Consider the following 46,653-nt stretch of genomic DNA (forward strand, 5'->3'; position numbering starts at 1 on the left):
GTATCTTCATCTAGCCCAAAAAACTCGCCGATGAGCTCCATTGCAATCACTTCAGGATCAGAAAGGGAAGGCATAGCCCCTCGTTCACGTAATCGCTGGCCTTTAAGTAAATCATTAAAGGTATCATCAACCCAGCAATAAACTGCTATGATAAACTCTTCTACTGACATCCCCTGTCCCTTTGAATTTGTTTCGGCAAAACAAAGGTTGGGGTCAGGGGTTGTCATTTCAAACTAATAAAAGTCGAGCATCGCGTTACATTTATATATTTTCAAAGAAACTTGTAAGTTTACGTTTAAATATCAAAAAAGATACAGGTATGACTGAGCCATACAGCACATGTAATAGTTACATTAACACTGTATGATGAGTATATATGAATATAAGGGTACTATTTATTGACTTATACCTTTTAACAGGCGGTTTTTAAATATACCTATTTGAAATAGATGTTTAAGAAAAACTGTATGAAACTTTTTAGTGTAATAAGCCTCAGAGGCGTTTGGATTAATATAAGGCTGTACTAAATTAACAATATTGATTCATAGCTAAGCTTTCATCAGGTTGGGCTTTTTTGTTGATGGCAGATATTCTAATTTAGAATTTATTAATGTTGTACGTTTTTTGTCGCATATGTGGTACGCTTTTTAATATAAATTTTTATTAATGTCCAGTTTTTTGCTATGTGTTTATCAGTCTACTCTAGTGAGAGTTGACTGAATGTCCACTTTGGAGCGTGAGTGCTAGTTTTTTAGCATGATCTATCCTTAAGCCTTTACACAGTTATACAACAAGTATGGGCTTAGTCTCAGTGGTTACTCTTGTTCTAGGTGGTTACTTTAGTGGTGTATATTGAGGAGGAAATATGGACGAGCAGGAACAAAAACCCGTTAAGCAAGTAGAGGAACATTCCTCTAGTGACATACCCTCTGCTGAAGAGCGAAATTGGGCAATGGCATGCCATCTTTCCGCATTTACAGGTATATTAGTACCTTTTGGTTTTATTCTTGCGCCACTCATCATTTGGTTGGTTAAAAAAGATACGATGCCCCTGGTGGCTAAACATGGTGTTGAATCGGTTAATTTTCAAATAACCTTTTTATTGATTTATGTTGTTTGCACTGTGCTGCTTTTTGTTCTTATTGGATTTGTGTTGTTGCCGATTGCAATGTTAGTACACGCCATTTTTATTATTATGGCGAGTATCAAAGTCAGCAATGGTGAAGATTATCGCTACCCATTTGCAATCCGCCTCATTAGTTAATGTGACTAACAATTTAATTAAGGTTGGGAAGGGTCACGGGGTGTCAGTTTTTCAATAGCTTTTGGGAATTGTGTCAGTGGAAGCCACTTTTGATGTAGATTTTTCATCCAGCCATTTTGATGAAGTTGTTGCAGTTGCTGATGCCAGCTATCGATATGAGCAGGATGTGACCCTGCGGAAAAAGCGATATACAGTAAGTTCTCCCGTAATGTGAAAACTGGTTTGACTAAGTTAGTGGGAATATTAGCTTTTTTTAGAATGCCATCAATGGTGAGGTCAGCAGTACACCATAACTCGATTCGGCCCTGAACTAACTGCTGTGCTGAGTATATGGGTTTGGAAACAATCACTAAATTATTGAAATTTTGCTTTTCCAGTAACTGTTGTTCCACGGCATCACGATAGACGCCAATTCTTCGTATACGTCTTGCCTCTTCTAATGTGTTGATGTGCAGCTGACTACTCCTCGCAGCATAAAAAGTTGTTTGACCAATAGCTACAGGGCCTATCAAGGTAAACTCTTGTTGTCGCTGGGGCGTCAGTGTCATGGTAAATAACACAACATTAGGTTCACTGTTGATCATTTTCCAACCTCTGGCCCAGGGTACAATGTAAATAGGTAATGTTTGACTTTGCATCGTGAGAAGCTTTTGAATCAACTCAACCGCGTATCCCTTAGGCTTGTTGTTTTCGCTGAAAGTGATAGGAGGCCATTCCTCAGTGAAAAGCTTGAGAGAAGGTAGCGGTGAAGTTGAGGTTGTCACTGAAACGTTTGAGTCAGCATTCAGGTTAAAGCACGCGACAAAGCTTAGCAAAAGGCATAGAAATGTATAAGTGAATAACTTAGAACAATTCATAGGAAGCTTATACGTAAAAATGTCTGCTGCTGGACTCGGTGTTTACTAAAAGCACCTTGAAAGTATAAGTATAAAGCTCGATTTCACAGGATGTATCTTTTATTGCAGGTGCAGGTGCAGGTGCAGGTTGCTGGTTTAGGTTTATAGCATGTTTTCTTTAAGACCGTTCATCGAGGATTTTAAATCGGTGAGGCTAGTTATCGTAGTTCTAAAAACTGTTGAAGTATGCGCAGGCGTCAATGGAGTAGGAAGGGGGGAGCAAAAGGACTCAACCACCTGCAGCGACCAAGCCTGGCAGGGGTTGAGCTTTATGAGCAAGGCAACAGTTATTGAAAATTAATTCTGTTCAAGCTGGCCCATTGCTGTGACATTAAAACCACCATCAACATGAGTGATTTCACCAGTAATACCGCTTGCCAGGTCTGAGCATAGAAAAGCAGCGACATTACCTACTTCTTCAATAGTGACATTGCGACGCAGTGGAGTATTTTGCTCACTAAAGCTGAGCATTTTACGGAAGCTCTTAATGCCTGAAGCTGCCAGTGTACGAATGGGACCTGCAGAGATGGCATTTACCCGGGTTCCTTCTGGACCCATTGCTGCTGCAGCATAACGCACTGAGGCTTCTAAGCTGGCTTTAGCCAAGCCCATGACATTGTAATTAGGAATAGTTCGCTCAGCACCAAGATATGACAGCGTTAACAGGGCACCATTGCGATCACGCATCATTTCACGACCTGCTTTAGCGAGGGCAACAAAGCTGTATGCACTGATGTCGTGAGCAATTTTGAAACCTTCACGTGTTGTTGCATCAACAAAGTCACCCTCAAGTTGATCTCCAGGGGCAAAGCCTACAGAGTGCACAATAATGTCCACGCCATCCCACTGTTTTGCAAGCTCAGTAAATACGCTTTCAATATCTTCATCTCGGCTGACATCGCAAGGAAAACAGAGGTCTGCCGATGAGCCCAGTTTGGCAGCCAGATCTTCGACTCGAGACTTAAGCTTGTCATTCTGATATGTAAATGCCAGCTCGGCGCCTTCGCGACGCATTGCTTCTGCGATACCTGAAGCAATAGAGAGTTTACTGGCAACACCTACGATTAATGCTTTCTTTCCAGCAAGAAAACCCATATGTTGTTTCCTATAGTTTGGGAGGGACTATCAATCCCAAGAAATGGTTGGGTTGACTTAAAGGCTGTGAAGTATAGAGAATCCAAGCCCCGCTGGCGAGACCTATCAGTGTGTCTTTATGTTAACCAGCCTTTTTTTCCTTTAGCTTACCAAAAGGCAGCCTGTAATAAACTTTGTGTGTAGGGATGCTGAGGGTTTTCAAGCACCTGCTGGGCAGCCCCTTGCTCAACGACTTTGCCAAACTGCATCACCACCACTTTATGGCTGATAGCTTTGACAACAGCCAAATCATGACTGATGAATATATAACTGAGTTGATACTTTTGTTGTAATGACTTTAATAAATCCAGTATTTGCCGTTGAATGGTCCGGTCAAGGGCTGAAGTAGGCTCATCTAAAATAATGAGTTCAGGTCGTAATACCAGTGCGCGGGCAATAGCGATCCGCTGACGTTGCCCTCCCGAAAACTCGTGAGGGTAGCGATGCTGGACATCGGTAGGTAAGCCGACATCCTCTAAAGCTTGAGCTATCCACTGAGCATGCTGCTCTGCTTGTTCCGCTTGATGCACAATCAACCCTTCACCAACAATCTGGGCAATGGTCATTCTAGGATTCAGACTGCCAAAAGGGTCCTGAAATACAATTTGGATAGAACGTCGCAGGGGGCGGAATGCCTTTTGTTTTAACTGATGAATGGGGTTGCCATTAAAGGTCATGGCGCCTTGTGCATTGACCAGCTTCAACAAGGCAAAGCCAAGCGTTGATTTTCCCGATCCACTTTCGCCGACGATCCCTAGGGTTTCGCCTTGTTTGAGTGAAAAACTAATATCATCAACGGCACGAACATGCCCCGAAACGCGCTTGAAAATGCCTTTGTATATTGGGAACCAAACCTTAAGCTGGTCAACGTCAAGAATGGTTTTAGTTTGCTCTGGGAGTGGCTGGGGATGACCAGTAGGGATAGACGCCAGTAAATGTTGAGTATATTCGTGCTGTGGGGATTTGAAAACAGAGTGGACTGGACCTTGTTCAACTACCTGCCCTTGCTGCATAACACAGACATCATCCGCCATATGCTCAACCAGGTTCAGGTCATGGCTAATCAACAGGAGTGCCATGTTAGTTTGCTGCTGTAATGATTTGAGCAATTCTAAGATTTGTCGTTGAACGGTGACATCCAAAGCGGTAGTAGGTTCATCAGCAATTAGCAGGTCAGGCTTATTGGCCAGAGCCATGGCAATCATTACCCGTTGTCGCTGTCCTCCAGATAACTCATGGGGAAAAGCCTGCAATCGACGGCTAGCATCACGGATACCCACTTGCTCAAGTAAGGTGAGAGTCTGTTGACGGGCTTCATGTTGAGTGGTGCCTTGGTGTAACACAATGGCTTCACCGATTTGTTTTTCAACGGTGTGTAACGGGTTGAGCGATGTCATAGGTTCTTGAAAAATCATGCCGACACGATTACCGCGAATACGTCTTAAGGCTTCATTGGTTGCGCCCAATAATTCCTGCCCTTGCCAGCGGACACTGCCTTTGGGAAAGTGTGCTTGTTCTGGGAGAAGTCCCAAAGTGGCTAGCGCGGTGACAGATTTTCCAGAGCCACTTTCCCCAACCAATGCTAATGTTTTCCCCGTATTCAGCTTAAAGCTGATTTCTTGGACGGCGGTTTGCTGGCGAAATTGAATCATCAGGTTTTCAACTTCAAGTAATGGCGGTTGGTTCATAGAGGGAGCTTCCTGGGGTCAAAAGCATCTCTTGCGGCTTCCCCGACAAAGACCAATAAGGTCAAAATTAGGCTGAGCGTAATAAATGCTGATAATCCCAGCCAAGGGGCTTGCAGGTTATTTTTTCCTTGGGCGACCAGCTCACCTAATGAGGGGGAGCCTACCGGGAGTCCGAAGCCTAAAAAGTCTAATGAGGTTAATGTCGAAATGGCGGCTGTTAGAATAAAGGGTAAATAGGTTAGGGTTGCCACCATGGCATTGGGTAGCATATGCCGAAACATTATGATGGAGTTGCTAATGCCTAGTGCTCTAGCGGCACGCACATACTCAAGATTCCTGGCCCTAAGAAACTCTGCTCGTACTAAATCCACGAGCTGCATCCAGCTGAATAACAACATAATACCCAGCAGCCACCAAAAATTTGGGTTCACAAAACTGGATAAAATTATCAGTAAATATAAGGTGGGTAACCCGGAAAATATTTCGATCAGGCGTTGTCCTATTAAGTCAACTTTACCACCATAATAACCTTGAGCAGCCCCGACAATGATGCCAATAATGGAACTAAAGATAGTGAGTGTCAGGGCAAACAAAACTGAAATACGAAAGCCGTATATAATTCTAGCGACCACATCACGGGCTTTGTCATCGCTGCCTAGCCAGTTATCCAACGAAGGAGGGGCGGGTGCAGGCACTGGAAGGTCCTTAATAATTGTGTCATAGCTGAAGGGGATGGGAGGCCAAATTAACCAGCCTTCTGCTTCTATTAACTCCTGTACATAAGGGTCTGTATAGTCTGCTTCTGAGGCAAACTCTCCGCCAAAATCGGTTTCGAAATAGGTTTTGATAACAGGAAAGTAATAACTATCCTGAAACTTAATCAGCACGGGCTTATCGTTGGCAATCCACTCAGCCACTAATGAAAAACCAAATAGGAAAATAAAAAGCCACAATGAGTAATAGCCACGCCTATTGTTTTTAAATATTTGCCAGCGTCGCTGATTGATGGGACTCAACCTTTGCATAATCCACATACTCAACCTTCCCGGCTTTCAAAGTCAATTCTAGGGTCAATAATCATGTAGGTGATATCGCCAACTAGCTTCAAGAGTAAGCCAATTAAGGTGTAAATATACACGGTGGCAAAAACTACGGGATAGTCACGGCTTAGTGCAGCTTCAAAACCAAGTAATCCTAAGCCATCAAGGGAAAAAACCACTTCAATCAGTAATGAGCTGGTTAAAAAGATACCGACTAATGCCGCTGGGATCTGGGCGATGACAATTAACATGGCGTTACGAAAAACGTGCCCATATAACACTCGCTTTTCAGTGAGTCCCTTGGCTTTTGCAGTTAGCACATACTGCTTATGTATTTCATCTAAGAAAGAATTTTTCGTCAGCATGGTCAGGGTGGCAAAGCCACTCACGACCATGGCAGTGATAGGCAGTACCAAGTGCCAAAAATAATCCAGCACTTGTTGCCAAAAGGGCAGCTGGTCAAAATGATTAGAAGTCAGTCCCCTGAGTGGAAACCAGTTAAAGTAGCTGCCACCGGCAAAGAGTACGATAAGTAAAATTGCAAACAGAAAGTTAGGAATGGCATAGCCCACAATAATGGTGGTTGATGTCCAAACATCAAAACGACTACCGTGTTTAACTGCTTTTTTGATGCCTAAGGGGATCGATATTAAATAGACTAATAATGTCGTCCAAAGCCCCAGTGATATCGATACGGGTAATTTATCAATGATTAAATCAGTGACATCCCGATCCCGAAAGAAGCTTTGGCCAAACTCAAAGGTGGCATAGTTTTTCAGCATCATCCAGAAGCGTTCAGAAGGTGGTTTATCAAACCCATACAGTTTCTTGATTTCTGCTATTAGTTCTGGGCGTAAACCTTGAGCACCTCGGTATTGTCCATCTGTTGTGGCAATGTCGGCCCCTGTGCCGCCAAGACGACTGCCTGATCCAGTTTGCAGCCCTTGTAGCTGGGCCAGCATCTGCTCAACAGGGCCGCCAGGGGCAGCCTGAATAATAATAAAGTTAATAAGCATGATGCCAAACAGGGTGGGAATGATCAGTAGTAAGCGTCGGATAATATATACCAGCATTAACAAGCCTCTTAAAGCATGCGCATATTGATACCCTTCGCTGAGGGTAAAGCTAGGCCACAGGTAAGCACAGGGTATTAGTTGGCTTTTTTACGGAACGACTTTATTTTTTCTGCTTTTTTAGGATCTTCCCACCAGGTATCTAAGGTAAAGCTGTATTTAGGTGTAACCTCAGGTTGACCAAATTTGTTCCAGTAAACCAGGCGATATTGATTGATATGAAACTGAGGGATCACATAGTGATTCCATAATAAAACGCGGTCCAAAGCACGACAGTAGTTAATGAGTGCTTCGCGGCTAGGGGCAGAGATGATTTTTTCGACGAGTTGATCGACAACGGGATTTTTAATACCGATATAGTTACGACTACCTGTAATATCAGCCTGTGAGGAATGCCAGAAATCACGTTGTTCATTACCTGGTGACTGGCTTTGTCCAAATGAGCTAATAATCATATCAAAGTCAAAACTTTGTACACGTTTAATATACTGCTGAGTGTCGACTTGCCTGATAGTCATATTAATGCCAAGTTTTTTTAAGTTTTCTTGAAATGGCAGGACAATGCGCTCCATTTCCGGTTGGGCAAGCAATATTTCAAAGGAGAACGGTTGATTGGTTTGCTGGTTGATTAACTTGCCTTCTTTTAATACGTAACCTGCTTCTTTCAATAAGTGAAGCGCTTGCCGGAGTTGTTGACGGTTGTTGCCTGAACCATCGGTTTTGGGTAATTCAAAGGCTTGCGTGAACAGAGCTTCAGGAAGCTCTTTTTTAAATGGCTCAAGGATTTTTAATTCTGCGGGCGATGGTAGGCCTGATGTGGCCATTTCAGAGTTTTCAAAAAAACTATCAGTACGTTGATAGCTATTGTAAAACAAATTTTTATTGGCCCACTCAAAATCGAAGGCATAGCTTAATGCCTGACGCACTTTGCTATCGCTAAAAAGTGGCCGGCGGATGTTGTATATAAAGCCCTGTAAGCCAGCATGAGATAAGTTAGGCTGTGCTTTTTTTATCATTGCCTGGTTGTTAAACAGCTTACCTTGATATTGAGTAGCCCAGTTTTTGGCACTATTTTCGGAGCGGAAGTCATATTCACCTGCTTTTAGTGCTTCAATAGCGACAGTAGGATCACGATAGTAATCATAGCGAATAGTATTAAAGTTATATTTTCCGCGATTAACAGGGAGGTCTTTACCCCAATAATTCGGATCTCGTTGATAGGTAATGGAGCGGCCTGCATCAACCTGGCTGATGGTATAAGGACCACTGCCAATGGGAGGGGTCAGCGAGGTTTTATTAAACGTATGCTGGCTCCAGTAGTGTTTGGGTAGAACCGCAAATTGGCCGATAATCATTGCCAGTTCACGATTATCACCAGGTGTGAAGGTAAATTTCACCCGCCATTTATCCAATGCCTCAACCTGTTTGATATTGGCATAGTAGGTTTTATAAAGAGGGTGTCCTTCTTTTTGTAATAAATTAAAGCTAAATACGACATCTTCTGCAGTTAGCGGGTGGCCATCATGAAAGTGGATATTTTTGCGTAGATGAAAAATAATCCAGGCGCGATTTTCAGGCCATTCCATCTGCTCAGCAAGTAAACCATACATCGTAAAAGGCTCATCTTCGCTGTGATAAAGCAGCGTGTCGTAAAAATAATTGTTGTACAAGTAGGTCAAACCACTGGCAGGAATGCCCTTAACAATAAAGGGGTTTAAACTATCAAAACCACTTGAAGAGATCGTTGCTAAATGAAGTGTTCCCCCTTTGGGGGCCGCTGGATTGACAAAGTCAAAATGGGTAAAGTCGGCAGGGTATTTGGGTTCACCATGAATAGTAATGGCATGACTTTTATAAATTTTTTCTTCAGCATGAAGCCCAAAGCTAAACCCTAGCAAGGTTGCCAGTAAAAAAAGTATGCTTATGGGGTGAGGCTTTCTTTTTATTTGGCAAGTTAACATAAGTTGTATTTTTCCTGTCCTTATTGATCATTTACCCACCAACACTCAAAACAGAATGAATAGGGTGGTGATATAGCAGGCCTTTGCAAATGTTTCCAGTACGCTACACGATGATAATTTAAATGCCAGTGTGGAATAATAAAATAGTGCCAGAGCAATATTCTATCCAAACTACGAGTATATAGCTGAAGCTCCTCACGGGTGTGTGCCTTAGTTATCATCGTGAGGAGTTGGTCCACAGCGGGTAATTGAATACCCGACAAGTTGAGTGAGCCTGGGGTAGTGGCTTGTGATGAGTGATACAGCGATTTTAAGTTTTGACCAGGTGCAAGTGATTGTGACAGTGCCAGTGTTGTCATATCAAAATCAAATTGCTTAAGGCGTTCTTGATAAGAAGCGCTATCAACAATGCGAATACGCATATCAATGCCTATTCGCTTCAGATTTTTTTGCAAAGGCAGCAGTATGCGGGAGCTGCTTTGCTGATATTCAAGCGCCTCAAAAGTAAACGGCTTACCCTGAGCATTGACTAGCTTACCTTGTTGCATGCGCCAGCCTGCAGAACGAAGTTTTTTTAAGGCAATGCGTTGTCGGTCACGAATGGTACCATCATGAATATTAGGTAGCTTGAAGGCTTTTTCTTTAATATGGGAGGGTAGTTTAAATTGTGAGAGTAGTTTTCGCTCTTCCGGTGTTGGAGAGCCAAAGCTGCCTAAGTCTGAGTTGGCAAACAAGCTGTGCGAACGTTGGTAAGCATCATAAAATAGGACTTTGTTGGTCCATTCAAAATCGAATGTCCAGGCAATCGCTTCTCGAGCTGTAATATCATTAAACGGAAAGTGTCGGCTGTTTAAAAAAAAACCTTGCAGTGATGCAGGCTCACGATGAGGAATAACTACTTTAAGAACTTTACTTGAGTGAACGGCAGGAAAAGAGTAAGAGGTTTCCCATTGCTTAGATATATGTTCAATGCGAAAGTCATATTGGCTGGCTTTAAATGCTTCAAATGCCACCGTACTCTCTTGGAAAAAAATATACTCTACCCTATCAAAATTATAACGCCCTTGATTAATGGCTAATGATTTTCCCCAGTATTGCTCGTCCCGCTCAAAGGTAATACTTCGCCCTGGCTCGACCTTGGTCATTCGATAAGGCCCACTATTAAGGGGTGGCTCAAGGGTGGTAGCGGCAAAATCGCGGTCTGCCCAATAGGTGGCAGATAAAACTGGAAGCTCTCCAAGCCGGAGAATCAAACTACGACGACTGTCGCCTGAGAGTATAAATTTTACCTGTTGTTTTGTCACAGCGGAGGCATCTTTAACATCAGTATAAACAAGCTTATAACGTGGATGTCCTTTCTTGATTAATGTATTGAATGAAAAAACGACATCTTGCGCCGTAATCGGCGTGTCATTGTGAAAACGAGCTTCAGGTCGAATGTGGAAGATCACCCACTCATAATTGCTGGGAAACTCAATGTATTCCGCAATCAAACCATACGCTGTTTGATACTCATCGCCTACTCGGTTATCACCTGTGGTGCCCATAAGTAAGGTTTCATTGTTTTCATTAATGCCATATACATAAAACCCGGGGGTGTTTACAGGGCTGGTGCCTTTTAGAGTGTAAGGATTTAATGTATCAAATGTGCCTAGCGCTGATAGGGTGATCTTGCCTCCTTTAGGGGCACTGGGGTTTACATAGCTAAAATGCTTAAAGTTGTCTGGGTACTTTGGCTCACCATGAAGTGCTATGGCAGAGACTTTAATAGTAGTGTCAGCGCCAGTTGACGTAATTTTTTTTTCGCTTGTCGTTACTGGTACTTCACTGGTATAGACATGCTGAAAACTATAGAGTCCCATAACTAAAGTCAGCCACTGAAACCAAGTCAAAGTAGTCCAATATCTTCGTGAGATATTGCCTTTTGGCAAAACCTGCTGGTGCATTTTACCCCTCATGCGTCGTTTAACAGTGAGTTGAAAGCACTACATGTGATGTTTTTTTTAATAAGTCAGTAACTTGATTAGAAATGATTACTCTTAACAGTATATCTGGCGAGAGGGATTATGTTGGGTAGATTGATGTTTCTTTCTAACTACAAATAAGGCTGCTGCAAATACAGGGCGAGAAACTCAAAAGAGGAGGGGTATAACCTATTAAGCAAGTAATAGGTTATAAGGGATTGAAATGTTGACTGGCTATTAAGTGCCAGTCACATTAACAAACAAAGTAAGCGCCTGGCCTGGCTTTAGGTTTGTATGTGGTAGCTGATTCCAGTCTTGAATATCATCTACACGCACATTAAAGCGGGTAGCAATTCTGTAAAGTGAGTCTCCTTGACGTACTTTATAGTTCACTTTGCGCCTTACTTTTCGCTTATCTCTTGAGGCATGAGTGCTTGATTTGGCACTGGCCAATTTTATCACCAGGCGTTGACCAGGCTTTAGGGTGTCTCGAGGTGATAAATTATTCCATTTGCTGAGCGATTTGACGCTGACATCATATTGACGGGCAATGTGCCAAAAAGAGTCTCCACGCTTCACTTTGTAATAAACGGATTTACCTTGGGCTGCAACCCGAGCTTGTTTGCCAAGGCGGCGTTGGGTACGGGTTTTAGTGTATTGGCTTAAAAGCTGGCTGGCTTGGGGAATCAGCAGAGTTTGTCCTGTACGAATTCGGTGGCTAGCGAGTTTATTGGCTTGCTGGATGACTTTGGTCCGTGTTTGAAAACGGTGAGCGATAGCAATCAGCGAGTCTCCTCGTTTGACCTGGTAGCGTTGCCACTTCATACGTTTATTGGGTGGAAGTGTTTGCAATGCATTTTGAAACTGCTTGGCTTGAGAGATAGGTACCAGTAAGTAGTGAGGACCATTAGGATCAGTAGCCCACTGGTTAAATCCTGGGTTTAGCTGGTAGAGCCTATCCAGTGGTAAGGTAGCCATATCCGCGGCCAAGGCTAAGTCGATTTGGCCTTGAGTTTTGATCTTTTGAAAATAAGGCTTATTGGCAACTGTGGGCATTTGGATGCCGTAACGCTCAGTGTTAGCGATGACATGTGCTAAAGCCAGCAAGCGTGGAACATACTGCTCGGTTTCCCTGGGGAGGTCGAGAGACCAGTAATCCTGAGCTTTTCCTGAGGCTTTATTACGGCGCATTGCCTTCAGAATGGTTCCCTCTCCTGCATTGTATGAGGCTAGTGCTAGCTCCCAGTCGCCGAGGTGTGTGTAAAGTTTGCTTAAGTAGTCCAGTGCTGCATTGGTGGAAGCAACCACATCACGGCGACCGTCATACCACCAATTTTGCTTAAGTCCAAAATATTTTCCTGTACTGGGAATAAACTGCCAGAGGCCTGAAGCCCTTCCTGGTGAGTAGGCAAAAGGATCATAGGCACTTTCAATCACAGGGAGCAAGGCCAATTCAGTGGGTAATCCACGTTGCTCAATCAGTTCTGCAATGTAAAACAGGTAGGGTTCAGCTCGCTCACTCACTCGCTGGATATATCGGGGGTTTCTTTTAAACCAGGCAATCTCACGCTGCATACGTGGATTGTCAACAGAGTAGGGTAGGGAAAACTGTTGGCTTATCCGCTGCCAAACATTATTGAACTGAACTATGTTTGATGATGTTGTGTCAGTTTGCTGCAATGTTTCCTGATCCGCACGGGCTGCAGCTTCTGCAGAGAGAGACTGGGTTGCAGGTTCTTGGTGAAACCAGGAGAAAACAGATTGAGGAGGGTCTGGCTCTGGAGCTTTACTTGAAGCAGTCAGTGGTTTACTGGTTTGACAGCCTGTAAGCAGGACTGTGCCCGTGAGTCCGAGACAACAAAGTATTCGGCGGTAGGCTTTTTTGCCCCCAAAAGAGTCATTTTGATAATACAACATCATATGGCCAGGATTGTGTAACACACTTTTTATGAGGCGAGCCTTCTGAGCACTTCTGAACAAGGAGGTCGCAGTGTTTATGGTAACTTTAGGTCATTGCGCTTAAATTTGTTGAAATATATCTATAAAAAAGTGCGCAGCATATCATCAAAATACTGTGAAATGTAAAGAATAAAAAAGCCGCAAAAAGCGGCTTGATGATAATAAAGAGCGTGTTTTTTTGTTGGATCGCGTAGTTTTTAATCGAGGGGGGTTAAGCTGTCAGAAATGATCTTTCCAACGCCGTAGCGTTGCAAAGACATCAACAGGACTAGCCAGGCTTTGCTGTACATGCGACTCACAGCGTTGCTTTACGGTGAGTTCTGTGCAACGTAAAAAAGGGTTAGTACTTAACTCTTCGGCAATGGTAGAGGGGAGGGTCGGTTGGTGATTATTGCGTAACTGTGTTACATGTTGGCGTCGTGCTGCCAGTTCAGCATTGTCTGGTTCAACAGTATGCGCAAAGGCAAGGTTGTTTTGTGTATATTCATGAGCACAATAGACTAATGTGTTTGCAGGTAAGTGAGCCAACTGCTGTAAGGACTGGTAAAGCTGTTGTGGCGATCCTTCAAACAAGCGGCCACATCCACCCGCAAATAGGGTGTCACCACAAAATAATACTGGCTGACTAAGCAGTGTTTCAGAAAAATAGGCAATATGATCAAGCGTATGTCCCGGCACTGCAACTACGTTAACACTATGATTCAGCAAGGTAAGCGTATCATTTGCTTTTAGTGGGACGTCGATGTCATGGATAGCATCACTTTCAGGACCATAAGTAGTCGGCTTGAAGAGTTTTTTGAGGGCTTTAAGTCCACCAATATGGTCAAAGTGATGATGAGTGATGAGAATACCTTCCAGCTGTAACTGCTTTTCCTGTAGGGTATCAATCACAACTTTCGCATCGCCAGGATCTACAACCCACGCTTTGTGAGTTTTGGTATCACTGATGAGCCAGATATAATTATCATTAAATGCAGGAATAGGTGATATAGAAAGCATATGTCGCGCACCTGACAGATTAATTATAGTAAATCATTAATGGTATTATACGGTATACCCTGCGCGAGTCATTTCTAGGGTTTGTTACTGGAACTATTCTTGTGCCCTAGGGGGTATAAAAACCCTTCGCTAAGAGTATAGTTAGCTAATGAGTGTGTTATGAAATTTTGGCGTAACGTCAAGCAGCGACCCAGTTACTCGGCAGTCTTGCCCATTTTGCACCAGTGGTTACAAACCGGTGTAGGTAAGCGTTTTCTTGCCTCAGGTCACCAGCTTTTGGATCACACACTTGAAAGCGTATTTGGTTATCATGGCGTTGTTGTGAGTATTTGTGAAACGCCCTCAATTTTACAAGCCAGTCGAGTTGCCCATCATACATTAATAACGCCTTTTTCATTGCCCGCTTGGGGGGCACAACAGATTATTGCTTCCCCAAGCCACTGGCCGCTTAGGCCTAGAAGTGTCGATATGGTCTTAATACACCATGGTTTAGATTATGTAGAACGTCCTCATCGACTATTAAGAGAGGCCTGCAAAGTAGTTATTCCTGGTGGCAAGATCATTATTGTCGGGTTTAACCCGTGGAGTTTATGGGGGGCGTCGCGGCGCTTAAGAGAGCGCTATAAACGGGGTGGTAAATACGCCAACTTTATTGCTGTGCGCCGGCTACAGGACTGGCTAACATTACTGAACTTCTCTGTTGATCATTTACAATACGCGGGCTTCACGTTGCCTATTGCGCAGGGGAAAATAGCTGAGCCTGCTTGGGAAAAACGCTGTGAACGTTGGCACTTACCCTTTGGTAGCCTGTATTTACTAAAGGCTACTCGAGAGTTAACGGGGATGACACCTATTCGTCCTGTGTGGCGCCAGTTAAGAGAAACACTGACAACTCCCACCTTAGTGGAACCTAATACACGATGAAAGATTTAAGTGGAGAATAGTTTGAGTCAGGTAGTAGAAATTTTTACAGATGGTGCGTGTAAAGGTAATCCTGGTCCAGGAGGCTGGGGGGTGTTATTGCGCTACAAGCGCAAAGAAAAAACCTTATGTGGCGGTGAGCTGGAAACCACCAATAACCGTATGGAGTTAACAGCTGCGATTGAAGGACTAAAGGCCCTGACACGTCCTTGTAAAGTGCGCCTGACAACGGATTCAGAATACTTACGTAAAGGTATTTCAGAGTGGATGCCTAACTGGAAGCGTCGAAACTGGCGAACAGCCAGTAAATCTCCCGTTAAAAATGCTGATCTCTGGCAAGCATTGGATGTTGAGGCTCAGCGTCATCAGGTGGAGTGGTGTTGGGTTAAGGCCCACAATGGACATCCTGATAATGAGCGGGCTGACCAGTTAGCAAACCAAGGCGTAACAAAGGTTTTGTCATCATAGGTTAATCAGTGATTGTGGATTTTAGTTAAGAAGAGCTGCCATGCGTATAGTTGTCTTAGATACTGAAACAACAGGCCTTGAGCCCTCTCAAGGGCATCGAATTATTGAAATAGGTTGTGTTGAGCTGGAAAACCGTCGTTATACTGGACGCAGCTTTCATTGCTATATCCAGCCAGACCGAGAGGTGGATGAGGGTGCGGTTCAAGTTCATGGTATTACCAATGAATTTTTGCAGGATAAACCGCGCTTCCATGAAATTGTTGAAGAATTTGTCGCCTTCGTAAGAGGGGCAGAGCTTGTTATTCATAATGCCCCCTTTGATGTAGGCTTTATAAATCACGAGTTTAATCTTCTCTCGCCCCCAGTACCTGCCGTCGATACGATCTGTCAGATCACTGATAGTTTAGTCATGGCGCGGAAAAAACATCCTGGGCAGAAGAATAGTTTGGATGCGTTGTGTAAGCGATACGGTGTTGATAACTCTGCTCGAACTTATCATGGCGCCTTATTAGATGCGGAAATTCTGGCGGATGTCTACCTGACCATGACGGGTGGGCAAACCATGCTATCGTTGGGTTCTGCAGATAGTGATGATGAAGGAGAAGGAGCTAGCCGTATCCATCGGGTTTCCAGCGATCGCTCTCCACTACCCGTTATTCTGGCATCAGCTGAGGAAATCGAGACCCATCAAGCAAAACTTAAGCAGATGGCTGATAGTGGTGCCTGTTTGTGGCATGAATTAGAGGCTGGGGGTGAACAGCACCAAGAAGTTTGATGGCAAGTGCTGAACTGCTAAGAATGTTTTAGCCAACCACCCAAGGTTTAGAGTGGTTGGCTAAAAAAGCAACTAGATTAATGTTGAAACACAGATATAACCTACGATGGTTAATACAATGGTATAGGGCAAGGCCATAATAACCATTCGACCATAGCTCAAGCGAATGAGCGGAGCGAGTGCAGAAGTTAACAGGAATAGAAAGGCTGCTTGACCATTAGGTGTGGCGACACTCGGTAAGTTAGTACCTGTATTGATTGCGATAGCTAACATATCAAGGTGGTCACGAGTGATGAGGTTAGCTTTGTAGGCATCAACCACTTCGTTAATGTAAACAGTTGCTACAAACACGTTATCACTGATCATGGATAGAATACCATTAGCCAAAAAGAACATGCCTGGCTGAACAGATTTATCCATTTCAAGTACTGCATTGATGATAGGGGTAAACAGGTGCTGGTCATGTATCACTGCAACAATACCAAAGAAGACGACAAGCAAAGAGGTGAAGGGTAAGGCTTCTTCAAAAGCTTTACCTAACTGGTGCTCTTCAATAATACCCGTAAATGCAGTAATCAAAACAATTACTAATAACCCGATAAAACCAACCTCAGCCACATGAAAGGCTAAGCCCAGCATGAGAATAATACCCGCTATTGCTTGTACTATAAGGGCGGCAATATCTTTGTTATTACGCTTTTCTGCCTCAATCTCAGCATGCTCGGTTAAAATTTCCCGGACAGCAACTGGTAGTGTTGCACCATAGCCAAACCAGCCGGTTTTCTCTAATACAACAAGTGTTAATAACCCGGCAACAAATACTGGCATGGTGACAGGCGCCATGCGTAAAAAGAACTCGACAAATTCCCACTGTACTTTTTCAGCAATCAGTAGGTTCTGAGGTTCGCCGACGACAGTGCAGACTCCACCAAGTGCAGTACCTATAGCAGCATGCATCATAAGGTTGCGCAGGAAGGAGCGAAATTGTTCAAGGTCGGAACGATGGAGTTCTATCACCATGTCATCTTGATGATAGTTATGGTCAAGATGTTGAAGCTTTTTACCTGAGGCAACTTTGTGGTAAACCGTGTAAAAGCCAACAGCCACACTGATAATAACGGCAGTTACAGTCAATGCATCTAAAAATGCAGATAACACAGCAGAAACAATCGAAAAGAGAAGTGATAGCACCAGCTTTGAACGAACACTGATTAATATCTTGGTGAATATAAAGAGCAGCAGGTCTTTCATGAAATAGATGCCTGCCACCATAAACATCAGTAGCAAAATGACAGGGAAGTTTTGGAAAACTTCATGCTCTAAAGAATCAGGTGTGGTGAGGCGCAAAAGCATGGCTTCGATGACGAGAAGTCCACCGGGTTGGAGGGGGTAGCATTTCAGTGCCATTGCCAGTGTAAAAATAAACTCTAATACAAGACACCATGAGGCTACTGTGGGACCTGTTTCTGAGGGCAAGAAAAGTAAAATCAATGGGTTAATGACTAAAAATGCCAGAATGGTGTACTTGTACCAATCCGCTGAGTTTCCCAGAAAGTTGTGCATAAATGCACTTTTAACAGAACTAGGCATACGCTCTTCCTAACTTAAGTTACTGGCCATGTTGGTATATACCAACATGCAAACAACTGAACACTGCAACCAGTGGCTATAGGTGCCAATATCCATTATACGAGGGACACTTAATGCTTTAGCAAGCCATGAAGGGCGTTGTTGCGAAAAGCAGAGGTGTACCACACAGGTGTCAATGGCTAATCCAAACTAAAGCATATTGCGTAAACAGACGCAGCACTGAATGAAGATTAGTACACTGACAGCCATTTCAGGACATGGCTTGTTGCAACTGAAGATGGTTGCTTGTGGCACCGCCTCGCCTTTGGTGGTAAGACCCACTCTTATTTTCAGGTGAGTTTAATCCAGGTTAAGGTATCTGTGGTCAGATCTTACCACCAAAGGCGACACGCGCACTTTAATATAGTCAACCACTAATTTAGTGGCGATGATATAAATCAGTTTAAGACAAGGTGAAATAAATTATAACGACTTTCTCTCAGAAAAGCAGTTTCTAACAAGTATTTCAGCAGGTCGTACAGATAGATCACGTACAACATACTCGCTTTTTAGGGGGTAGTTGTTATATTTAACAGAGGTATGGTAACGGTTTTTGCATGACGTCATGCCTTATAAAATATAAGGCAGTTTTGCAGTCGTGCATCTTATTCGTTGTGTTTATCACTAAAATAATGACATACTTGAAGTCATTACCTTTATTGGTGTGCTGTTATTAGACATGATGTTGGGGATGTTAAATTTTACGCAGGGTAGCAGCACATAGCCTGAGTAGATTCATTGAGGTTATGCAGGCATACTACGAGTGTTTCCTACTCGTGCACTTGATTTGTAGTATGTTTACTACGTTAACGGGTTTAGACAAAGCCGGTGTTAACTCTGGCTTTTTTCATGCTGTTAATACCATGATGTTTGGAGTTACTATCTGATGGCGGGTGCTTCTTCTTTAAGCTTGGTTCGTGATGAACTGGAAGCCACAATCCAGAATGCCGAACACAGTTTGGAAAGTTTTATTGAGGACCGTGAAAATGGCTCTCATATCCAGTCGTGTGTAGATTATTTGCAGCAAATACGAGGCACACTCAATCTTATCGAAGTAAGTGGCGCGGAGCTACTCGCGCAAGAAATGCTGGAGTTGGCTACTGATATTCCTGAAGGGGCTTCTGCAGAGAAAGATGATACATTAAGTGCACTGGGTAATGGTCTATTTGTGTTGAATCGTTACCTGGAGTATTTACAACTTAATCGTAATGAAATTCCTGAACTGTTAATTACAGTAATTAATGAATTACGAAGTGCGCGGAAAAAGGCTGCGCTTCCTGAAAGCCATTTCTTTACAGTTCGTCTAGACTCCACTATTCCCCAGCCTGATGAGTCAGCAGAATTATCTACCCAGGAGTTAGGACAGAGTACACGTCGATTACGACAGATGTATCAAGTGGGCCTGTTAGGGTTAATTCGAGAAGAGAATGTTTACTCCAGTGCACGGTTAATGTCACGTGCATTAACACGGCTGTACCGGCTTTATGGAAAACAGTCTTTTGCCAAGCTTCTTTGGGTGGGCAGTGCTGCATTAGAGTCTTTTGCTGATGTTGAAATGCAAGTGACTAAGCCCAGGAAAATGCTGCTTGCTTCCGTTGACCGTCAGATAAAGCGCTTACAGTCACCTACTGAAGAACTAGCGAATATTGAACCGCCCAAGGCGATACTTAAAGAGCTGCTTTATTACATTGCTCTTGCTAGTAGCAAAGGCCCGCTTGCTACTGCGGTGCAAAAAACCTTTGGATTGCTACCGTTACCGTTTAATGACCACCGGCTAGCAGAAGAGCGCTCTATTTTGGCTGGACCAGGTAACGAAGTTTACCGTTCGGTATCCAGTGCGATCAAAGAAGAGCTGGCGACAATTAAAGATATGCTTGATCTCCTTGAGCGTGGCGCTGGCCATACTGAAAATGACTTCTCCGATATGCAAGATAGCCTGGGTCGTTTAGCCAATACTTTAATTGTTGTGGGTTTGTTATCCGCAGCTAAATCCCTCAAAGCACAACAACAGGTTGTGGCTGACTGGCAGCAAGCTGGTGAGGTTCATGACCAGGAACAATTGCTGAAACTCGCAGATACTGTACTGTATGTCGAGTCTCTGGTTTCTAGTCTAGAAAGCTCAATGGTCAAAGCTTCTCGTCATGATGCCACTCCAGGAAGCGAGTCATCAACGATGGCTAATACTCAACTGACTGAAGCAAGAATTGTTGTGGTTGAGGAGTCACAAGCAGGGTTAGCTTTGGCAAAACGAGCCATTACTGCTTTTATGGAGTCGAACTGGGATAAAATGCATTTAGGCAATCTTCCTGCTACGTTAGATGCGGTGCGGGGGGGACTCTTCTTTTTAGGGCTTGAGCGTGCTTCAGCGGTGCTTGATGCTTGCAATCGCTTTATTCAAGAGCGCATTATGAAAAGTGCAGAACCACCTTCTACAGAAATGTTGGAAACCCTGGCTGATGCCTTGACCAGTTTAGAGTACTTCTTAGAAGGGATGGAAAGCACACAGCAAGCCGCCCAGGAAGTACTTGAGTTGGCCGAAACCAGTTTGGCAGACTTAGGTTATAAAACCAGTTATCAAGCAACGCCTGCTTCATAACGACATAAGGTTACTGTGAACGATAACTAATGCGCTTAACTGTTTATTGCGCTCGACTAATAGTACCATGAAAGTATTGCTCGATCCTTTACCTTTTACACCTTATGTGTCTTCTAATTTATTAGAGCATACTAAGCATGTTGTCTTTATTAATGGGCAGGTTGTTTGCTGGGCTGCTAGCCAGTCACCATTATTAACGTCTTCTCAATGGCAAATGCTGCAGTCAGCCTTAAACACTGAACCGCTATCATTTAGTTTGGCGCAATTTCAGCAGCAGCAGGTTGCTGGGCATGTACTTTCTATCGATTGTGACCTACCTAAAGCGTTTGTCCTTTTGCCGCTTAGAGCGGTGCTACTATCTTTGCCATCTGCTACTGCAGGATTACTTAATTATGCGATGCAACTGGCGGACTGGCATGATTTACACCGTTATTGTGGGCGCTGTAGCCAGCCACTAACGGACCACCCAACCGAGCGCGCCAAAGTTTGTCGCTGTGGGGCAAGAAGTCGATATCCCACGATTAGTCCTTGCGTTATCGTGCTGATTACCAGGGGAACGCAGATGCTGTTGGCGCGAGCTCCTCACTATCCTGAAGGACGGTATAGCACAATTGCAGGTTTTTTGGAGCCTGGAGAAAGCGTTGAGCAGGGCCTCAAGCGGGAAGTTAAAGAAGAAGTGGGTGTTGATGTATGTAACTTACAGTATAAAGCGAGCCAGCCCTGGCCATTTCCCAACTCATTGATGTTAGGTTTTCATGCTGATCATGCTGCGGGCGAAATTTTAATTGATAATCATGAAATTATTGCAGCGGACTGGTTCGGTCCCGAAAACTTACCACAACTGCCTCCCCCCATTTCCATTGCACGCTGGTTAATTGATGACTTTTTATCCTCATGCTGACGGGTATTTATTTCGGTTAACCGCACTCTTTTCTTTTAGGAATATTTAAGAAACTTCAGGTTGCTGACTTTTTTGACTAGTCTTTTGACTATGTTTATTTAGTGAGACTTTTTCTGTCGGCCATTTTGCAAACCACTGGTTTGCATTGAGCCTGTCTTAAAAGTGAAAGGATGCTGCTATGGTGTATCTGGCTATTGCTGGAGTCATGTGCTTTATTGCCCTGCTTATGTTATTGCTGGGGTTGCGATTATTATTTTCGGTACATTGGATTTTAGGATGGTTGCGAGGCACTATAGGGCTATTAGCACTGTCAGTGAGTATATTTTTAACCTGGGCCGCGTTAGATGTAACTGACTATGATGAGTTGGGATATAACGAAGCGTTAGCAACAGTGCGTTTTAAAGAAAATCAGCCAAATCAGTTTCAAGTTACGTTTAGTGAAACTCAAGGTGTTAGCCACTATTTACATTTAGCAGGTAGTCAGTGGCAAGTTACTATTTATGGGTTAATGACAAACGCAACCTTACAAAACTTTGGAATTCCTGCAGGTTTTAAATTTGTTAAAATAGAAGGTGTTGATGGGCAACAGCCAACTAGCCAAAAAATGTTGACAGAAAGTCGCTATGGTCTGGATATTTGGCATGTCTTACAACGATTTAGCTGGCTTTTTCCTCAGGTGTCAGCGAAAGCCTTTGTCTCATCACTGCATCCCGCCAAAGCAGATGCCTTGTATCGAATATCAATGACGTTGAAAGGTGTTGAGGTTAAGGAGTTAAGTGGGGGAGTGAAGGATAATGCCACTAATGCTCAAGAAGAATTAAATGCAGCTACCAAAGAGCAAACGGCTGAAGTAGAAGAGCGTGAGGGAGAAGCAGAAACTGTTTCTCCTGATACTGATCAGGCGACAGGCCCAGAATAAGCAATATCTACTAAATAATGCAGTAAAGCAGATTCTTCCTAGGCTTTATTCTTGCGAGTGTAAGCCTACAGTAGCAGGCTTACACCTAGATACGTCTCATTTTTGGAGGTTAGGGGAAATACAAAAAGGCTCAGCTAGGATATTTAGTCAATAGGAAATAGTTCACTGAGTTTAGTGGCCAACATGACATCGCCTTCTGCACGTAAATTACCCGCCATAAATGCCTGCATACCATCTACTTCCCCAGTCATGATGCCATCTAATGTTTCGGCATTCATAATTAAGGTGACAGAAGGATCATCAGAAGCACCTTCATTAATTTCACAAGTTCCGTTTTTTACAATGATGTGGTAAGTGTCACCATCTTCAATATCAAGTTGGAAAATAACGTCAAGACCTGCGGCAGCATCGGGGTTGAATTTTTCCTTCATGTCTTGAAGTGTATTAGCAACAGTTGTCATCGTCGAAATCTCACAAGGTTAGTTTATTGGTACAAAGTTTTAAAAACTAAACAGTTCCTGGTAGGCATGCCCCACAATTTGTGACACAAGTTGAGCATGTTCGTTTTCTCTATTTTTAACAAGCCTATATATAACACAGGTTATCCCTAATAAATGTTATAGCTTGTATGTGTCTTATTACTGTATCAGCACACGCTAAATGGTGAAAACGTGTTTTTAAAAAGAAGTTGGTGCCAGCAGGTTATGCAGTTTAAGCTAGGCTGTCAACCTAAAATCATACAATTGTTTGAATTTTGAATATGGCACGTTAATGGAGTAAGTGCTTTGGTGAGTGGTCTTTAATGTAAGGCTCGCTAACATGAAAATACGTGCTGTTAATACTCGGTCTTTTGGGTTGTTTTTGCTAAAATAGCACCTTATTTTGATAAAGTCTGGCGACGTGAATGTGCTTTATCCGTTGTGTTTTATGGGAGGATAACCTTGGAATTTTTGGCTGAATACGGTTTGTTCATTGCTAAGGTCGTTACAGTAGTGGTTGCTGTATTGATCTTAGTGGCTGGCATTGTGGCAATTAATAGTCGACATAAGAAGTCAGTTGCTGGGCATATTGAAGTTAAAAACTTGTCTAAACATTATACTGAAGTAAAGGATACGTTACGTAATGCTGTATTAGATAAAGAAACGCTGAAAGCATTACATAAAGAGGAGAAAAAACAGGAAAAGCAAGCTCATAAAAAGACAGGTGAGGAGAGTGAACCTCGTCGTTCTCGTTTATACGTAGTTGACTTTCATGGGGATATCAAAGCCTCTCAGGTTGATTCATTGCGTGAAGAAATCACTGCGATTCTGAGTATTGCTGAGCCACAAGATGAAGTCGTTGTGCGTTTAGAAAGTGCGGGTGGAGTGGTTCATGGTTATGGGCTAGCTGCTGCGCAGTTAAATCGAGTGCGGGATAAAGGCATTCCACTCACCATCTCGGTTGATAAGGTGGCTGCCAGTGGCGGTTATATGATGGCATGTGTTGCGAACAAAATTATTGCAGCGCCATTTGCTATTCTTGGTTCTATAGGTGTTGTTGCTCAGTTGCCTAACCTTCATCGACTTTTGAAGAAGCATGAGATTGACTTTGAACTTCACACTGCAGGTGAGTACAAACGTACATTGACGGTTTTTGGTGAAAATACTGATCAGGGGCGCAAAAAGTTTATTGATGATCTGGAAGATACTCATGAGCTATTTAAAGCATTTGTTCAAGAGCATCGTCCTGTGCTGGATATGGATAAGATAGCCACGGGAGAGATTTGGTTTGGGCGTCGCGCACAAGCGGTAAATTTGGTAGATGAGCTAAAAACCAGTGATGAATATTTAACCGTTAAAGTTGATGAAGCTGATATTTATCATGTGGTGTATGAACATAAAAAATCGCTTCCAGAAAAACTGGGTATAGCTGTACAGACTGCTGCTGATCGTTTGCTACTGCGTTGGTTGCAAACATTGCAATGGGGGCGCTTTTTTTCTTAACGGCACCGGCTGCTCTTAGGTTTCTCAGTCCGGAGGTTAAATGACACAGTTTAAGGCATTATGGGTTGAAAAGGACGCCAGACAGAATAGCTTTGTCCAGCGTATTGTAACACTTGATACGGCTGATCTGCCGGCAGGGGAGGTATTGATTCGTGTTCATTACTCCTCGCTTAACTTTAAAGATGCCTTATCGGCCATGGGAAACCGAGCCGTTACCAAGCACTACCCTCATACGCCTGGCATAGATGCTTCTGGTGTCATTGTAGCTAGCGATCATCCTGATTGGGAGCCAGGGCAGGAAGTGATAGTTACAGGTTATGATTTGGGTATGAACACATCGGGTGGCTTTGGCCAGTATATTCGTGTACCTGCCCAGTGGTTGGTTCCTTTACCTGCCGGCCTGTCACTTTATGATGCAATGGCTCTCGGTACCGCTGGACTCACAGTGGCCTTGAGTATCAGCAAGTTGTTACGCATGGGGTTGACTCCAGAGGCTGGTTACGTATTTGTCACTGGAGCAACCGGAGGGGTTGGCAGCTTAAGTGTGGCACTTTTAAAGCAGTTAGGTTATTCCGTTGCCGCAAGTACGGGTAAGTTAGAACAAGCGGATTACTTAAGTCGGCTTGGTGCTAACATGATCCTTGATCGTGAAACGTTGTTTGAGGGGAATGACAAACCCTTACTTAAACCGCGTTGGGCTGCCGCTATAGATACTGTAGGCGGTGATATTTTGTTTAATGTGATTAAGTCGCTGCAGTATGGTGGTATCGTTGCCTGTTGTGGGATGGTGGCTTCGCCAGAGTTTAGTGCTAATGTCTACCCTTTTATTTTACGAGGCGTCAGCTTACTTGGGGTTGATTCGGTAGAAGGATCAATTAAAACCAAACAGTTAATGTGGCAAAAACTAGCATCTGATTGGCGAATTAAAGCGTTACCCCTTATTGCGCGTGAAATACCATTAACACTATTGCCTGAATATACTCAGCAGATTTTTCGAGGCAAAGTGGTCGGCCGAATTGTCGTTAATATGCAGTCAGTTTAATAGGAGTGGGTCATCTCATGTGGGCACAAAAAACGCTAACACTTCGTTCTCGTCCACGAGGGTTTCATTTAGTTACAGATGAAGTACTCCAGCAGCTCCCTGAGTTGTCACATTTAAAAATAGGTTTATTGCATTTATTTATTCAACATACGTCAGCCTCACTGGCGTTAAATGAAAATGCTGATCCGACAGTGCGAGAAGATCTGGAAGCATTTTTGAATGAACATGTACCCGAAAATGCGCCTTATTTTCAGCATATTTATGAAGGGCCTGATGATATGCCTGCCCATATTAAGTCCATTCTTATTGGTCCCTCATTAACTTTGCCTGTGAGTGAGGGACGGTTGCAGCTTGGAACATGGCAAGGCATTTACTTGGGTGAACACCGTGTTAGAGGTGGTTCCCGACAACTGGTTGCGACGATTCAAGGGGAATACTATTAGTCGTGATGTATTGACTCAGTGAGCGCGACTGGCAAAACGATAAAGTCTGCACCATAGTAAGTATACTCAGCATGCATCAATACTAGATAAATAAGCTGATGCTGTGAGTATACTTGTCATGGATTGCAGGAATTAACGCATGAGAGATTGTGGGCGTGGTAGAGCAGGGTATTGGCTGTGGTTAAGCCTTTTCTTTTGTAGTAGCTTGCTAAGTATCCACACTAATGTACACGCGTTACAAGGTGTAGCGTTAACAGACACTCCCGAGTGGGTAGAACGCTATCCAGCTGTTTTGCCTGAGCCTGTACCTGTCGAAGAGGCTATCGGGGGAGAGTATTATTTGCTGGTTGACCAACAGACGCGTGCTGTTGATACCCTCCAAAATTTTTTCCATTATGCCGTAGTCGCCCTGAACACCCAGGGGGTAGAAAGTGTTGCACAAATCAGTGTGACCTATGATCCTACTTATGAGCATTTGCAGCTGCATGATATATATGTTCATCGTAATGGACAGCTTCTTGATCGATTACACTCTGCTGATATAAAACTGATGCAGCGTGAGTCTGAGCTTGATGCGCAAATTTATGATGGGCGTATAACAGCGAATATTATTTTGAGTGATGTACGGGTTGGGGATGTTATTGAGTACAGTTACTCAATAATAGGACAAAACCCCGTCTATCAGAATATCTTTGCTGACCGGTTGGAGCTTCAATGGTCAGTACCTGTTTTTCAACAGTATTTTCGATTAATTCGGCCAAAAGATAAGCCATTAAATACGCTGCCAGTTAATACATCACTAGCGCTGGAAAAGCGTGAATTGGGTGATTTCATAGAGTATCGTTTAACGCAGCAAAAAATTTCTGCACTCACACGAGAAAGTGAAACACCTGGTTGGTATAACCCTTACCCACGAATTTATCTCAGTGAATTACAAAGTTGGCAACAAGTCGCTGAGTGGGCACGCCCTCATTATCAACTACCTGCTGAATTGTCGCCGGGTATTAAAGATTTACATAACCAAATAATGCAGGCCAGTGATTCATCTGAAGCCAGCGTAGTCAAAGCATTACATTATGTGCAGAGTGAAGTACGTTATTTAGGCATTGAGATAGGTGTAAGTTCGCATGTGCCGAGTCCACCTGAAGCTACATTTAACAGGCGGTTTGGTGACTGTAAAGATAAAACCATGCTGCTGTTAGCATTACTTAAATTGCAGGGCATAGAAGCTTACCCAGCATTAGTTCACTCACGTTATCGTCATACTATTGCTAATTACTTGCCAACGCCTAATGCATTTAATCATGTTATTGTGTATGCCAAGGTCAATAATAAAGGTTATTGGCTTGATCCAACCTTGCTTTACCAGTTAGGTAGTTTGCATTCGTTATATCAGCCTGATTATGGTATGGCGTTAATCTTGCGCGAAGGAGAGCAAACGTTAACGGCTTTCGAAACTAAACCCCATGCTAAAAAGGAAGTAAAAGAAAGGATTGATTTATCAGGTGGGGTTGGTGAACCTGCAACTTATCGTATTGAAACACAATACTTTGGTAAAGATGCTGAAGATTTTAGAGCCTATTTAGCCTTAAGTGGCAAGCAAAAAATTCAGCAAGAATATATAAACTACTACAGTAAATTCTACCCTTCTATACAACCGCTAAGTCCATTGATGATAAATAATGAAAATGCTGATTTTATTGTTACTGAAGAGTTTTATGTAATACCAGACTATTGGCGTAGTGATGAAGAGACTAATAGAACAGAAACTTATTTTTATTCTAATGCCCTGTATCCTTATGTCATTAAACCTAAAATCATCCGAAGGTCTGCGCCTCTAGGGTTAGCCTATCCTGTCGATGTAAAACAATCGATTGAAGTACTGCTGCCTTTTGCATGGCAAGTAGAAACAGATGAATATAATAATGATAATCGCTTTTTCTTATATAGTGATCGTGTTTCTTATGATAACGCTTCAAATACACTGCTTTTAGATTATCAATATAAAAGCAAGGTGAGTTTTATTCCGCCTGATAATCTAAGCGAATATTTAGATTTTATTAAGCAAATAGATAAAAGGCTCGACTACTATATTTATCATCAGTATGAGCAGGAGGGAATTACGCCTGCAATAACGGTTGATCAACAATCCTGGAGTGGGAAATGGCACCTTATCATCATTGCGGCATTAACCTTAGTGTTTGCTGCATTTACTTATGCAGGTATTGAGTACAGCTATGATCGAAAGCTTCGTTCTCATCTATACGTAGTTAGTTTTATAAAGTTTATGACATTAACAGTATGTACGTTTAATTTATACTGCTTGTACTGGTATTGGGCTAATCGTCGTATTCTTATGGGGGATAAAGGTTATGCACGTGCTTTATTAATGGTACTTTTATTACCTGTTACGTTACCCTTTCTTTATTATTCGGCCTTTTGTGCTCGTCATCATAAATACCCTTTTTATGGTTTGATGCTAGGGACTGGTTTTTTTGTACTGTTAACGTCTTTTTGGTGGTTGCCTGCGCCCTGGAATATGACTGCTCTATTGGCAGGTGTATGCTTACTGCCGCTTGTTAAGCAGGTTAATAGTTATGTTCGCTTTTTTGAAAGTAATGCTCGAAATGATCATGAATGGCGGGCACGTCATGTGTTATTAACCGTTGTTTCTTGTTTTGCAATTATCTATCAGTTAGCAACTTATTTGAGTTTTATGCCAAGTAGTGAAGTGATTGCCGGTGATCAACTGTGGAAAAAAGACTTAAAATTTATGCATCGTAATGGTCTGCTTCGGTCTGATGAGAAGTTATTATATTTTTACTCTGATGGTTTATTTTCCTTTCAAGAAGATGGCAATGCTGTCACTAACCAAAGAGTATTATCCTATTGGCGCGATGATTTAACCCAGCAGCTTAATGTTGAAACAGCAGGATTCAATGATATCATCAATATTGATGTTGATCGTCAGCTTCTTAAGGATAACACTATTATTACAGTGACACGAACCGATGGTTCGCAGTTTATTTTATTCGTTTCTCAAAAGGGTAGAAAGGATCAGTTTTTTACTCAAAAGCTCTTAACCCTGTGGGAGGGGGAAAGACAAACTTCTCTGTAATTACATTTCGACTTAGCATGCTACTTCTCTGTCCAAAATATAACTTCTCTATCTGTGATAGAGATATTTCTATTCATAGTTTCTTAATTATTTCCTGACTTTATATTGCAATTTAAGGTTGTTTTCCTAACAATATTGAAGACGGTTGTAGTATAGTTGTAGCGCATATTTTGATAGGTATACCCTTCGTTTAGGGTATATAAGAGGACAGTTATATCCTGGGCAAGGGGTATATATCCAGTAAGGAATAGGAAACAACATGGTTGATATGCAGGTAGCTGATCAACAGGTCAGGAAGATCGCTCGGAAAAAAAAGCAAGTTTTTCATGTAAGTAATGGAAAAATTAAAGTTGTAACCCGCTATAAACAGAAAAATACAATAGCGCCCAGTTTCTCTGGTGACTCAGCCGCAGAGGCTTCGCCGTCAACCAGTCAGTCTATCGTCAAAAACGACGAAGAAAAGAATTTCATGCCGATCCCCCCAGAGCTAGCTTCTTTAAGGTTAACAGGCCGAGCGAGGTCTCGTTACCTAAGAGGGTACCGAAGCTATCTGTTATTAGCAGAGCAATGGCCAAAGGCTTTTAACATTAAGAGTCCTAAGCCTCTGAAAGTAGGTATCAAAGAAGACTTATTGGCCGCGACTAATGTCAGTGAGGGACAAGTTAAACAGGGGCTTCGCTGGTACTGTCATCGATCAGTGTATGAAAAAACTTTAAAGCAAGGAGCTGTTCGGATTGACCAGCATGGCATGGCTGTAGGCTTAGTTTCTAAAGAAGAAGCTAAAGTTTGATGCTATCCGTTTTGTTTTATAGTAGTGATTAAAACTTCATAGCATAGCTTCTTCTAGGGTGGTTAAACTCAATTATGTATGATATCGGCAAATTGCAAGGACATTAGGTGTTTGTAGTTTGGGGGGCTGGAATAAAGTTGGGTAGTGTTTGCACGCGGCTGACCCACTTCAAAATGTATGGGTAGTCTTTGAATATAGCATCCTCTATCCCTGTAGCAGTGAGCAAGGGGTAGCAGGCTATGTCAGCAATCGTTGGGCGGTGGCCAATTAGCCAGCTTGCACTTTCAAGTTGCTGCTCTATCAAACTTAGTCCGGTATCTAAGCGCTGCCATCGCTGCTGGATTGTGAGATGTTGATTGGTGCAAGGTAGCCAATCACCTCTTGCTATGTTCAGCCACTGATTTACACGGGCTAGAGCAGGGGGAGTTAATGGCATCCATAACTCACTGGCATAGGCTCGGCTGAGGTAGGTGAGCATGGCAGCGGTTTGGTGCAGCTTTAAAATGCCATCATGCATGACTGGCATAGCACCTAAGCCATTGGCTGCCCATGTTGCATAATGTTGTTCATTCAATGGGGCTTCTTTGAATGCGCGTTGTTTGAAACTTGTGCCTAATATCGACATCATCAAGCGAACGCTGTAAGCATTGAGACAATCATCGTGGCTAAAAAAAGTGATCATATCAGCCTCTGACCGTTGAGACCTGTTCAAGATAAACTAATGTGGTGTGCTATTGATAAAGCGTAATATTTTTATCAAACCGCCTGTCATCACAAATCTATACCCTTCGCTGTGGGTATTAAGTTGCATAAACAGCTTAGGAAGATCACCTTAGTGTTAGTATACTACAAGTGTTTTTCTTCTATGAGAAATTATCGTCATACAGCATAAGTTATTGTCTAGCCTTGCTACAATGCTTTAATCTCTGTTAATAACCATTCACTTAAGAGAGTGAATAATATGCAATTGATACCTTCTGTTCATCAGGTACAAGCACCAGCCTGCAGTAAACCTTGAAGTGGACTTTGGGGAACAATTAACTTAAGCGTAGGGGGTTCATCCATTTGCGAAGGGTGCATGGGCTTTAAATCTGGAGATGGTTTGCAGTATGTGTTGTCTACTTGTTGAAAATGATTGTTTTTGTGCCAACGTAAACAGTTACCATGATGCTGAATAAACAAGGCACCTTCTTGGTTCCAGGTTAGGTTTTTAGGTTCTAGATCCACCAAGGATAAATCCCAGGCAGGAGTTGTATATTCTGCAATAAGGTTTAAGTTATCATCGATTAGTTGTAGGCATTGCTCACAGCCGATGCTTAAGCGAATGTCTTTTACAGTAAACTCACCCTTTTTTGTCAATAGAATTGGATCTCCTTCTGTGGAGTAGCCAACTACAGCAACATGGTCTAGGTCCGAGCAGCCAAGTCCTTGAGTAAAAATAGCTTTAGCTACGTGGTAGCGTTTGGTTTTGTTATCGTTAGCCAGCGTACCTCGAACTGGAAATGAAACCAGTGTATAACTGGGCGTTAGCATGATCTCTCGTTCAATATAATCTTCCCAGTCAACAGAGCCTAGATTGAGAGACATGGTGACACATTCAGAAAGATGGGCAGGACACTCAGCCATTAAGACAAGAGCTTCAGGTTTGCCTGCTGTAGCATGAAAGGATAGGGATAATCCTGTAATCAATCCTGTCAGCCATGATCTTAAGTGGGTGAGTCCTTTGGGTATAATCACAGGGTATTTTGTCATACGAAGCCTTTTGCTAAAAAAAATAAACTTGCCGTATAAAGTGGTTGCTTAGCAAGTTATTTTTCCTACAGGGTGACCTATGTGGAAAAATAGGTTGCATTATGTGTATTTTTTTGAGGGCAGAATGAAAAGGTTTGAATGGTAAAAAAAATAAAACAAATGTTTGTTTGATGTGTGTTACACTGGGTTTGCTTTTGTTTTCTTAGGAAAATATTTCAGAATGAGGCATAAAAAAAGCGATGTTGCTTGTCCCAACATCGCTTTTTTAACCGCTTTAAGTTGTTCAGAAAGTGCTATCTAGAACTAAAGGAACATTTTAAAACTTACGGAATACCAATGTTGCATTTGTGCCACCAAAGCCAAAGCTATTGCTCATCACGGTGTTGAGTGTAACACCCTGCTGCATGGTGGTAACCAGTGGCATACCGGCTACTGCTTCATCTGGTGTTGTGACATTAGCTGACGCACAAATGAAGCTGGACTCCATCATCAGCAAGCAGTAGATAGCTTCATGGACACCTGCAGCTCCAAGCGAATGGCCTGAGAGAGACTTGGTTGAGCTGAATGCAGGAATGTTGTCAGCAAAAACTTGCTTCATTGCACCTAGCTCTGCCACATCGCCTACAGGTGTGCTGGTACCATGGACATTGATGTAGTCTATAGGTGTATCAACTGTGCTCAATGCTTGTTGCATACAGCGAATCGCACCTTCACCTGATGGAGCAACCATGTCATAGCCATCAGATGTTGCACCATAGCCCACGATTTCAGCATAAATCTTAGCACCACGAGCTTTCGCATGTTCTAGCTCTTCCAGTACCAGCATTCCACCTCCACCAGCGATAACAAAGCCATCACGCGTTGCATCATAAGGGCGAGAAGCTGTTTCAGGGGAGTCATTGTACTTGGTTGAAAGTGCGCCCATGGCATCAAATAATGCTGTTTGAGACCAATGCTCTTCTTCACCACCACCGGCAAAAATAATGTCTTGTTTGCCTAGCTGAATTTGCTCAACAGCGTTACCTATACAGTGTGCACTGGTCGCACAGGCAGAGGTAATTGAGTAGTTCACGCCTTTGATTTTGAAAGGGGTTGCAAGACAAGCTGAAACCGTGCTGCCCATTGTCCGTGGAACACGGTAGGGGCCAACGCGTTTGATACCTTTTTCTCGAAGAATATCGGCCGCTTCGACGATATTTTCCGAAGATGCACCACCTGAGCCAGCAATAAGTCCCGTACGAGGATTAGATACCTCAGCCTCAGACAGACCAGCATCTTCAATGGCTTGCTTCATTGACAGGTAAGCATAAGCGGCGGCCTGTCCCATAAAACGCAATTGTTTACGGTCTATATGCTCACTTAACTCGAGGTTGACTGTACCAGAGATATGGCTGCGAAAGTTTTTGTCAGCATAGCTTGGGTTAAAGCGAATACCCGATTGGCCTGCTTGAAGGGAAGCCAGTACAGAGGCTTTGTCATTACCCAGACAGGAAGTGATCCCAATGCCTGTAACAACTACACGTTTCATTGACAATTAACCTTGTTTTCGTTGTGCATTCAGAATGAGTCAGGCGTTGTAAATAAACCTACACGCAAATTATCTGCCGTATAGATATCTTTGCCATCAACATTGACTATACCATTAGCAATACCCAGTACAAGTTTACGTGATATGACACGCTTGATATGGATATGATATGTGACCTTTTTGTGAGTTGGTAAAATTTGTCCGGTAAATTTGACTTCACCACTGCCTAATGCACGTCCACGGCCTGGTAGCCCCTTCCAACCGAGGTAAAAGCCTACCAACTGCCACATGGCATCAAGCCCCAGGCAGCCAGGCATCACAGGGTCTCCTGGGAAGTGACAGGCAAAAAACCACAAATCTGGATTAATATCCAATTCTGCGATGATTTCACCTTTTTTGAATTCACCACCGGTTTCATTGATATCTGAGATACGGTCAATCATCAGCATATCAGGGATGGGTAACTGCGCGTTACCAGGACCAAACATCTCGCCTCGACCACAGGCTAGGAGTTCTTCACGAGTAAAAGCGTGTTTACGGGTCATCAGTTATTCCTAGTCGAATCACATAACAAGATAGTGCATGTTGCAATGCAACGCATGAGACCTTGCTGCTAAGTTTTATTAAGTGTGCAAGGTTTGGGGTGACGTGATTGTGTAACGGATAGAACAAAAACACCGACTCATTGCACCAAGCCGGCAACTATATCATTAAACTAAGAAGCGATTAATGGCTGTTTGAATTTTTTAACAAAATTCAAACATTAGACGGCTTGACGTAATGTGAACGTTTGTTTTGTTGATGCACATAAAAGTCTTTCAAGTGCTGAGCTAGCTTGTCTCTTAATTGATTGCGGGTAAATGGTTTACTCAAGAAATCATCCATACCACATGCGATGCATTGTTTTTTTATCTCAGGCGAAAATTCGGTGATCAGCGCAATAATAGGCGTTTGTTGCTGACGACTAGCCAGTAGTTGTTTTATTTGACGACAGCATTGGAAACCATCAATGTCGGGAAGATGGAGATCCATTAAGATCAGTGCATAGTGATGTGTTGTGGCTATATTGACGGCTTTTACACCACTTTCTGCACTTTTCACTTGAAAACCCATTACCCCCAGCATACCTGTTATAACAGTCTGATTAATAGGGTTATCTTCAACCAGTAAAATAGTAGTTTCTTGGGAAGAGGGTAAGGGCTGTATGAGGGGAAGGGAAGAATGATTTTGAGTATTGTTAAGCTGAATAGGAATACTGAAGCTAAAAGTTGATCCTTGTTTTTCTATGCTGTCGACACTGAGTGAGCCTCCCATGATATTAACCAGTGTTTTTGCAATGCTTAGTCCAAGTCCACTGCCACTGTATTTACGAACACTAAAAGTGTCTGCTTGTTGAAATGGATTGAAAATATGTTCTAGACGGTCTTTCGCAATGCCTATCCCCGTATCCACAATACGACAGGTAAAAACTGTCGGCTGTTTGGTTTGCTCTTTAAGATGTGCTTCGAGTGTAATAGAGCCTTGGTGGGTAAATTTAATGGCATTGCTGATTAAATTGATGATTACCTGCTTCAGCCGGGTAGCATCAGCAAAGACCTGTAACCCAGGGGAAATATTTGAAAACTGAGTAATCAGTTGTAGACCTTTGGCAGCTGCATGGTGCTGAAATATGCGGGCACAGCTTTTTAATGCTTCATGCAGGTTAAATATATCTTGCTCAAGTGTGAGCTGTCCTCGTTCAATGCGTGAAAAGTCTAAAATGTCGTTAATGACTTTCAGTAAATGCTCAGTGGAGTTACTGGCAATCTTGATATACTCCCGCTGCTCGTGGTTGAGTTCAGTACAATCTAACAGTTGCAGCATACCTAAAACCCCATTCATTGGCGTGCGTAACTCATGACTCATCATGGCTAGAAAGTCACTTTTGGCTTGGCTGGCCATTTTTGCTTGGTGACTGGTTTCGATCAGCTCATTGGTAAAGTGCTGACGCTGCTGCTCTGCCTGTGTTAGTGCTGTCCCTAAATGATTCACTGCCGCCACCAAGGGCTGGAGTACGCCCGCTTTTTGTGAGGTAAGTTGAACTGGTGTGAACTGATGGGCTTCAAAGTGTTGGAGGGTTTGAGTAATGTGCTGGATCGGCAGGGTAATAGATTTAGCCAGATAATTTGCCATCAGAAAGGCAATCAATAACGTAATGCTACCAGCCACAATCACGCTAACTAGATACGGCAGTTGTCCAGTATGCTCATAGTCTCTAGAAAGGCCAACGATGATTTGGCCTTGGTAAAGTGGAGATGCAGGAGAATAGTTTAGAGCAAGCTGGTACTCAGTGCGCTCATCATATTCTTCATAGTCACTTTCTACGAGAGATATGAGTGGTGAGCCATCGGGGTATTCTATGCGGATATAGCAAAGTATTTCGTTATCAATCAGTGATTTAAGCTTTTCTTGAACCTCTGGCCATGGACTATGATCGAGTGCTTGAGCGATATGCAAGGCATGCGACTGTAGGCGGTGAGATATACTGATATCTAACAGTTGCTGGTTAGAAATGATGGTGTAGCTGGTGAGTAAAATAAACATGACGACACAAGGCAGCATACCGAGTAACAATGCTTGATGCTTGATTGTCCAGCGTCCTTGTCGCATGTCACTTAACCTGTGTTACGCGATTATATTTACCTTTTGCAGAGATAAGCCCCATCTTTTGGAGCTTATTACTCGATTCCGAAGTTTTTTCTTCTTGACTTTTTTATTGCTGAATAAATCAATAAGTTATAGAAATAGGCTGCCATGTAACAACAAGTGTTTACTAACTATGTATACACTGATCCTTGGAGCTTTTAGTTTTGCAAGCATTAAAAACTTCGGAATCGAGTTATTAGTCATACTAGGAGATGTTGAACAAAAGTGAGCTGAGTGAAACAAATAAATACATTGTGTGCATCTCTGAGTAGACGAAATCTGTCGTCCCTCTATAGTATGGTATAAATAGTAATATATAAGCTTTGAATTCAATCAGTTGGAAAATAAGGCATGAGTGATAAGGGTATGGGCAGTAAGCAGTTGATTGCTGAATATAAAGTCGCTGTTGTGGGAGGCGGTAGTTTTGGCAGTGCGTTGGCAGATATTGTGGCAGCAAATAAGTTTTGCGTTCGGCAATGGATGCGCAGTCAGTCTCAGGCGGATGAAATAAACCAACATCATACCAACAACCAGTATTTGCCTGAATATCCATTACATCCTGCCATTGAAGCGACCACTGACTTATCCTATGCCCTTAAAGATTCTGACGTTATTCTGGTTGCGATTCCCAGTAAATCATTCCGAACGGTTGTACGCCAAATGCAGCCTTTTGTTCAGCAGCAAATGGTTGTGAGTACCACTAAAGGCATTGAAGCGGACTCTTTTAAATTAATGAGTCAAATTCTTGAGGAAGAGCTGCCGACAGCAACAGTCGGTGTGATTAGTGGACCTAACTTGGCTAAGGAAATTGTTGCCAAAGCGCTGACGGCCACTGTAGTTGCAAGTGACAGTGAGGTTTTATGTCAAACCCTACAGCAACTATTGCATACTGATTATTTTCGCGTTTATTCCAATACAGATCGATACGGAGTTGAGTTAGGCGGTGCGTTAAAAAATATTTATGCCATTGTCTGTGGTATGGGGAGTGCTCTCAGCATGGGTGCAAATACACAAAGTATGCTCATGACACGTGCATTAGCAGAAATGAGCCGCTTTGCGGTAACACTGGGAGCCAACCCGCTAACTTTTTTAGGCCTGGCAGGTGTCGGTGATTTAATTGTCACTTGTACATCACCACTTAGCCGCAATTTTCGGGTGGGCTATGCCGTGGGCAAAGGTCAGTCACTGGATGAGGCTGAGGCCGAGCTAGGTCAGGTTGCAGAGGGGGTGAATACGCTTAGTTTAGTTAAAGTGAAAGCGGATGAGCTGAGTGTTTACATGCCTATCGTTCAAGGACTTTATGCGATTTTAGTGGAGCAGAAGCCGATTGCACGAGTGATTCGTCAGCTCATGCTGGGAGAGCAAAAAGATGATGTTGAGTTTCTTCTGCATTCTTAATAAATAAACGGGTTAAGATGTGTCTATGAAAATAATGATAATGCGTCATGGGGAAGCAGAGGCTACTGCTCTTTCAGATGGACAGCGACCTTTGACAGAAGAGGGTATAAATGAAGTAACCCAGGTTGCTGAGCTGGTTGCGGAAGAGTATGTTGTGTCAAAAATAATAGCGAGTCCATTATTACGGGCACAGCAAACCGCCTCGCTGATGGCGACCGGACTAAACTTGCCAGCGGTGGATACCCTGACAGAGTTAGCGCCAGAGCATAAGCCTGAAAGTGTGCTCAAAGCATTGGCAAGTGAGGAGGCAGAAGTTTTACTGCTAGTCAGTCACATGCCTCTAGTGGACCAGCTGGCGGGTTGGTTACTTGAGGGCTCTCGTATGAGTCCAATTGCCTTTCCGACGGCGACCGTTGCAGTATTGCATACGGATCATCTGGCCGCTGGAGTTGCTGAACTGGAGCGTGTTTTTTTAGCGCCAAGTTAAGGCTAATTAAAGGATTCACATCATTGCTTAGTATGCTCAACGCTTAGGGTGAACTGAGTGGCTAGATGCGCGATGCTAAATCCAATGCAAGGTCTTGCGTAGGTGAGTGAACACTTGATGATGAAAGTATAATTGTGTCTTCTTTCATTATAGCTGATCGTGTTATTATTCCCGTGTAAAAGAATTTACACATAAAATTCAAAATAAAAAGTACCCATATTTATGCAACAGTTTATGTGGATATGAGCCTGTTAGGGTTAACAGTTTGCTCTTGGCTGTTTGGATAAAACAGGATTGTTTTACCACTTTATTATTCGTATGTTATTTATTAAACATGTCATCAACTCAAATTCATTTTTCACATGCTAATGGTTTTCCTGCCCCAAGCTATCGTCAACTGTTTAAACACCTAGGGGACCATGGTTATAACATAGGTTATCTGGACCAGCATGGTCATAACCCGCGTTTTCCGGTAAATGATAATTGGGAGCACTTAGTTGCAGAGCTCATTCATACAGTGCGGCAACGATACCAGCAACCCGTGATTGCTGTAGGTCATTCGCTGGGCGGCTTTTTGTCATTGTCAGCGGCTAGTCAGCAGCCACAGTTGTTTCGTGCTGTGGTGATGCTTGACTCTCCATTACTGACTCGCATGGATCAAACAGTGGTTATGTTGGCAAAAAGATTAGGTTTTATTGACCGTATAACCCCGGCTGGCCGGACACAGGGGCGTCGTTCAAGTTGGCCTGACAGGGATCAGGCTCAGGCATATTTTGCGAGTAAATCATTATTTAAATATTTTGAGCCTGCGTGTTTGCATGATTATTTGACATATGGTTTGCAAGAGAATAAGCAAGGGGTGTCGTTGCGCTATGATGTAGCAACAGAGCTGAAAATTTATCGTACCATTCCTCACTTGCCGCTCAGAACAAAACTAACTGTACCAACGGCTTTACTTTTTGGACAACATAGCCGTGTTGTGGCCCATCGACATCGGCGTATGATTACTGGGCGTTACCGGGCACTGGTCAGGGAAGTTTCAGGAGGACATATGTTTCCGTTTGAACACCCAAAGGAAACGGCAGAGCAAATTCATCATGTCATTTCTCACTTGTTAATGAGAGGTGAATATGCAGTCTCCGCCTGAGTCGCTATCAATTAAGCTGCCTTCAGGTTTAACGCTGGCTGGTTTACGTTGGGGGGCGTCGCATCAGCCACTAGTATTAGCACTGCATGGTTGGTTAGATAACGCCGCGACTTTTAATGAGTTAGCACCTTTATTATCAGATTTTCAAATACTCGCCATTGATTTTGCCGGACATGGCTTATCTGATCATCGTCCTGCTGGTGTCTCCTATCATATTTGGGACAATATAACGGATATTTTAGGGCTATTGAGTGAAATCGGCTGCAGCGCCTGTCATGTGCTCGGCCACTCTATGGGGGCGATTGTGGCGATGTTATTGGCTGTCACATTCCCTGAGCGTGTAAAGTCGATTGCGTTGATTGATGGGTTATGGCCACTTACCAGTCAACCAGAGGACGTTCCCTCCCAGTTGCGTAAAGCGTTGATGCGTCAAATACAGCACCATCAGCGACGTATGCCGATCTATATGAGTTTTGACGAAGCGTTGACTGCCAGGCAGCGAAATACGCCTCTTTCATTGCGAGCAGTCCAGCATATCGTTGAGCGAGGTTTGCAAAAACTCCCAGAAGGCTGGCAGTGGCGGAATGATTTACGGTTAACACTGCCTTCCCCAGTTCGCTTGACGGATGCCCAGGCTGAGGCGTTTATCCAGCAATTGGATAGACCAAGTCATTTGTTTTTAGCCTCCAATGGTTTGTGGCTGCAGTACCCTTATTTACAAGAAAAAATGTCAAAATTAAATAGCATTAATGTGACAGAAGTGCTTGGACACCATCACTTTCATTTAGAAGTTGAAGGCGCGGTGATTTTGGCGCCCTTGCTTCGAGCGTTTTGGCATCACTACAGTGAGCCAGATGTACTTAATGATCAATGAGTCTATAAAGGTTCTCGTGAAACTATCAGGTAGACAACATATGGAGCAGAGTATTGGCTTCGTTTGTTAAAAAGACCATAAAGTGACTACCTGATGACTGAGAGGTTTACTAAACTAACAGTATACATGACAAGGGTTAGTTAACTACATGTGTTGTGTTAAATATCAGGCCATGATGGTGTTGGCCTTGCTGTTCCATATGTTGACGGCTAAAGCGGATCTGCTTGGTATAGCGCCTTATCCAAACGCAAAGATTGAAGAAAAGCAGCAAAGGGATGTGACTAATCATCAGGTCGTGTTGAGTGCTGTTCGTAAAGTCAATGGTTTGCTTAGGGCAGAAAAAGAGCTTTGGCTGGATGGCACTTTACACCGTGTTTTATATCAAATACCAACAGGACACTCCAATAAAGAGGCATTTGATTACTTTGTTGAGCAAGTCAGTAAAAGTGGTTCAACTGTCTTATTTCGCTGTGAAGAAAGGCGGTGTGGCAGCAGTAATTTGTGGGCAAATCAGGTGTTTGAGGTTGCTAAGCTTTATGGTCCTGATAGAGAGCAATATTATCAGGTTGCAAAGTATTTTGACCAGCAACAACTGTATTACATTGCGCTTTATACGATTCGTCGGGGAAATCGGCGGGTCTATGCTATGGTTGAAATCTTTAAACCCAAGCAGAAAGCGGCTAAACCACTTCTTATTAATGCGGATGCATTATTAGCGCAATTAAATGAACAGGGCTTTGCTGATGTCTTTGGTATTCCTGATGACGCAAAACAGATAGCGACTAATGATAGCTATCAGGTACTGAGGCAGCTTGTTAAGGAGCACTCATTACGGCTAGTCATCGTTGGGCAAGGAACCTGGCAGGTGAATTCAAAAGCATCTCTGGCTTCATCACTCGAAATGGGAAAAGCATATGCTCAAAAAATACAACAACAATTAGTGCTTGATGGCGTGGCGGCCGAAGATGCATTAGTTATGACTTCGGGGCCAGCGTTGAGTATTAAGCATCAGACGTTACCAGCTATTCGAATTATTAAACAACAGTAGAGGTATTTTAAAAATTTTAATATGGTTTTTTCCGAGATCAGCAATGAATCAAAACCAATAACAGTATCGCTGGTATTAGGCAGTGGTGGTGCAAGAGGTTATGCGCATATTGGTGTTATTGATGAACTGGTTGACCGGGGTTATCAAATTGATTGTATATCAGGCTGCTCTATGGGAGCCTTAGTGGGTGGACTGTATGCGGCAGGGAAACTAGAAGAGTATCGAGAGTGGATTAACTCCCTTGATTATATTGATGTGATCCGTTTGCTGGATGTTAGTTTTAACTTGGGAGGAATTCGTGGTAATAAAGTTTTTGAAGTCATTAGTGGTATGTTGGGAGACACGCGTATAGAGGATTTACCTATTCCTTATACAGCGGTAGCAACAGATTTAGTTGCACAGCAGGAAATATGGTTTCAGAGAGGTTTATTACAAGATGCTATTCGGGCTTCGATTGCTATTCCAAGTATTTTTACACCAGTTATCAAAGGTAATCGTTTTCTTGTTGATGGAGGGGTGTTAAACCCTCTGCCAATTGCACCTACAATATCAGCTCATACAGATATCATTATTGCTGTGGATTTAAGTAGTAATAAACCTGACCATGAACTGCCAGAAAATAATAAATCCAAAAAAACACTGTCCAAAGGTAAAAGCAGAGGACCCTTTGATCGTTGGTTTGGTCAGCTTCGGAAGCGTACACAAAGTTTATTTGAGAATGGTAATAAAAAAGACGACTTTTCCAGTATCATTAATGAAACAGGTGATAATGTCCTAAAAAAAGGTATGATGGAAATTATCAACCAGTCATTAGAAACGATGCAAAGCTCGTTAGCGCAATACAAAATTGCTGGTTATCCTCCTGATGTATTAGTGGGTATTTCTCGAAATGCTTGTCGGTTTTATGAATTTTATCGCAGTCAAGAGCTTATTGATTTAGGGCGTATGGCTGCGAAAAATGCACTGGACCGGTTTGAGGGTATTGAAACAATTCCCAAACACCAGGGTCCAGTTGTGATTAATGATGACAGTGAAGATTTAGCCATTTAATCGGCTATTCGTAAGTACCAACTGCATAGATGCTTTCATAACTGTGACTGTATATTTCTAGAATATTGCCAAAAGGGTCTTCCATGTAAACCATGCGGTAAGGCTTTTTACCTGGATAATAATAACGAGGCTTTGCCATTCGTTTTTTTCCTCCTGCCAAAATAATTTTCTCCATTAATCCTTCTACATCTGGATCTTGTATACAGAAGTGAAAAATGCCTGTTTTCCAGTACTCAAAATTATTATCAGGGTTTTGCTGGTTATTAAATTGAAAAAGCTCAATACCAATTCGATCCCCTGTGGCTAAGTGAGCAATTTTGAATGATTGCCAGCCAGCCCCAAAAACATCGGTACACATTTGGCCTATGGCACTTTGATCTTCAACAATTGTCGTGGGTTGCATAACCAAGTACCAGCCTAGTACTTGAGTATAAAAGCTTACAGCCTGTTCGACGTCAGGGACGGAAATACCAATATGGGAAAAAGTTCGAGGGTAAGGTGCTTTCATTAACCTACCTGTTAAAAGAAGTGAGATACGTGGTTGTAGTTTAGGAAAGAAGCACGTTAATATAAAATTATCATTAATGATGATAATGATTAGAATTTGTTATGGTTAATCAAAATTTTTTACGTACCTTTCGGGTATTGGTGCAGACGGGAAACTTTACGCGAACTGCTGAACAATTACATATGACACAGTCTGGCGTCAGTCAGCACATTAAAAAACTGGAAACACAGCTAGGGCAATTATTATTGAGCCGTTATGGCAAACGATTTGAACTTACGAGTGCAGGTGAGTTACTGTTTGATTTTGCTACAAAGCAGCTCACAGCAGAGTCAGAGCTATTGCAAGCGCTTGAAATGGATAATACTCATGTTGGACAGTGTAAAATAGCCTGCTCAGGCCCTATGGCAATGCAGTTATATCCTGAGCTGCTGTGCTTACAGATTGATATTCCTACCTTGACGTTTGCTGTTGAGGCAGCACCCAATGTTACCATTGTCGAGTTAATTAAAAATAACCAGTTTGATTTAGGTATTGTGACACAACAAGTCAGTGATCATACTTTAACGCAACAATGGGTTGGGACAGACGATTTCTGTCTTATTGTGCCAAAAGGTAAGCAAGCTAGTTGGTCGTCACTGACGAACCTGGGATTAATTAATCATCCCAGTGCTCATCATTATGCTCATCAATTATTAGAACAAAACTTTCCGAATGAGTTTAGTGATGTAAACCAGTTACCTGAGCGTGGTTATATTAACCAACTTGCACAGATCTTACTCCCGATCTCTCAAGGTATAGGATTTACTGTGATTCCTAAATCAACGTTAGATGCCTCTCCTTTTTTGAACAAAGTCAGAGTAGTGACCTTAGATAAACCTGTGGCAGAAGATGTATATTTGGTCAGTAAAAAACATAAACCGCTAGCGGCTCGTTATCAATTGGTGATAAGTTTAATTAAGCAGTTATGGAAAAAGTTATAGGAATGTATTGATTTCATTGTCGGTATTAATGTGCTATTCGCTTTGCCATCTGATCATTTCTTTCGCCCGTGTCAGAAGACCATCCCTGGCCTCTGACACTACCGATGCTCCCTGCATCTGCTCCATAAACAATCAAATGGCACGCTAAAGCTCACAAAGTAGTATTTGTTAGTTTGTTTGTGTACCTTCGTGCTGATTTGTTAGCTGGTAAGGTGTTAATAGATCAACTGATTCACTATATATGGCTTGTAAGAACAGCAACTGCGTATACAACTATTGCATTATACTAGTTGAATAGTATACTCGTATGCCGCTTACCTTACATTAGCAGTTTCTTTGAAAAGCTAAAAAAGTCAAGGAGTTGAAGATAATTTAAGTGGGAGATATAAGCATTGTACTTCCTTAGTCGATGGAAGCAAATCCATATTTGTTATAGATATATGGTATGGTGTTTGCTGATAGCCACTTTCTTTAAACTATTATCCCTTACTATTTCTACTGAAGAATGCAGAGTATGGGTACTAAATAGTTACTGGCTAAAGAAAATATTTTTTTTGCCTTTTTTAGAAAAAAATATATTGCTGTCTGATTGCCCCTCAAGAAAATCTATCTTTATATTTTACTTTTGGCCATGCTTTTTTGTATGGGGATGGTTAATACTATTTAAGCATGATTTTATTAAGAAAAATGTAAAAGTAACCTTTCAAACTGTTTTTGGGATGCTGTTTTACTTCATAGCTGCACTTTCGTATTTTTGGTTTGTACCTAATAGCTTTAGTGGACATTATAATAGTGTTTTTGAAAAGTTGGTCTTTGAGTGGGAATGGGTAACAGTTGTATTTTCTAATGTTTTTCTATTTATGTTGTTTATCCCAATGTCTTTTTTTTGTTTTGTTATTAGAAAGAAATGGTACTAAAAATGAGTGAAGTTGGTAATAAAAATGATTCCAAATCTATTTTGGATACTTATTTAGATATTTTTTCTGATACTTGGAATGGCGCTGCAGCTAGCTTTCAAGCATTGTTGGAAAATAAGCACTTTATTGATAAGTATCAGTTTTTTAATGCTGTTGATAAAGAAGTAAATGATATTTACAAAGTGATAGTTAAAAAAATTGATGCAAAATCTAAAACATCAACAACGTTAGAGTCAAAAATATACTATGGACAGGCTAGGGATCGAGTTAAAAGCTGGATAAAGGATAATAATGTAAAAATTTCTAAAGATGCTTGGTATAGAAATCCCAGTGCAGCGAAATACTTGGGAAATGCTTTTGCAGCTTTAAGTATATATGATATGGGGGATAAAGCATGGTCAGCGTATCAAGCAATTAAACAAAATAAAGATGCAAATGATGAGCTCTACCAATTAGGTCGTGCAAGTGTTATGACACTTGCTGGTGCTGCTGCTGGCTATGCTGCTGTTGCTGTTACTTCAGCTGTTGCAGCTCCAGTAGCACTTATTGTCGCTGCAGGTTTTGGCTTAGGTGCACTTGCAACTCATGCAGCAGGAGAGCTATTTACTAAGGAGTATTATCAGGAGGTTATAGATTACTGGGGAGATGATATTAACAAAGTATTTGAGAAAGCAACTGAAATATCAAAGGCTGCAACTGAATTCTCAGGTGAAATGTTAGATAAACTTTCGCAGTCTGTTGATGATTTTAATGGTTGGTTGGAAGAGACCTTTGACTTTACATTGGATGATGACATTGAGGCGTTAAATCCAAATGATTTGGATGGAGATGGAATACCTAACTCAGAAGATGATGATATTGACGGTGATGGGGCACCAAACTCAATAGATAAAGACTCTGATGGGGATGGAATCTTGGATATCGATGATGATACACCAATGGGTGAAACCTCAGGAGGTGAAGGTGGTAATGCGGCTTCAACCGCCGCAGAAGGTAGTCAAAACGCTAATCGTCGTATACCTCGTGATCCACTGGTGATGGACTTAGATGGTGATGGTGTTGAGTTAACGTCATTAGCTGAAAGTAATGCATATTTTGATTTAGACGGAAATGGCTTCGCTACTAAGACATCCTGGGTTTCTTCTGATGATGGTCTCCTTGTATATGATCGTAATAATGATCAGAAAATAAATGATATATCTGAGCTTTTTGGTAGCATGACAAAAAGTGGATTTGAGGAATTATCGGAGCTTGATAGTAATAAAGATGGTGTAATTAATAAAGACGATGAACTTTTTACTGAACTAAAAGTTTGGCAGGATGTTAATGGTGATGGTATAAGCCAGAAATCTGAACTAACTTCATTGAATGAAAAGAGTATCGAAGCAATTAACTTGCACCATCAGTCGTTTGAAGATAATGAAAATAACGATGGTAAAATAGTACGAAAAGGTACTTATGTCTATAAAGATGGTACTGAAAAAACACTAGCAGAAACAACTGAGATGGTAGCAGATGTTGAATTTGTGATTAAGCCAGAGTTTTCTAAATATATTGGTGATGTTACTGTAAGTGATGATGTAAAAAATATAGGTAATATCAAAGGATTTGGTTTAATTCCAGACTTGCATATAGCAATGAGCTTAGATAATGAGCTTAAAGAGTCGGTTTTGAATAGTATTGCTGATTTGACAGTAAATAATGCATTTGAAAAAGCAGCATCATTATTGTATCAGTGGTCTGGTGTAGAAGATGTTACAATTAACGATATTGATAAGAATGCACGACTACAACCTGATGAAAATGGCGATATAAAATTTAACCTGGCTGGTGTGACGTTAAATATTAAACAGCTTGCTGTGATTAAGCAATATACAGGCATAGATACCTTGCTTATTGGCGATGGTCAGTGGCGTGAAAATGGCGTTATCAAACATACAGGTTATTTATATCAAAAAGCCTGGAATGAATTATTTGCGAATGTACTCGTTAAATTTAGTGTTAGTAATGGTTTACTTGATAATATTCTTCCAGGAATTAACTATGATGTAACGACAGATAAGCTCAAAGTTCAGCTAGATTTGAAAAATCAAGCTGACACGATATTCAATGCTCTTTCTCAAAAAGCTATTTCCAGTAGAAAAGGTGTTAATAATAAAGTTTTACTAGCGGCATATACTCTTCTAGAAATAGCGCCAGAACATAAAGAAATGTTCAATAACTTAATAGCTTCTCGAATTAGCCAACTATCTTCTCAGCAGCTCGAACACTTTTTAAGTGAAAATCCACTGTCGTCATTGTTACAACTGAACTTGATTTCTGGCAGTGATAAAAATAATACACTTTATGGACAATCCCATAATGAAATTATTCTTGGTAAAGGTGGTGATGACCAGCTTTTTGGACGCGATGGCAATGACCATTTAACCGGTGGCGCCGGTAATGATAGCCTGAAGGGCGATGCTGGTGATGATGTTTTAGATGGCGGTGAAGGGAACGATATCCTGGAAGGTGGTAACGGCAATGATCGCATTTTATTTGGTTATGGATCAGGTCAGGATCTGGTGAAACATTATGATACGTACAACAAAGATACGTATACGGATACTGTGGTATTTGGTGAAGGTGTCACGCTGGAGAAATTACAGCTAATTAAAGAAGGTAAAAACCTACTTATACAGTTGGATGGCAGTAATGATCAGTTAACACTGAATAAC

At 42.2% G+C, this 46,653-nt stretch carries 37 protein-coding genes and 1 pseudogene; 20 read left to right on the forward strand and 18 right to left on the reverse strand.

Features of this window, described 5'->3' with window-relative positions; translation table 11 throughout:
* A pseudogene (locus F607_RS28865) lies at positions 1–170 on the reverse strand (IS982 family transposase); the annotation flags it as partial.
* Positions 171–865: 695 nt separating this feature from the next.
* Between F607_RS28865 and F607_RS0109000 the strand changes: the two are divergent.
* On the forward strand, positions 866–1,264 hold the full coding sequence (locus tag F607_RS0109000; protein ID WP_038290767.1) for a DUF4870 domain-containing protein: 399 nt from the start codon (positions 866–868) through the stop codon (positions 1,262–1,264).
* A 17-nt stretch (positions 1,265–1,281) separates the two neighbouring features.
* Here F607_RS0109000 and F607_RS28870 read toward each other — a convergent pair whose 3' ends face one another.
* The 9 genes from F607_RS28870 to gloB form a co-directional block, all read right to left on the reverse strand.
* Positions 1,282–2,121 (reverse strand): substrate-binding periplasmic protein, encoded by an 840-nt coding sequence (locus F607_RS28870; protein WP_084611174.1) that lies wholly within the window; start codon positions 2,119–2,121, stop codon positions 1,282–1,284.
* A gap of 336 nt (positions 2,122–2,457) precedes the next feature.
* The gene (locus F607_RS0109015) at positions 2,458–3,255 is read right to left on the reverse strand and encodes an enoyl-ACP reductase FabI (RefSeq protein ID WP_027707832.1); all 798 of its coding nucleotides are present in this window, start codon (positions 3,253–3,255) and stop codon (positions 2,458–2,460) included.
* Positions 3,256–3,401: 146 nt separating this feature from the next.
* Positions 3,402–4,982: an ABC transporter ATP-binding protein gene (locus F607_RS0109020; RefSeq protein ID WP_027707833.1), complete on the reverse strand. Its 1,581-nt coding sequence runs from the start codon at positions 4,980–4,982 to the stop codon at positions 3,402–3,404.
* Positions 4,979–6,007 carry an ABC transporter permease gene (locus F607_RS0109025; protein ID WP_027707834.1) on the reverse strand — a complete coding sequence of 343 codons (1,029 nt, stop codon included), beginning with the start codon at positions 6,005–6,007 and terminating at the stop codon, positions 4,979–4,981. The genes F607_RS0109020 and F607_RS0109025 overlap by 4 nt, the downstream gene beginning before the upstream one ends.
* A gap of 11 nt (positions 6,008–6,018) precedes the next feature.
* A complete protein-coding gene (locus F607_RS0109030) occupies positions 6,019–7,095 on the reverse strand; it encodes a microcin C ABC transporter permease YejB (RefSeq protein ID WP_027707835.1) in 1,077 nt (358 codons plus the stop codon).
* A 77-nt stretch (positions 7,096–7,172) separates the two neighbouring features.
* Positions 7,173–9,056, reverse strand: coding sequence for an extracellular solute-binding protein (locus F607_RS0109035; protein WP_051311187.1), 1,884 nt, complete (start codon positions 9,054–9,056; stop codon positions 7,173–7,175).
* 20 nt (positions 9,057–9,076) lie between these two features.
* Positions 9,077–11,002, reverse strand: a complete 1,926-nt coding sequence (locus tag F607_RS28875) for an extracellular solute-binding protein (protein ID WP_051311189.1) — start codon at positions 11,000–11,002, stop codon at positions 9,077–9,079.
* Positions 11,003–11,257: 255 nt separating this feature from the next.
* Entirely contained in the window at positions 11,258–12,940 is a 1,683-nt protein-coding gene (locus F607_RS28880; RefSeq protein WP_084611176.1) for a lytic transglycosylase, read from the reverse strand.
* Positions 12,941–13,198: 258 nt separating this feature from the next.
* Positions 13,199–13,978 carry a hydroxyacylglutathione hydrolase gene (gene gloB, locus F607_RS0109050; protein WP_027707837.1) on the reverse strand — a complete coding sequence of 260 codons (780 nt, stop codon included), beginning with the start codon at positions 13,976–13,978 and terminating at the stop codon, positions 13,199–13,201.
* A 159-nt stretch (positions 13,979–14,137) separates the two neighbouring features.
* Here gloB and F607_RS0109055 point away from each other — a divergent pair, with 159 nt between their 5' ends.
* Genes F607_RS0109055 through dnaQ form a run of 3 tightly spaced genes read left to right on the forward strand, consistent with a single transcriptional unit; the run spans position 14,138 to position 16,142 of the window.
* Positions 14,138–14,902, forward strand: coding sequence for a class I SAM-dependent methyltransferase (locus F607_RS0109055; protein WP_027707838.1), 765 nt, complete (start codon positions 14,138–14,140; stop codon positions 14,900–14,902).
* A gap of 21 nt (positions 14,903–14,923) precedes the next feature.
* Positions 14,924–15,367 (forward strand): ribonuclease HI, encoded by a 444-nt coding sequence (rnhA, locus tag F607_RS0109060; protein WP_027707839.1) that lies wholly within the window; start codon positions 14,924–14,926, stop codon positions 15,365–15,367.
* Between the two features lie 40 nt (positions 15,368–15,407).
* Positions 15,408–16,142, forward strand: coding sequence for a DNA polymerase III subunit epsilon (dnaQ, locus tag F607_RS0109065; protein ID WP_027707840.1), 735 nt, complete (start codon positions 15,408–15,410; stop codon positions 16,140–16,142).
* A 72-nt stretch (positions 16,143–16,214) separates the two neighbouring features.
* Here the strand turns inward: dnaQ and nhaB are convergent, their stop codons facing one another.
* On the reverse strand, positions 16,215–17,732 hold the full coding sequence (gene nhaB / locus F607_RS0109070; protein WP_027707841.1) for a sodium/proton antiporter NhaB: 1,518 nt from the start codon (positions 17,730–17,732) through the stop codon (positions 16,215–16,217).
* 925 nt (positions 17,733–18,657) lie between these two features.
* On the opposite strand from nhaB, the gene F607_RS0109075 reads away from it, so the two are divergent.
* From F607_RS0109075 to F607_RS0109085, 3 genes are all read left to right on the forward strand, one after another.
* A complete protein-coding gene (locus F607_RS0109075; protein WP_230400380.1) occupies positions 18,658–20,367 on the forward strand; it encodes a FimL-related protein in 1,710 nt (569 codons plus the stop codon).
* Positions 20,368–20,434: 67 nt separating this feature from the next.
* On the forward strand, positions 20,435–21,268 hold the full coding sequence (gene nudC, locus F607_RS32685) for an NAD(+) diphosphatase (RefSeq protein WP_051311194.1): 834 nt from the start codon (positions 20,435–20,437) through the stop codon (positions 21,266–21,268).
* Positions 21,269–21,446: 178 nt separating this feature from the next.
* Positions 21,447–22,187, forward strand: a complete 741-nt coding sequence (locus F607_RS0109085; protein ID WP_027707843.1) for a hypothetical protein — start codon at positions 21,447–21,449, stop codon at positions 22,185–22,187.
* Between the two features lie 143 nt (positions 22,188–22,330).
* On the opposite strand, the gene F607_RS0109090 is transcribed toward F607_RS0109085, so the two are convergent.
* Complete coding sequence (locus F607_RS0109090) at positions 22,331–22,648, reverse strand: SCP2 sterol-binding domain-containing protein (RefSeq protein ID WP_027707844.1); 318 nt, start codon at positions 22,646–22,648, stop codon at positions 22,331–22,333.
* 480 nt (positions 22,649–23,128) lie between these two features.
* On the opposite strand from F607_RS0109090, the gene sohB reads away from it, so the two are divergent.
* The 5 genes from sohB to F607_RS34000 all read left to right on the forward strand — a co-directional run bounded on the left by sohB (position 23,129) and on the right by F607_RS34000 (position 29,562).
* Positions 23,129–24,169, forward strand: coding sequence for a protease SohB (sohB, locus tag F607_RS0109095; protein WP_027707845.1), 1,041 nt, complete (start codon positions 23,129–23,131; stop codon positions 24,167–24,169).
* Between the two features lie 40 nt (positions 24,170–24,209).
* The gene (locus tag F607_RS0109100; RefSeq protein WP_027707846.1) at positions 24,210–25,211 is read left to right on the forward strand and encodes a YhdH/YhfP family quinone oxidoreductase; all 1,002 of its coding nucleotides are present in this window, start codon (positions 24,210–24,212) and stop codon (positions 25,209–25,211) included.
* A 17-nt stretch (positions 25,212–25,228) separates the two neighbouring features.
* Positions 25,229–25,654 carry a secondary thiamine-phosphate synthase enzyme YjbQ gene (locus F607_RS0109105; RefSeq protein ID WP_027707847.1) on the forward strand — a complete coding sequence of 142 codons (426 nt, stop codon included), beginning with the start codon at positions 25,229–25,231 and terminating at the stop codon, positions 25,652–25,654.
* A 139-nt stretch (positions 25,655–25,793) separates the two neighbouring features.
* On the forward strand, positions 25,794–28,772 hold the full coding sequence (locus F607_RS32690) for a DUF3857 domain-containing transglutaminase family protein (protein ID WP_051311196.1): 2,979 nt from the start codon (positions 25,794–25,796) through the stop codon (positions 28,770–28,772).
* A gap of 259 nt (positions 28,773–29,031) precedes the next feature.
* Complete coding sequence (locus tag F607_RS34000) at positions 29,032–29,562, forward strand: ProQ/FINO family protein (protein WP_038290771.1); 531 nt, start codon at positions 29,032–29,034, stop codon at positions 29,560–29,562.
* A gap of 103 nt (positions 29,563–29,665) precedes the next feature.
* On the opposite strand, the gene F607_RS0109120 is transcribed toward F607_RS34000, so the two are convergent.
* From F607_RS0109120 to F607_RS28900, 5 genes are all read right to left on the reverse strand, one after another.
* Entirely contained in the window at positions 29,666–30,244 is a 579-nt protein-coding gene (locus tag F607_RS0109120) for a glutathione S-transferase family protein (protein ID WP_084611177.1), read from the reverse strand.
* A gap of 302 nt (positions 30,245–30,546) precedes the next feature.
* Positions 30,547–31,314 carry a hypothetical protein gene (locus F607_RS0109125; RefSeq protein ID WP_027707849.1) on the reverse strand — a complete coding sequence of 256 codons (768 nt, stop codon included), beginning with the start codon at positions 31,312–31,314 and terminating at the stop codon, positions 30,547–30,549.
* Between the two features lie 316 nt (positions 31,315–31,630).
* Entirely contained in the window at positions 31,631–32,842 is a 1,212-nt protein-coding gene (fabB, locus tag F607_RS0109130) for a beta-ketoacyl-ACP synthase I (protein ID WP_027707850.1), read from the reverse strand.
* A 29-nt stretch (positions 32,843–32,871) separates the two neighbouring features.
* Positions 32,872–33,387, reverse strand: a complete 516-nt coding sequence (fabA, locus tag F607_RS0109135) for a 3-hydroxyacyl-[acyl-carrier-protein] dehydratase FabA (RefSeq protein ID WP_027707851.1) — start codon at positions 33,385–33,387, stop codon at positions 32,872–32,874.
* 211 nt (positions 33,388–33,598) lie between these two features.
* Positions 33,599–35,491, reverse strand: a complete 1,893-nt coding sequence (locus tag F607_RS28900) for an ATP-binding protein (protein WP_051311198.1) — start codon at positions 35,489–35,491, stop codon at positions 33,599–33,601.
* A 387-nt stretch (positions 35,492–35,878) separates the two neighbouring features.
* Here F607_RS28900 and F607_RS0109145 point away from each other — a divergent pair, with 387 nt between their 5' ends.
* From F607_RS0109145 to F607_RS28920, 6 genes are all read left to right on the forward strand, one after another.
* On the forward strand, positions 35,879–36,925 hold the full coding sequence (locus tag F607_RS0109145; RefSeq protein WP_051311201.1) for an NAD(P)H-dependent glycerol-3-phosphate dehydrogenase: 1,047 nt from the start codon (positions 35,879–35,881) through the stop codon (positions 36,923–36,925).
* Positions 36,926–36,950: 25 nt separating this feature from the next.
* Positions 36,951–37,412: a phosphohistidine phosphatase SixA gene (gene sixA, locus F607_RS0109150; protein ID WP_027707853.1), complete on the forward strand. Its 462-nt coding sequence runs from the start codon at positions 36,951–36,953 to the stop codon at positions 37,410–37,412.
* 334 nt (positions 37,413–37,746) lie between these two features.
* The gene (locus F607_RS28905) at positions 37,747–38,559 is read left to right on the forward strand and encodes an alpha/beta fold hydrolase (RefSeq protein ID WP_051311206.1); all 813 of its coding nucleotides are present in this window, start codon (positions 37,747–37,749) and stop codon (positions 38,557–38,559) included.
* Positions 38,543–39,433, forward strand: a complete 891-nt coding sequence (locus F607_RS28910) for an alpha/beta fold hydrolase (RefSeq protein WP_051311203.1) — start codon at positions 38,543–38,545, stop codon at positions 39,431–39,433. Before F607_RS28905 ends, F607_RS28910 begins: the two co-directional genes overlap by 17 nt.
* Before the next feature lie 148 nt (positions 39,434–39,581).
* Positions 39,582–40,481 carry a DUF4892 domain-containing protein gene (locus tag F607_RS32695; RefSeq protein WP_051311204.1) on the forward strand — a complete coding sequence of 300 codons (900 nt, stop codon included), beginning with the start codon at positions 39,582–39,584 and terminating at the stop codon, positions 40,479–40,481.
* Between the two features lie 21 nt (positions 40,482–40,502).
* Positions 40,503–41,531, forward strand: a complete 1,029-nt coding sequence (locus F607_RS28920) for a patatin-like phospholipase family protein (protein WP_084611178.1) — start codon at positions 40,503–40,505, stop codon at positions 41,529–41,531.
* A gap of 4 nt (positions 41,532–41,535) precedes the next feature.
* On the opposite strand, the gene F607_RS0109175 is transcribed toward F607_RS28920, so the two are convergent.
* Complete coding sequence (locus tag F607_RS0109175) at positions 41,536–42,039, reverse strand: lactoylglutathione lyase family protein (protein WP_027707854.1); 504 nt, start codon at positions 42,037–42,039, stop codon at positions 41,536–41,538.
* Positions 42,040–42,140: 101 nt separating this feature from the next.
* Here F607_RS0109175 and F607_RS0109180 point away from each other — a divergent pair, with 101 nt between their 5' ends.
* Together F607_RS0109180 and F607_RS35895 are read left to right on the forward strand one after the other, a co-directional pair.
* On the forward strand, positions 42,141–43,019 hold the full coding sequence (locus F607_RS0109180; RefSeq protein ID WP_027707855.1) for a LysR family transcriptional regulator: 879 nt from the start codon (positions 42,141–42,143) through the stop codon (positions 43,017–43,019).
* 919 nt (positions 43,020–43,938) lie between these two features.
* Positions 43,939–46,653: calcium-binding protein (locus F607_RS35895; protein ID WP_038290775.1), on the forward strand; the 2,715-nt coding region annotated here is incomplete at its 3' end.

This window comes from Zooshikella ganghwensis DSM 15267 (genome assembly GCF_000428585.1).
In the GTDB taxonomy this organism is placed as follows: Bacteria; Pseudomonadota; Gammaproteobacteria; order Pseudomonadales; family Zooshikellaceae; genus Zooshikella; species Zooshikella ganghwensis.

Bases quoted from the DNA above. Each gene is read 5' to 3' on its own strand.
- F607_RS28920 (WP_084611178.1), top strand. From the start codon at position 40,503: ATGGTTTTTTCCGAGATCAGCAATGAATCAAAACCAATAACAGTATCG.
- nudC (WP_051311194.1), top strand. From the start codon at position 20,435: ATGAAAGTATTGCTCGATCCTTTACCTTTTACACCTTATGTGTCTTCT.
- F607_RS0109030 (WP_027707835.1), bottom strand. From the start codon at position 7,095: ATGCTGGTATATATTATCCGACGCTTACTACTGATCATTCCCACCCTG.
- F607_RS0109085 (WP_027707843.1), top strand. From the start codon at position 21,447: ATGGTGTATCTGGCTATTGCTGGAGTCATGTGCTTTATTGCCCTGCTT.
- F607_RS0109100 (WP_027707846.1), top strand. From the start codon at position 24,210: ATGACACAGTTTAAGGCATTATGGGTTGAAAAGGACGCCAGACAGAAT.
- F607_RS32695 (WP_051311204.1), top strand. From the start codon at position 39,582: ATGTGTTGTGTTAAATATCAGGCCATGATGGTGTTGGCCTTGCTGTTC.
- F607_RS0109015 (WP_027707832.1), bottom strand. From the start codon at position 3,255: ATGGGTTTTCTTGCTGGAAAGAAAGCATTAATCGTAGGTGTTGCCAGT.
- F607_RS0109145 (WP_051311201.1), top strand. From the start codon at position 35,879: ATGAGTGATAAGGGTATGGGCAGTAAGCAGTTGATTGCTGAATATAAA.
- F607_RS34000 (WP_038290771.1), top strand. From the start codon at position 29,032: ATGGTTGATATGCAGGTAGCTGATCAACAGGTCAGGAAGATCGCTCGG.
- F607_RS0109000 (WP_038290767.1), top strand. From the start codon at position 866: ATGGACGAGCAGGAACAAAAACCCGTTAAGCAAGTAGAGGAACATTCC.
- F607_RS32690 (WP_051311196.1), top strand. From the start codon at position 25,794: ATGAGAGATTGTGGGCGTGGTAGAGCAGGGTATTGGCTGTGGTTAAGC.
- F607_RS0109125 (WP_027707849.1), bottom strand. From the start codon at position 31,314: ATGACAAAATACCCTGTGATTATACCCAAAGGACTCACCCACTTAAGA.
- F607_RS28905 (WP_051311206.1), top strand. From the start codon at position 37,747: ATGTCATCAACTCAAATTCATTTTTCACATGCTAATGGTTTTCCTGCC.
- F607_RS0109090 (WP_027707844.1), bottom strand. From the start codon at position 22,648: ATGACAACTGTTGCTAATACACTTCAAGACATGAAGGAAAAATTCAAC.
- F607_RS0109180 (WP_027707855.1), top strand. From the start codon at position 42,141: ATGGTTAATCAAAATTTTTTACGTACCTTTCGGGTATTGGTGCAGACG.
- F607_RS28870 (WP_084611174.1), bottom strand. From the start codon at position 2,121: ATGAATTGTTCTAAGTTATTCACTTATACATTTCTATGCCTTTTGCTA.
- F607_RS0109025 (WP_027707834.1), bottom strand. From the start codon at position 6,007: ATGCAAAGGTTGAGTCCCATCAATCAGCGACGCTGGCAAATATTTAAA.
- F607_RS0109175 (WP_027707854.1), bottom strand. From the start codon at position 42,039: ATGAAAGCACCTTACCCTCGAACTTTTTCCCATATTGGTATTTCCGTC.
- F607_RS0109105 (WP_027707847.1), top strand. From the start codon at position 25,229: ATGTGGGCACAAAAAACGCTAACACTTCGTTCTCGTCCACGAGGGTTT.
- F607_RS0109075 (WP_230400380.1), top strand. From the start codon at position 18,658: ATGGCGGGTGCTTCTTCTTTAAGCTTGGTTCGTGATGAACTGGAAGCC.
- nhaB (WP_027707841.1), bottom strand. From the start codon at position 17,732: ATGCCTAGTTCTGTTAAAAGTGCATTTATGCACAACTTTCTGGGAAAC.
- F607_RS28875 (WP_051311189.1), bottom strand. From the start codon at position 11,002: ATGCACCAGCAGGTTTTGCCAAAAGGCAATATCTCACGAAGATATTGG.
- sixA (WP_027707853.1), top strand. From the start codon at position 36,951: ATGAAAATAATGATAATGCGTCATGGGGAAGCAGAGGCTACTGCTCTT.
- F607_RS0109120 (WP_084611177.1), bottom strand. From the start codon at position 30,244: ATGATCACTTTTTTTAGCCACGATGATTGTCTCAATGCTTACAGCGTT.
- F607_RS28880 (WP_084611176.1), bottom strand. From the start codon at position 12,940: ATGATGTTGTATTATCAAAATGACTCTTTTGGGGGCAAAAAAGCCTAC.
- fabA (WP_027707851.1), bottom strand. From the start codon at position 33,387: ATGACCCGTAAACACGCTTTTACTCGTGAAGAACTCCTAGCCTGTGGT.
- F607_RS28910 (WP_051311203.1), top strand. From the start codon at position 38,543: ATGCAGTCTCCGCCTGAGTCGCTATCAATTAAGCTGCCTTCAGGTTTA.
- dnaQ (WP_027707840.1), top strand. From the start codon at position 15,408: ATGCGTATAGTTGTCTTAGATACTGAAACAACAGGCCTTGAGCCCTCT.
- gloB (WP_027707837.1), bottom strand. From the start codon at position 13,978: ATGCTTTCTATATCACCTATTCCTGCATTTAATGATAATTATATCTGG.
- fabB (WP_027707850.1), bottom strand. From the start codon at position 32,842: ATGAAACGTGTAGTTGTTACAGGCATTGGGATCACTTCCTGTCTGGGT.
- F607_RS0109020 (WP_027707833.1), bottom strand. From the start codon at position 4,982: ATGAACCAACCGCCATTACTTGAAGTTGAAAACCTGATGATTCAATTT.
- F607_RS0109035 (WP_051311187.1), bottom strand. From the start codon at position 9,056: ATGTTAACTTGCCAAATAAAAAGAAAGCCTCACCCCATAAGCATACTT.
- F607_RS0109055 (WP_027707838.1), top strand. From the start codon at position 14,138: ATGAAATTTTGGCGTAACGTCAAGCAGCGACCCAGTTACTCGGCAGTC.
- F607_RS28900 (WP_051311198.1), bottom strand. From the start codon at position 35,491: ATGCGACAAGGACGCTGGACAATCAAGCATCAAGCATTGTTACTCGGT.